The following is a 53,862-nucleotide window of genomic DNA, read 5'->3' as shown; positions in this document are numbered from 1 at the left end:
TTCAATATAACATGAAATTCACATGACGTTTTTTGTATCAAAGGTGGCTAAGTTCATTATAAAATCCACCGACTGATCTAAAAATGTTGTTTCTTTCGGGAGGAGATCATAACCGAATTCTGCCATAATAAGCTCTCCGTAGCCTGTTGCGATTGGGCATGCTGTCTTACCATCATAATAATGCGACGGGGCCTCATCCTGCATCCTTTGGAGCAGATTATCCACCAGTATCGGCACCTGTTCTTTGACGGCTGCCCCCATTTTGACCGTCGGCAGGCTGGAAGCATCTCCCAAAGAGAATACTGTTGTATATTTATTATGCATTAAAGTGTAGGGGTCAACATCGACCCATCCTTCCGGGTTCAACAGTTCTGTATCTTGAAGGATCGAAGGTCCGTGCATGGGTGGGGTGATGATCAGCATTTCAAATGGCACTTCATGATGCTCTCCAGTCAATCGATCTCTGAAAATTGCCTGTTTCCCTTCCCCATCCACTGAAATGAGTTCACTATTCAACTTATAATCTATATTTTTTTCATTGAATTGACCAATCAGATTATCATTGTATTTAGCTACAGGAAACAGTTCCTTTCTTCCGCTACGAAATACCAGTTCGACATTTCGATTACGCCGTCGGATATAGTCATTCATTGTAAATAATGAATTTTCCGCAGATACCCCTCCCTTGATCTCAGAAACTGGTTTTGAAATGACAATCTTCCCTTCTTCGACTTTCTGAAGGCATTCGAAAGTATATTCTACGTAATCATATAGATAATTGGTGCACACCCCATTTTTTCCAAGCGACTCAGGTGCGCCTTTGATGGCGTTATAATCCAATTCCAGGCCCAAGGCGATTATCAGAAAATCATATTGAACCGTCCTTTCATCTGTTCCCACCTCGCGCTTGATTGGATCTACTTGCTCTACATTCTCCTGAATCCAGTCCATGCCTTTTGGAATGACATCCTCCATTGCTTTCCACGTTTCTTTAAGTTCCATTTCCCCGCTTCCTACAAGCGGCCATTTAGGTTGAAAATAATGATGGGATTCCCGTTCTATTATAAGAATATCATTCTTCAAGCTTTTATCTTTTTTTAGAAGCCGGTTGGCTGAAGCTATGCCGCCTGTACCGCCTCCCAAAATCACCACTTTGTATTGACGCTTCATATAAATCTCCCTTTTTTCTTAACCATTCCCTGTCAGAACATATTCAAGCACTTTTCTTCCATTAATTTGTCTATAACGATGTAATATTATAAATTTCCTATATCGCATCACGTTACCGTGTAAAACCCCATATTATTAGGAAAACCAATAGATATTTATGCCTGTTATTATGCCTGCCATTATAACGGATGACGTTATTAAATGAAAAAATACGGGGCAGGAGCCCCGTATTTCTAGTATTGGTTTAAATAATGCTTCAATTCCCATGTTGTTACTTGTGAACGGTACATTTCCCATTCCAAACTTTTGTTTTTATCAAAATGCTTATGAATATGGTTTCCAAGTGCCTCTTTCATAGTCTCGTCTTCATTCAATGCCTTCAAAGCTGTATAAAGGGTGGAAGGCAAGTCTTGGACTCCTACAGCTTCCCTCTCAGCACGCGACATCTCATAGAGATTTAAATTGACCGGCTCTGGAAGTTCCACTTTATTTTTGATTCCTTCCAACCCAGCTTTTAGGATAACCGCCAATGCCAAATATGGGTTGGCTGCTGGATCTACAGATCTGATTTCTGCACGTGTTGAGAGCCCTCGGGAAGAGGGGATCCTCAATAATGGAGATCTGTTTTTACCGCTCCAAGCTACGTAGCTTGGTGCTTCATAACCTGGCACCAATCTTTTATAGGAGTTTACAATAGGATTGCAGATGGCTGTGAATCCGCGTGCATGCTCTAAAATCCCTGCCATGAAGTAGGACATATCCTGACTAAGGCCCGAAGCCTTACTCTCATCATAGAAAGCATTCTCCTTGCCTTTAAAGAGCGATACATTAAAATGCATCCCATTACCATTTACGCCAAATATCGGTTTCGGCATAAACGTTGCATGAAGGTTATGCTTCCTCGCAACAGTTTTGACTATGAGCTTGAAAGTCTGTATGTTGTCGCATGCAGTAATGGCATCCGCATACTTAAAGTCGATTTCATGTTGTCCTGGAGCACCCTCGTGGTGTGAAGCTTCTATTTCAAAGCCCATGTCTTCCAATTCAAGCACGATATCCCTTCTACAATTCTCTCCCAAGTCCGTCGGCGCTAAGTCAAAATAGCCTCCTTGGTCATTCAGTTCAGTGGTCGGTTGACCCTTATCATCTAGTTTGAACAAAAAGAATTCAGGCTCCGGTCCCAAGTTGAACGCACTATAGCCCATCTCTTCCATTTCTTTCAACACACGTTTTAAATTAGATCTCGGGTCTCCTTCAAAGGGTCGGCCTTCTATCGTATAAATATCACAAATGAGTCGTGCGACCTTACCTTTTCCAGCGGTCCATGGGAAAACACTCCAAGTATTCAAATCTGGAACAAGGTACATGTCAGACTCTTCAATTCGAACGAAGCCTTCTATTGAAGAGCCATCAAACATCATCTCTCCATCGAGCGCTTTACCCAGTTGGCTTGTCGGCACTTCAACGTTCTTGACGGTTCCGAGAATATCTGTAAACTGTAGACGGATATACCTGACGTTTTCTTCTTGCGCCATGTCGATGATGTCCTGCTTTTTTCTTTGACTCATTATTCACTCTCCCATAAATTTTAAGACTTTATCTGCATTGAAATTTGAGCATATACGTCATTACAGCAGTTGATGTTCTGCCAAAAATGTCCGATTCCCAAATCATATTAATATACTAGCACATGATTTTTCAGAAATCTAACATAAATTCAATCTAAAACTGATGTCATTAAAAGATAAAGACCGTTGGTTGTTCTCCTGAACTGTAACCCATAATTTAGACAGTTTAAAAAAAGCGTTATGCTGCGAGTAGATGACCTCGGTATTGTACCGGGGTCATTCTTTTTAACCCCCATTGGTATCTTTCATTATTATACTTATTGATATAATTTCCAACCGCATGCTTCAATGCTTCAAAGGACGGGCAGGCTTTATGGTCCACCATGTCTTTAAAGTGACCAAAGAAGGATTCCATGGGTGCATTATCCCAGCAGTTTCCCCGGCGGGACATGGATTGACGGAGACCCAGCTGTTTGACTCTGTTCTGGAACTCGAGGTGGGTATAATGGACGCCCTGATCGGAATGTATCATTGCTTCCGGATGAAACAACTCTACGGTTTCATTCAGCTGTTTGAGGGTTCTATAGACGATATCCATCTTTAGAGATCGTGAGACGACATGGGTAATGATTTCTTTCGTTGTACTGTCTTTGACGCAGGAGAGATATGCTTTTTGGCCGTTTCCATAGTAAATATAAGTGATGTCGGTCAGATACACTTTGCCCGGTTCATTTTGATTGAATGCCCGGCCCAACAAGTTCTTGCATGTGCTGTGTGCCTTTGTCGCTTTCAACATATGCCTGTACGGTTTGGCCTGTCTGATTGTTGCGGTTAAATGATATTTTTTCATCAATCGCCGGATCTTTTTGTGGTTCATGATGATGCCGTAATCATTCTCCAAAAACAGTTTGATTTGTAGTGCACCGACCTTTCCTTTTTCCGCATCAAAGATCTTTTCAATCAATGCCGCATCCTTATCGTCATTTTCCATTCTCATTTGCCTGCCTGCCTCTCCTTTTAACCACGCGTAATAGCCACTTCGGCTGACGCCCGAGAGCTTGCATAGGTGGGACACCATATTTTTAAGTGGATGCTTGCGATGGAGCTGTTCAATCAGTTCATATACTTCAGACGGTTTTAGTCTCGTCTCTGATGCTTCGCCTGCCTTTCGCGTGTTTCGAGCTTTTTTAGGAATTCATTTTCTGCCTCTAAATATTTAATCCGTGCTTCTGCCCGCTTTAATTTTTCTGCTGCTGAGCGCGCCGTGTCGGATGGCCGTCCTGTAGCCCCTCTGCCCCGGAAATCATTTTCCAGCCCGACTTCACCATACTTTTCATATGTTTTTCGCCACCGTCTGAGGGACCGGCCCGGTTGTTCTTTTCCAATAATAGCCAGGTCAAATCCATGGTCAATGAATATCCGGGTCGGTGTCCCCCCTGAAAGATAGGTTTGGACAGCCACCTTCTTGAATTCCGGATGATAGGTGATCGAACGCTCTGAGACTCTGAGAATGTTTGGATTCGTTTCCAACTGCTTTATTTCAAATGCTGAAAAATGCCGTGCCATAAGATGCCTCCGTTCCAATACTTTGTTTCATTATAAACAAGATCATTGAGTGGGCACAGAAAAACCCGAATAATGGACGTTTTTTATTAACTGTCCATTATTCGGGTTTTAGTTCATCCAATCAACGGTCTTTATATTATTTACCCTACTAGGCTGACTGCAAAGACTATCAATATTATGATAGGCAGTACAAATCTGAGCATAACCATCCACAATTTATAGAAACCATACATGCTACTAGTTTTATCGACATTGAGCTGGTGCATGATGACGCGGCGGTCAATTACAAATCCGACGAATAGAGTGGAGACAAGCGCTCCGATCGGCAACATGATATTTGAAACCAGGAAATCCACGCTGTCGAATATCGACTTGCCGAATATCAATACATCACTCAAAACTCCGTAGGAGAGGGCAGAAGGTATACCGGCTAGAAATACAAAGAAACCGAATATATAAGCCATACTGCGGCGCTTCCTCTCGTTGCCCTTTATCGCATTTGCCACATTTATCTCAATCATGGAAATTGAAGAAGTCAAAGTCGCAAACAGAAATGCCCCAAGGAAAAGAATATAGAATAGAAATCCAAGAGGAATCTCGCCAAATACTTGAGGCAGCACTATAAATACAAGCCCTGGCCCTTCTGCTGCTTCCATGCCAAGGGATGCAATGGCTGGAAATATTGCCAGTCCCGCCATTATTGAAATTGTGATATTCATAAGGACAATGGAAAGCGCAGACTGGGTCAAGTTATGTTCTTCCCCTAGGTAGGAGGAATAGGTAATCATAGTCGTTGCACCTATACTCAAAGCAAAGAATGATTGCCCCAATGCATATAATATTGCGGTCGAATCAATTCCACCCAAATCTGGCGTCAGAAAAAATGATATTCCTTCCATAGCTCCCGGTAACGTTACAGAACGGATGATTACAATCAAAAACAGAATGAACAATAAGGGCATCATCACTTTAGATGCGCGCTCGAGACCTTCTTGTACACCCTTTGCTACTATAAAGGCTGTCAGGAAGATAAAAACACCTTGCCCGATTACAGCATAGAGCGGGTTGGATATTATGCCTTCGAAAGCTGCTCCATAATTGTCAATCTGAATCAAATTGATGCTCTCTCCGAGTGCTATGACCAGATATATCAGAATCCAACCTCCAATGACACTATAGAAAGATAAAAGCAGGAAGACACCAATATTACCAAGCCAACCGAATATACGGTAAGATTTTTTGCCTCCGAGGTATTCGAATCCTTCAATGGGATTACGTTGACTGGCTCTGCCTATAATGAATTCTGATAGGAGAAGCGGCATGCCGATAAAAAGTGTCATTAGAAGAAAGACAAGAAGGAAAGCGCCGCCCCCGTGCTCAGCTGTCATGTACGGAAACCGCCAAAGCGCGCCCAAGCCAATTGCTGAACCTGCTGCAGCGAGCACAAAGCCTAATTTGGATCCCCATCTGGAACTATTCATACACTAACCTCACTTTATAGGTATATTTAATATGATTTTACACATACAGTTCCTAATATATTAGCACATATTCCATATGTTTGAATACTCTGCATCATAAATTGACTGTTAGAATCCAATGAATATTCTATTGCCCGCATCTTTTTTTGATCATCATATTGAACATTATCCACCCATTCCCTAGAATATGGTTTATAAATTTATCAGGAGTAGGGGACTCTCTCCACTAGCAAATGATTTTATGTATGCGTATGATTGAATTTCATTTATGATGATAATAAGTTATGGCTATTCTAAAAGAAGTGAAGCAATGGTGACAGATCGATCATGTTTTGCATGAAGATAAAAGCGCAGTTCAGTTACTAATAAATCCATTTGTGCTTTAAACTAGTTATAGGTATACTAGCTTTCACACCAAAAGAGCAGTGTTCGATAACAGGTAATAACGTGGAAAATATGAAATGGCAAAGTTGTTGATGCAGCAATGATTTCGTTTTTAACATGAAGATGAGGAGGGTGCTGCCTTGAAAATTACGACCAGGCGAGCCATTACCCGCTATGACAGTGCAGGGATGACAAGCATCGAGGATACACTCGTTGAAGAATTCCCTCTTACAATATATATAAATGATGTCGAATTTGCCACATTGGTGTGCTCTCCCGAGTATCTTGAAGAACTGGTGGTTGGATTCCTTGCCTCCGAAGGTGTGATCCGGCATTTCAATGAAATCGAATCAATAAACCTGGATGACAGAGGCGGCTTCTGCCATATTCACCTGTTTCGTGAAGTCGTGACCGATCACTTCACATATTCAAAGAGGGTGCTCGGCTCATGCTGCGGCAAAAGCCGTCAATTCTATTTCCAGAATGATGCTGAAACGACTAAAACCTCAATGTCCCGGACCACACTCACCCCTTCTGCCTGCATCAGTTTAATGCAGGAAATGCAATCTAGCAGTATGGTCTTCAAGAAGACCGGTGGCATCCATAACGCAAGCCTCGGCACCAAAGATGGCGCCTTTCTCCATCGGGGGGATATCGGTAGACATAATGCACTGGATAAACTATATGGTCATTGCCTCAGGAACCGAATTTCCGTAAAAGATAAAGTCCTCATATTCAGCGGCCGCATCTCATCGGAAGTGTTGACAAAAGCTGCTAAAATCGGTGTCGGTATCGTTTTAAGCAAGTCCGCTCCTACGAATCTAGCCATAAAGATGGCTGAAGATTTGAATATTACTGCAGTTGGATTTATCAGAGGAGATTCTTTCAATATTTACAGCCATCCTTGGCGAATAGAAAAAGAGTTCAGCTACTAGGCTGGACTCTTTTCTTATTCAGCATAATAATCTTGGATGAAGTTGTGCCCTTCCAGATCCAACCGTCTATAATGACCCTTCATGATATCCCCAATCTTACTCGCCCACTCAATATCGGAAGCATAGAGATGATCACCTGGGGACTCAGGGTTCCACCGCATTGCATAGAGGGTATTTTGACCCTTATCCAAATAGTTGTTTTTAATGAAATCAGCCCCACCTAGAATTGCTTTTTCCGGTTCATTCCATCCTGCGCGTACTGCATAGCTCGTTCCTGCTTCTACAGCTTCAAAATCAAATGCCCCAATACCGAAGAAATTATAATAGCGCTCCCCTTCCAGTTCCTGGCCTTGGGAAAGCTGTGAACGTCCATTTCCTGTCTCCAATTGTGCATGGCTGATGAGATATAATGCGTTCACGCCATACTTCGACTGGGCTTCCATGAAAGCTTCGCCTTGTCCTTCCAATATCCCTTTACCTTCTAAAATTTCATCCAGTTCCTCTGCTGATGTCTCCACAGGCTCTGTCAGCACCAAAAACTGGTAATGAGTGCCATCTCCAGGCAATCCCATCGCTGCTTCGATTTCTTCCGACGTTGCTTTTCGAGTGGTTCCCTCCTGCAATTTCAAATGTAGTGCATCGCTTGAAAGTTGTTTATCCAACGCGTCTTCGAATGAATTTGAATCTTTATTTTTTTTGATAAGGGTCATCTCCGAATCTACAAAAGACAAGAAAAATATCGCTATGATACCCATCAGTATCAAAATAGGTATATTCTCTCTTTGTTTTTTGCTCATTTATTTTTCTCCATACATCCAGTTTAGCCATCTAAAAAAGCATCTGAAGATCAGATGCTCACTCTCTCTGAATTAGATTGTTTAATCAATCCATCAACCATCACGCTCAAGCGCTCCCTGAGTGCTTCATTCTTAAGTGTATACCCTGTTTCAGTCTTTTCAAAATCTTCGTTGCATGTACAGACTTGAGTCGGAATCACCATCGCATGGACCCCTCTCATGACCATTCTGAGTTGCGTAAGGGGATCGGAATTGCGCATGCCACCGCTGTTGCAATATAGTGCCACCAATTTCATCTCGAACTCATCAATCGATAAATGGTCCAATGCGTTCTTCAATATCCCTGAAAATGAAGTGTGGTAGTTTGGCGTACCGATAATGACCGCATCCGCATCTTCTACAAGCCGCTTCAAATACTCTGTATCATCCGTCTTACCTTGCCCGAAGATCGGCATATTCAGCTCCCGCAAATCTATATGTGCCACTTCATGTTCTGGTTGTCCTACGAGACTTTCAATAGTTTCTGCAACTGAACGTGTATGAGAACCAGGGAAAGCACTCCCTGAAAGAATCAATAAATTCATCTCGAAAGACTCCTTTGCCCATTATTTTGCATTTATACATCATGATAGCATCATAGGCAGTTAAATTATACCCGCCGAAGGTTGTATTAAATAAACTGAGATTGGCAGCGACCGACCTCAGTTCATCAATTTATCGTTTAAATTTTTTAGTTTTGCTACTGTCTCTTCATCCAATTCATCAACTTTTACATCACCATCTATTATTGATTGAGCCTGATCAACAGAAATGTCGACCGCCCTACCGATTTGATATGCCGTCAATTTTTCGGTCATCAGGTCGAAGTTTAAACCAATGTCCATATATTCACCTTCCCCAATCAATTTCGTATGATTATAATTTATTATACCACAAGTCCATCTATATAGGGTAATTTAAAGGGGGTACATCTATTAGGAAACCACAAGATAAAGTCACATGCCTCCATATGGTGTACATGTTCCCGGAAAACAACACCTTAATGTGATAAATCATATAAGTGCAGTGGAGTTCGAACAGGGTGTACGTGTTCCATATATACAGAGTGGTTGTCTTAATGGAATATGACTGACTGAAGGTCCAAACGGGTAGGGTTTAAATATAAAGAAGGAGTGATCGAATGATTGAATCATTGTTCGCAAAGCAAAGACAATTTTTTCAAAGCGGAAAAACACTACCGATACCTTTCAGAATAGAAGCGCTCAAACAATTAAAACGCAGCATCAAATACCATGAGGAAATGCTCCTTGAAGCTATGAAAGCTGATTTCAACAAGGGCGAACCTGAAGCATATCTGACTGAAATCGGCTATGTCTACAACGATATCAACTTCACCATTAAAAATCTTAAAGAATGGGCAGAAACGGAGAGAGTTAAGACACCACCGACTCATATCGGCTCAACCTCCAGAATACACAAAGAACCTTTCGGCGTAACGCTGATTATTGCCCCGTGGAATTATCCATTCAATCTCACCGTATCACCACTTATTGGCGCTCTTGGAGCCGGTAATACAGCAATTCTGAAACCGTCAGAACATACACCTCATGTCAGCCGGGTCATCAGTCATATAATGGCATTGGCTTTTCCAGAAAAGCACGTTGCTTCAGTTGAAGGCGGAGTGGAGACCAATCAGGAACTCCTTGATCTTCCTTTCAATTATATCTTCTATACCGGTAGCTCACATGTCGGAAAAATTGTAATGGAGAAAGCGTCGCAGCATTTGACACCCGTCACTTTAGAATTGGGAGGGAAATCTCCTGCTATAGTAACTCGGCATGCAGACATCAAATTAGCCGCTAAGCGAATTGTCTGGGGCAAATTCCTAAATGCTGGCCAAACTTGTGTCGCACCAGATTTTGTCTATGTCGATTCGAAAGTAAAAGAACGACTAGTCACCCACATGAAGTATTACACAAGGAAGTTCTATGAAAAAGACTTCAATGAAGGACGTTACATGAGCATTGTAAACAGAAATCATTTCGATAGGATAAAAGAGCTTATGCAGGGTGATATCGTATACGGCGGACGCTCCTTAAGCAACACCCTTGCCATCGAGCCTACCATCATAGATAATGCCGATTTTGATCACCCGGCGATGCAGGAGGAGATATTCGGCCCAATACTCCCTGTCCTTGAATTCAACTCCTTGGATAAAGCGGTATTGGATGTAAGGGACCTCCCCGATCCGTTGGCATTCTATATATTCACTGATAAAAAAACTGAAGCCAAGCATGTAGTACGTGCTGTTCCTTTCGGCGCCGGTGCAATAAACGATACCGTCTTCCATCTGGCCAATCCACACCTCCCGTTTGGAGGACGCGGTAATAGCGGTATGGGAAATTATCATGGCAAATACTCATTCGACACTTTTACACATAAAAAGAGTGTGCTTGATCAGACTACCTGTTTCGACTTCCCATTCAGGTACCCAAGTTCAAAATTGTTCTCAAAATTCATTAAGTATATATGGAAATAAAGGAGGATGCCTAGGCATCCTCCTTTATTTTCTTATCCTCTATTTCAATTGAATACCTATAATCCCTCTTGTAGATGTTCTTGTAATTTCTTCTTCTCAATAAGCCTGAGACGTATATAAAATCCAATAGCTGCACAAGTCAGCCCTGCTATGATTCCAATCCAGAGCCCATAGAACCCAAACGCTGAATATGCGGCAAGAACATATCCTGTAGTCATTCCTATCAACCAATAGGATACGATTGCAATGATCGAGGGCCACACTACATCTTTATAACCCCTCAATATACCTTGAAAAGCTGCCTGCAGAGCATCAGAGAATTGATAGACGATGGCAAAGAGGAATAACGGCATCGTTATCATAACCACATCCGGATCTCTGGTGTACAGGTATGAAATGGGCTCCCTGAACAAGTACAGTACGATGGAAGCCACACCTACCAATCCAAGACTCGAAGCAACCCCCATCGTCCTATAAAGTTTTGCTTCTTCAAACCGTCCTCCACCTGCACTGAAACCAACAACAATAGTCATGCTCATCGAGATGCTGAGGGGCAGCATGAAGAGCATCGTTGTAAAATTCAAGACAATCTGGTTTGCAGCAATGATTTCCGTCGTGAACATGATGCCAATCAGTAACGTCATCATTGAAAAAATGCTCGTTTCTACAAATATAAGTATGCCAATCGGTATACCGACTGCAAGATGATGACCTATAACGCTAAAGTCAGGCAGAGTGAACCGCTTTAAAACTTGAAAATCCTTCAGCTTCTCGACTTTCAAGACCATGCCAGCTGCGATGAATAGTATCAACCAATAAGTAATCGCTGTGGCAACACCTGCCCCTACACCACCAAGTGCCGGTAGTCCAAATTTACCGAATATGAATGCATAGTTGAAGAATACGTTTAACGGCAATGATGTCGCTATAACGTATAGCGATATGCGCGTTAAACCCTGTGCATCAATGAAATTGCGCAGTACACTGAATAGAAATAACGGTAGTACACCAGTAGAAAGGGCCGCAAGGTATTTGTACGCAATATCATGGACTGAAGCATCCAATGACATCAGAACCAACAAGTCATCCAGGAAAAAGAAACCTAATACAGCCACGGAAACAGTCAAAGCACCGGCTATATACATCGCTTGGTTCACTGTGTGATTCACTTCATCTTTCAAACCAGCACCTAACAGTTGTGCAACAATTGCTGTAACGGCTAAAAGAACGCCATTGATCCCGGTGGAAACAGGGGCCCAGAAGCTGGAACCAATTGCCACCCCTGCCAAGTCAGCCACTCCTGCCCTTCCCGACATCATCGTGTCGACCAAGTTCATGGAATATAGTAGCACCTGCGTCATCAGTATCGGCCATAATATCGTGATGAATTGCCGCCACATCTCTCTTTTAGATTCTGTATGATACATAATGTCACTCCTCAACTCTCCATTAATCCACTATTAGAAAAGCAGACACTCTCCAACCTATAGCACCATTCCTGCAACAAATCCGGCAATGAGGACTGGGATATTAAGGAAAACGAAGGTAGGTACACAAGTATCCCATATATGATTGTGCTGGCCATCTGCACTTAAACCTGCTGTCGGACCAAGTGTCGAATCGGAAGCGGGTGAGCCTGCATCTCCGAGAGCACCAGCCGTGCCAATGATTGCAATAATGGCCGTGATCGATAGTCCAAGTTCCATCCCCATCGGAATAAAAATACTTGAGATGATCGGTATTGTAGCAAATGACGATCCTATCCCCATAGTGACGACCAGTCCCACGAGAAGCATTGAAATGACTATCAGAACCTTTTGGTCTTCCAGTGCACCTGCGATGCCATCAACCAACGAATTGACATGTCCGGTTTCTGATATGACAGACGCAAATCCGTTTGCTGCAAGCATTACAATGCCGATATATGCCATCATTTTGATGCCGGATACCAATTCATCATCAAGCTGTTGCCATTTGAACTGGAAAGATAAGAAGAAGACCATTATTCCAGCCAACGCCCCAAATATCATGGAATCGGTCATTATTTGAACGCTGAACGTTATAATGATTGCGATTATCGCAATGGCTATGGTCTTGCCGTTGATTTGTTTAGGCGTGTCGCCACCAATTTCAAGCGTTTTATAATAACGGCGTTTCCTATAGAAGAACAGTGCAACAGCCAGTCCTGCCACGAAGCCAGCCGCGGGTATGATAAGCGCAGGAGCGACTTCGCTAAAAGCAATTTCAACCCCTGCTGATTGGAACCCGGTCACGATGGTATTTTGGAATATCTGTCCAAATCCGATCGGCAGCACAACATAGGGGAAGGTCAATCCGAAAGTCAAAACGACTGCGATGAGACGACGGTCAAATCCAAGTTCATTCATCAGGCTCAGCAAAGGCGGGATTAATATGGGGATAAAGGCAATATGTACCGGAATCAAGTTCTGACTCATTATGGAGATTGCCAATAAGGCAAAAATAATCGATACTTTGGCGACAATCCGTGCTTTTTTGGATTGTTCTTTTTTCAGGATTCTGATGATGAAACCCACCAGCACTTCCGTGATGCCGCTATAGGCGATTAAAGCTGCAAATCCGCCAAGCAATGCATAGCTCAATGCTATTTCTGCACCACCAACGATTCCTTCCGTAAAGATGCTGATAACCTCTCCATACCCCATGCCGGCCACAAGACCACCAGCAAGTGCGCCTATGAAAAGGGCCAGTACCACATTCAATCTAAATAGGCTCAATAATATCATTACCAGTACTGCAATCAGAACTGCGTTCACAATCAGACACCTTCCGTTCTTTGGGAATTATAATATTGTAATACTAAAGAGTGAGCAAAGTTTTGTCAATGCTTGTATATAGCCACGCTTTTGCAAATGTAGCTTAAAATTATGGTAGGAGCCCTTATGTTTAGTTGAATTATCCACCGGGAACTTAATAGGGATTATGTAAATGGATTGGAGGAAATTTCATGAAACCATTCATTAGACTCTATAAAGATCAGGATGTCTTCCAAAAAGCCGTAGACACGCTTATCACTAACAATGTAAATCGCAGTGATATCTATATCCTTTCATATGATTATGATTACACCAAGGAAATTGTCAGCAAAATGGGTATCAACACAGCCGGGGTCATTGAAATGGGAGTCAAAGAAAGTATAAAAGCTGCTTTAGAAGAAAGGGATAAAACCATGAGAAAACAATTCCAGGATTTCGGTTTCAGCGAAGGTGAAGCCGAGCGCTATGCAACTAGTTCCAATGAAGGAGAGACAGTTTTAATCGTGACAAATAACACCGATCTGGAAAAATACCTGGACTGATATGTAGAAGCCGCTTCTATCTAAAAGCGGCCTCTACTACTTCTAACAATCTTCCACAACAGCCCTCTCTAAGCCGGAACTGCTCCTAGGAAATGAGTTTCAACCCTACAACCGCAGAAATAATCAATAGTATGAAAAAGATGCGTCGCCAATCTCTGGACTCCCCGAAGAAGAACATCCCAAGAAGTGCGCCTCCGGAAGCCCCTATTCCCGTCCACACAGCATACGCCACGCCCATCGGCAATGTTTCCAGTGCGATTGCCAGGAAGAAGAAGGATAACCCGAAACATAGGAGTAAGAGGGCCAAGGCAGTGAGCGATTTGTCGTTATGCAATTTATTGATGGAAAGCACACCGCATACTTCAAACATTCCAGCTACTATAAGTGATATCCAAGCCATACTACTCCCCCTGCCTTTCCTTGTCATCTGTTACTATCTTCAAGCCTATTACGCCCACCAATATCAATGAAATCAAAGTGATCTTCAATGGTAAAAAGGGCGCGCCAAACAAGATGATTTCAGAGAGTACAGTCCCAAATGCACCCAGTCCTACGAAAACTGCATAGACTGTACCTACAGGTAGATATTCTCCTGCATTAATCATCAAGTAGAAACTGACAAAAATCGCAATGCCTGTAAACAGCCAATGATACCATGAGGTTGAGTGGGTCAAACCAATCACCCACCCTACTTCAAAAGCACTCGCAATAAATACTTTTATCCATTGTATACTCATCATTTTCCTCCTAATCCGTAAAAAAGCCTGGGAGAGAATAGATTTCTCTCCCAGGCTTTTGTCCCTCCGTGTCATGATCCGCTCATGCGCCATCTCTCGGACCAGTCCCATTGGATGGCGGAACCCTAGATGGCTTTATATGAATTTACTATAAAGTTTAACTGGTTTTCTAGAGATTCTCAAGCACACAATCTTTGGAGTCATTCACACTGTAGCTACATCGTCTACATCTTTAGCGCTTCCACGAGAGACCGTCCACAAATCTGGTAATATCTTCAAAAAGTGTTTCCTCTTCCCGGCTACGTGTCATGAGATGGCTTGTATCTGAATATCCTTTGACATGTTTTTCTTCGATCTGCAATTCATCAAAAATCTGCAGCGCACTATCCCTATATGACTCAGCATCTCTCTCACCGTATTTTACCGCTACGGGCACATCGATTTCCGATAACCGCCCATGTACTTCATCAATCATTGTTTTGAAATCTTTTAGGCCCTCCATAGGCGCTTCTTTGATTTCCTTAACCTTTTCTTCTATCTCTTCATCTGAATGCCCAACGAACTTCATGAAATTGCGCGTGTAATTTATCATTCTTTTATTGATGCCATCATTATCCTTATCCATAGGTACCGACATCGCCACTATTCCTTTTATACCTTCAAGCTCCTCGCCCGCTTTCAAGGAAAGGAGCCCTCCAAGAGAGACCCCAGCAACCGCAATTTCGTCATGACCGTTTTTCTTGAGGTCATCGTAAGCTTCTTCTACATCCTGCCACCAATCTTGAGGGCCCACCTTTGCCATTGCATCAGGACCCGTACCATGTCCTGCCAGACTGGGTGCCGATATTGTGTAGCCTTCATCCTTCAAATGTTCTGCCAAGTTCTTCACATCCCTTACTGTACCCGTAAAAGAATGCAATAGGATGATCGCCCTATAACCACCTTCATGATATATCGGAGCAGGTTTGACAATCTTCATGCTCATTCCCCTTTTCGTTGTTTCATTTTCCTTATTAGATACTTTGCCAAACATCCTTAAAATTTTTTAAAATATTTGACAATTAAATGTTCCCTATAGTATTATAGCTCTTAATTCAATATTCACTTATCAAGAGCGGTGGAGGGATTGGCCCTATGAAGCCCGGCAACCTTTTAGGTAAGGTGCTAAATCCCACAGGCATGTCCTGAAAGATGAGCGACTCAAGAGTCTCCCTTTATCTTTGGGCAGACTCTTTTTTAATTTTAATATATTATCTGGAGGTATGGAAATGTCGAAACACTATCGATTTGAAACAAAACAGTTGCATGCAGGCCAGGAAGTAGATACGGACACCAAATCACGCGCGCTCCCAATCTATCAGACCACTTCTTATGTATTCGATGACACTAAGCACGCGGCCGAACTATTCGGTCTTCAGGATGCCGGCAACATATATACGCGCATCATGAACCCTACGACTGCAGCACTTGAAACACGGGTCTCGGATCTTGAAGGCGGGGTTGGGGGTTTGGCTGTCGCATCAGGCATGGCTGCAATCAACTATGCCATCCAAGGTGTCGCTGGTAACGGAGACCATATCATTTCAACGACCAGCCTGTATGGAGGCACACATACGCTATTCAACCATACCTTCAAGAAATTCGGCATCGAGACAAGTTTTGTTGACACAAAGGATATTGATAACGTTTCACGTAAAATTAAACATAATACAAAAGCGATATTCATTGAAACAATTGGCAATCCTGAGGGCAATATAGAGGATATTGAAGCATTGGCTGAGATTGCTTCAACTCATGGTATTCCTCTCATTGTCGATAACACATTTGCCACACCTTACCTTTGCCGTCCACTTGAGCACGGAGCTAATGTTGTTGTCCATTCTGCCACCAAATTCCTCGGCGGGCATGGCACTTCCATAGGCGGCGTGATTGTGGACGGTGGGAATTTCAATTGGAACAACGGCAAATTCCCAGGTCTTACTGAACCCGATGACTCTTACCATGGGCTTGTTTTTACCGAGGCATTCGGTCCGGCCGCTTACGTGTTCAAACTTCGAACTACATTATTACGCGATACAGGTGCTGCGATATCTCCTTTCAATGCATTTTTACTGGTGCAGGGCATCGAAACATTATCTTTAAGGATGGAAAGACATGTTGAAAATGCAAAAGCCGTAGCAGAATATCTCGAAGATCACGAAAAAGTACAATGGGTGGATTATGTGGGCCTTAAGTCCAGTAAATATAACGCTCTGCAGAAAAAATATCTTCCAAAAGGCGCCTCCGCCATATTTACTTTCGGGGTGGCGGGCGGGTATGAAGCCGGAAAATGTTTCATTGAATCTTTGGAGCTCTTTTCCTTACTCGCTAATGTCGGTGATGCAAAGTCCCTGGTGATCCATCCCGCCTCTACGACACACTCGCAGCTCGACGAATCTGAACAGTTGAAAGGCGGAGTGAGACCTGAGGCCATCCGCGTATCTATAGGCTTGGAACACATCGATGATATCATTGGTGACCTCGAAAAAGCTTTGGATGCGATTTAAATGCCGATAAAAATAATTGAAGGCCTACCTGTCAAGTAACACTTGCACAATGAAAATGTCTATACGATAGAAGAGCATCGTGCACATACTCAAGATATTCGCCCGCTACGCATTCTTATTCTGAATCTGATGCCTAAAAAAGAAGAGACGGAGTTACAGCTTCTCCGTCTCTTGGGCAATACACCACTGCAGGTCGATGTGGATTTCATGCATATGAACAGCCATATCAGTAAGAACACACCCACCAGCCACCTTCAGAAGTATTATCACACATTCGGGGAAATAACTGACAGACAGTATGACGGCATGATTGTGACTGGCGCGCCAGTCGAAAAACTGGATTTTCACGAAGTGGATTATATAGACGAATTGCGCGATATAATGAAGTGGTCTGAAACCCATGTATTCTCAAGATTCTTCATCTGTTGGGGAGCCCAATTCGCATTGAACCATTATTTTGGCATCCAGAAGTTTGTGCTTTCAGCCAAAATATTTGGTGTATTCGACTATGATAACATCAAACCGTACCATCCCTTACTGAGAGGGTTCGATGATGTCTACCGAGTCCCTCAATCTAGGCATGCCCAAATAGATTATAGGGCGGTTCAGCATACAGAGGGGCTTGAGGTATTGACTAGCCATGACCGCTTCGGCCCGGACATAATGTGTACTGATGACCAGCGTGATCTCTTCGTCCTCGGTCATCTGGAATATGGCCGCACCACTTTAGAAGAGGAATATGAAAGAGATTTGCGCACGGGTGGAAAAATTCTGCCACCCTCCAATTATTTCATCGAGGACGACTCTGATTCCAGACCTGTGTTCTCCTGGAAGAGCCATGCCCATCTCCTTTTCAATAATTGGATCAATGAAACATACCAAAATACCTATTACGACCTCACACGACTTGAGGAATAATAACGGAAAAGCCTCTGAAACTGGATCCAGTTTCAGAGGCTTTCTACGTAATGTGTTTTATATTTCATGGGAGATTTTACTTGTTTCAAAATTTTCCTGTTGTTTTTTTCTGGAGAGCGCCATGAGATGTTTGAAAAATGAGTCGGCGTATTCTTTCAAGGCATCATCCTGAAGTTTATTTACATTCCTGCATATCACTTCTTCTTCACGTGTGCCATCAAACACTGGTATGCCTTGTGCAATTTTACATTCTGCTATTTCCTCTGCAACTTCCATACGTGCTTCAAACAGAGCGATCATTTCTGTATCTATCTCATCAATTTTCCCTCTCAACTTTCCATGAGTGTTCATGGCGTTCCCCTCCTTTATCCTATTGTTGGATAACTTGTTGATTATCAGCTGTTTTCTTTTCGATGTCGAGCAGCATATTTATCGATTGCATCAAGTCACCGAATTCATCAGGCGTCAAACACTGCTGGCCGTCACTCCATGCATTCTCAGGTTCTTCATGGACTTCTATCTGCAGCCCATTGGCACCTGCCATGACAGCTGCTTTTGCCATTGAAGGGATGACATGTCTGACGCCCGCAGCGTGGCTAGGGTCAACAATGATTGGTAGATGGGATTCTTTCTGCATGACTGGCACTGCCTGAATATCCAAAGTGTTGCGCGTGGCCGTTTCAAAAGTCCGGATTCCCCGCTCGCAGAAAATGACATTGTCATTGCCGCCGGCCATGACATATTCTGCAGACATCAACCACTCCTTCATCGTTGCCGACATTCCTCTCTTCAACAATATAGGTTTATCGGTCTCACCTACTGCTTTGAGAAGGTCGAAATTCTGCATATTCCGCGCCCCTATCTGTATAACGTCCACCGTATCTACAAATTCATCGATGTATTCTGTAGACATGAGTTCAGAGACGATCGGCAAGCCGGTTTCCTTCTTTACAACGTCGAGGATCCTCAATCCTTCGAGACCAAGCCCTTGGAATGCGTATGGCGAGGTTCTTGGCTTGAACGCTCCGCCTCGGAATGTGTTTGCACCAGCTGCTTTAAGCTTTTGTGCGAGTGCCACCATGTCATCTTCATGTTCAACGGAACATGGGCCGGCACAGACCATGAAATTCTCTGCACCTACCTTCACACCATCTATATCAATGACACTGTCATCTTCGTGAAACAGCCTATTGGCTTTTTTGTATGGAGCCTGTATACGATGGACACCATCCACAATCCTATATTTCGCGAAATCATTTTCTGTAACATTGGATGTATCCCCGATCAGCCCGATAACAGTCCGGTTTCTCCCGTCAGAGCGATTCACACCGAAACCTGCATCCTCTATATTACGTATAAGCTCCTGTATCTCACTTTCTTCTGCACCTTGTCCAACATGAATGATCATATTGCCAACCTCCCATTAGATAAAATCTTGATAAAAAAACCGCCACCTATTTATATAAATAAGTGGCGGTTCAAGTTGAATAAAATTATATTGCCGAATTCTAGCCACTTATTTTATATAAATGGCTAGACATCACAAAATGCTTTAGCCATCATTGATACAAACAGAATATGTTTTACGTTTGTACGCAATGATGAGTACAAACGGCATCAAAAATAGCTAAAATAAAATCGATTATGTTGTTGGTGTTTTATGTGTCCCATTATAATCGCCTCTTTTGAGATGTGTTGAGAGCAATTATAACCACCTATGATTTATTTGTCAATACAGAATTGTCAGAATTATATGGATTGATTTGGAGCCCTTTTACGCTTATACTACTTTAATACATTTAAAATGGAGGTATTCAATGAACATAGTCATCGTCGGCCTTGGCAACATCGGAGGGTCTTTCGCGCTCAATCTGGCTAAACATGCACCGGAGCATGAGGTGTTCGGTATTGATGTCGATAAGGAGGCACTCCTTTATGCAGAACAACAGAATATAATTTCTAAAGGCTATCAGAACCCGGAAGAGATAATTCCAAAAGCAGATCTCATCATATTTTCAGTCTACCCTGGAATTCTAAAATCGCTGATCGAGAAATACATCCCTTACATGAAAGAGAATACCATCATTACCGATGTAACAGGCGTTAAACGGACATTGATCAACCAAATCGAGCCGCTTTTGCCGGCCACAGTCGACTTCATCTTCGGGCATCCCATGGCTGGGCGTGAGAATCGGGGCCTGCATTTTTCAAGTGCTGAAGTTTTTGAAGGTGCAAACTACCTTCTAACCCCTACAGAACGGAATCACAGCAGGAACATCAACACCATTAAAGAACTGGTTCAACAGATGGGGTTCAAGGAGGTTTCCTTGATTACGCCCGAATTCCATGACGAAGTCATCGGCTTCACGAGTCAACTTGCACATGTCATAGCACTCTCGCTCATCAACAGCGACGACCCAAAAAGAGAAACTAAAAGATATACAGGCGACAGCTACCGGGACTTGACACGCATCACCAACATTAATGAAGCGCTTTGGCCTGAACTTTTTGTGATGAATAAAGATTACCTGATGGAGCATATAGAACGCTTTAAAGATCAGCTAAACCATTTATCAGATGCCATTGAAAATGAGGATTTCAATGCAATGAAAGAAATGATGATTGAAGCACGAAGCAGGTATCATGATCTGCACAATTAAATCACATCCCTGAATAACAAGATTAAGTGCCATGCATTCAATGCATGGTTTTTTCATCAGTCACTTCAAGTAGAAACATGAAACAACACAGATATATTTATCGTCCCACAGCCTATAAATTAATTATTATGCAATATAATAAATATTTATTTGATTAATATACAATTTTATGTATAATTACCTTAATAACTTTAATTAGGGGATGATTACTTGGGACGGCAAAACAATTAGAAATCATACAGTTCCACAATAGAAACTTTTTAAAGGAGCGCGACTTCTCAAAGGAACAACTGGAATTACTCATTGATTTCGCTGAACATCTGAAGCTTAAAGAAAAACACGGTATTCCACACCGCTTCATGAGCGGCAAACATCTCGCAATGATTTTCGAAAAGCAGTCGACGCGTACACGCTCAGCCTTCACAGTAGCTGCCGGCAAACTAGGCGCGCAAGTGGAGTATTTAAATAAGGATGATATTCAGCTTGGGGCTAAAGAGTCTGTAGAAGACACTGCAAAAGTACTAGGTTCGATGTTTGACGGGATAGTGTATCGCGGGTTTGATCAGGCAACGGTCGAATCACTTGGAGAACATGCGGGGGTGCCTGTATGGAATGCACTCACCAATGAGTGGCACCCTACGCAGATGCTTGCCGATTTTCTGACTATCAAAGAACATTTAGGGGACTTTCATGGGAAGACCGTAACATTTGTTGGAGACGGTCGAAACAACATCTCACATTCCCTTCTTATAACGGGCGCGATACTCGGGGTGAATATCAATATAGTAGCGCCAAAAGCACTGCAGCCGAGCATCAGTATTCAGAAACTAGCCTGTGAAATCAAGGAAGACTCTGGAAGCAGCATATTGGTCACTGAAAATATTGAAGAGGGTGTATATGGCAGTGATATCATCTATACAGATGTCTGGTGCTCCATGGGGGAAGAAGATGCTCTTGAGGAACGATACACCCTGCTCCACCCTTATCAGGTAAATCAGTCATTGATTGATATGACAGGCAAAGCCCATACCATATTTCTTCATTGCCTCCCGGCCATACACGATACAAAAACGGACATGGGGCGCACTGTTTTCGACAAATTTGGGATGGATGGTTATGAAGTCACTGATGAAGTTTTCAGGAGTCCTTATTCAAAAGTGTTTCAGCAGGCAGAGAATCGCATGCACACGATTAAAGCACTGCTGGCAGCGACATGCGGCGACGTATACTGAAGAAGCGGTTATTTCACCGCTTCTTTATTTTATCCAGTTTTCCCACTTGACGCGCACACCTGACCTTGTGAAGTCACCCTCCTTTATACCTACAGGGGTATTTGACAGATCTGGTTATAGTACCTATAATATATATATAATTAATTAAGAAGGTGATGGTTTGACTTCAATCCAGGAAAAGAAAGTTTATGATAAAGCTGTCATGAATCGTATACATCGCTTGCAAGGACAGATTAATGGTGCTTTAAAAATGATGGAAGAAGGCAAAGACTGTAAGGATGTAGTCACGCAATTGAGTGCTGCAAAAAGTGCCTTAAACCGTACTATGAATGTTATTGTCAGTGATAATCTCGTTCAATGCGTAAAAGAAACGATGAATGATCCAGATGAAAATACAGATGATCTTGTTAAGGAAGCAGTAGAGCTCCTGAATAAGAGCAGATGATTTCATCTGTTTTTATTCCCCTAAAATATACCCTGTCGGGTATTTGACAACTCCCAACTTACTTGTTATTATACCCCTATAGGTATTTAAAAGCGAAAGGATGATCAGTAATTATGAGCAACACGGCTACAAAGTATCATATTAATGATGCAGATCAATTAGTTGAAAAAAATGAATATCTGCTCGATGTAAGGGAACCCTTCGAGTATGAGATGGGGCATATCGCCAACGCCGATAACATTTCAGTAAATGAATTGGAATCGCGCTTGGACGAGCTTCCTAAAAATCAGAGAATCCACGTATATTGCCAAAGAGGCAAGCGTGGTGCTGATGCAACAGATATCTTGAAGCGCAATGGTTTTGATTCAATCAACCTTGAAGAAGGTTACAGCCAGTATAATGGAAAGTATGACAGCGCTGATGAAACGACTGCTGTTGACCAGACTTCAGGGAAAAATCTCACCATCGATCCCGACAGGGTCAAAATAGAAGCAAGTGGCCTACAATGTCCGGGTCCACTTCTCAGGGTAAATGAAGTTATGGATGGATTAGAAGATGGTCAACAGATGGAAATGACCGTAACTGATTTCGGTTTCTGTACCGATGTTGAAGCTTGGGCGCGTAAAAAGGGACACTTTATCCTTAAAAACGAAAAGGTCGGCGAAAAAGTGGTAGTAGTACTTCAGAAGAATGATTCCGAAGATAAAACTGCTTCTGAAGGGCATCAGATGGTTGAAACTAAAGATGGGGCCACTATGGTCGTATTCAGTGGAGACCTCGATAAAGCATTGGCCTCCTTCATCATCGCCACAGGTGCCAAAAGCATGGGTAAAGATGTCACGATGTTCTTCACGTTCTGGGGACTAAACGTCATCAAGGACCCGAATGCCCCAAGAAAGAAAAAGACGGGACTCGATAAAGCTTTCAGCATGATGATGCCGAAATCAGCCTCTAAACTCCCGATATCCAACATGAATCTATTCGGACTCGGTTCCAAGATGATCCAGCACGTCATGAAAAAGAAACGCGTCGATGCACTCACCGAAATGATAGACAAAGCAGATAGACTCGGCGTCAAAATGGTAGCATGTACAATGAGTATGGATATAATGGCAATAGAGGAAGACGAACTGCTTCCCAATGTTAATTTCGGTGGAGTAGGCACCTATCTTGGCGATGCCGAGAATGGAAACTTGAACCTGTTCATCTGATTAGGAGTATACGATGCATTTAAAACAATCAATTCAAGGAGTGTACATTAATGTTCTTTAAACAATTCTTCGACAAGAAACTTGCACAGACATCCTATATGGTAGCTTGCCAAAGAACAAAAGAGGCTATGATCATCGATCCAAAACGCGTCGTTGATGAATATGAAGAAGTTGCAAACGCAGAGGGATTCAACATTACACATGTAGCTGAAACCCACATTCATGCTGACTTTGCTTCTGGTCTACGTGACGCTGCGAAAAGGTTCAATGCCACTGCATATGTATCCGACGCGGGCGGTGAAGATTGGAAGTACGAGGATATGCCTGCCGATACTGTATATGTAAAAGATGGGGATATCATCAATGTAGGCAATGTAGAACTGAAAGTAATGCATACCCCTGGGCATACACCAGAAAGTATTTCATTTATACTGACGGACCGTGGTGCCGGCAGTGAAGAACCAATGGGCATATTTACTGGCGACTTCCTATTCGTTGGTGACATCGGCCGTCCTGACCTATTGGAAGAAGCAGCAGACATGGAAGGCACTACTGAAGAGGGTGCCAACGCAATGTTCGATTCCCTTAAAAAATTGAATGACTTCCCAGATTTCATGCAAGTATGGCCTGGCCATGGCGCGGGCAGTGCATGCGGTAAATCATTGGGCGCAGTCCCCTTGTCCACTCTCGGATATGAGCGGAAGAATAACTGGGTATTCGATTATGAGGACAAAGAGGATTTCATCAAGGAATTGACGAGCGACCAGCCCGAACCACCTAGCTATTTTGGACAAATGAAGAAAGTCAACAAAGAAGGTCTTCCAGAGTTTAAAGTGAAAGATGTGGAAATAGGCACACCTGATGAACTGCCTGGTCAAGTGTTCGATCTCAGAAGTAAGGAAGCGTTTAAAAAAGGCTTTAAAAAAGGAGCCATAAATATTCCCTACAATGATAAATTCCTACAGTTCGCAGGATGGTATGTCGATTTTGATCAGCCAATGACCGTTATCGCAAACCCTGAAGACAGCAAGGCGTTACAGAAAGATCTAGCATCCATCGGTTTTGATGACTTGAAACTGATTGTGCCTGAAGATAAAGCTGATAAATATTCCGATGACTCCTACGATAATATATCTCCTGAGGCGTTTGCCGAAAACTATAAGGATAAAAATGTTCTTGATGTCCGTTCGACTTCAGAATATGAGGGCGGTCATTTGGAAAATGCACACCATGTTCACTTCGGCCACCTCGAAGAAAAAGAAGTGCCGTTCAATACCGACGAGCCAATCTATGTGCATTGTCAATCAGGTGTACGTTCAGCAATCGCTATGAGCGCATTGAAAGCGCGCGGTTTTGAAAACGTAGTGAATATAGAAAAAGGCTACGCCGGCATCAAAGAAGCGATGAAGTGATGGATATATCTTTCATCATAGTGATATTTCTGATTGGATTCATCGGTTCCTTCATATCAGGTATGGTTGGAATCGGGGGATCCATCATCAAATATCCTATGCTGCTGTATATCCCCCCTTTGTTGGGGGTGACGACTTTCACTTCCCATGAAGTTGCAGGTGTAAGTGCCGTTCAGGTGTTCTTTGCAACAATAGCAGGAGTGTGGGCTTATAAAAGCAGTGGCTACCTTAACATGAGATTAATCGCATATATGGGGGGCGCCATCCTGATTGGTAGTCTGATAGGTGGATATGGTTCTGAGTTCCTTACAGAAACCCAGATTGATATCGTCTACGCTATCTTAGCAACTATAGCCGTTGTCATGATGTTCCTTCCAAAGAAGGAGGCTCCCTTCAGCCCAGGAGATGACCTTCAGTTTAATGGTCCACTGGCCGCTGGCCTGGCTTTGATAACCGGTGCGGCGGCTGGCATTGTAGGTGCAGCTGGAGCATTTATACTGGTACCTATAATGTTGATTGTCCTTAAAATACCCACACGGGTCACCATAGCCACCAGTCTAGCAGTGACATTCATTTCTTCGATTGGTGCTACTATAGGTAAAGTCGTTACCGACCAGGTGCTCTACGGCCCTACGGTCATTATGATTGTTGCTAGTCTTCTTGCAGCACCGCTAGGAGCAAAAGCCGGACAGAATATGAATACTAAAGTCCTGCAATGGATTCTGGCCCTGATCATTCTAGGTACAGCAATCAAAATTTGGACAGAAGTGGTTATGTAAAAAGGTCTGCCTAATAAGGCAGACCTTTTATCTTTTCTGATTTATTGTATTATTGGTAGTGTTATATTGATGTTATATCAGCGCTAAAGCAGTTATACGCACGATGAATTCAGGAAGCGATATAGTCGGTCTGGTAAGCAAGCTGCTTGTTGAATAATACATTTGGCGTTATATTGTCCCAGATAAAAACTGTGGTAGCTGATTACTTAATTCGTTTAAATGTTTCTGAAATTGATGTTTCTGTCATAGGTCCCGTGTATTTAGATACTATAATTCCTTCCGAGTCTATGAAATACGACGTCGGAATCGACACAACCTGATAGGTGGTGCTCACCATCCCATCTTCATCAATTGGTACAGGAAAGTTTAATCCATATTCTTTATAAAACTTCATCATATCTTGCTCACTGCTTTCCTGATGCATCATGTTCACAGCTACGATTTCAACCTCATCCTTGTTCTTCTCATAGAAATTCTTCATATGCGGCATTTCCGCTTTACAAGGTGGGCACCAGGAAGCCCAAAAATTAAGCATTACAGGCTTATCTATGGCATTAAGCGAGATCGCTTCGCCATCATAACCCTGCAATGTAAAATCAGGGGCTTTAGATCCTATATCAAGCCCTGTTTCCGGATCCGACTCCAAAGATTTGCTGACACGTGCGTCTTCTGTAATAGCTTGATAGATGGTAAAAAAGAGCGCACTTAAAATTATCGCAACGATAATATAATGTCTATATTTCTTCATCTTCTCCTCCTCTATTCACAGTAAGAGAAAGATAAAGGATACTTAGGACGATGAGCCATTGCAGCAGGCTGAGGCTGAATATTTCAGCACCGTTATAGATAAAGAAACGCATGATCAACTGCAGTACGAGTAACGTTATGGCAGAAATTAATATGATTCTTATATGCTTCCATTTGAAATATATGAAAATAAGCACAGCAAGTGACATCACGGTCAGGAAAATGTAATGCCATTGGCCGAAAGCCCGAAGTTCAAGAAGACCATAGAAGGTATAGAAGGCAACGATGAATATAGCATATGCTTCTGCATGAAATAATGTCTTCATCGTATAGAACATGTATATGAAAGCAGCCACCATAGCTATAAGAAGACCAAAGGGCCCACCATCAAAATAGAAGATGCCCAATGGGTTATCGAGGAACTCACTCCAGCTGAACAATATATAGGTTCCTTTATGGACTAGAAAGACAATTATAAGTGCATTTACCCATTCATTGAACAGTTCCTTCTTATACTCAGCTTCCCACAACATCAGGTAGCTGACCAGCAGGCTCAATAGAAGTACAATATATATCCCCGGTATTGATATTGTGCCAACATTAAATGATTCGATCATACCATCAACCCAATTCTTTATGATTTATCAAGACGATTTCAATCATCCCATGAAATAACCGGTGAATAAAGTACATTGCCTCATTTCAATTTCCTGACCCCAAATCCCACTATATTGTCGTAAATATTTGCAGAGAGCAGTTTACCGGCTAAGTTAAGTGAGAGCGATCCACGCGTTGTCCTATATACAGATTTAACACGGCTGTTTAATAATGCATCATACATTATATCCCGCGTTTTCGTCATCTCCGGCGCACGGTTGAAAGCTCTCATCATAAATGCTTTCATGTTCTCCATCTGTTCACTATAGTCCGCCCCTCCATCTTCCATATGATTCCGGTTAAAGGCAGTTTCTCCAAACGATGTTTTCACGACTCCAGGTTCTACCATCACAACCTCAACACCCAAATTTTTCACTTCCTGCCTGAGCGCAGTGCCTATTGCTTTTATACTGTGCTTAGTTGCGGCATAGTAGCCCATGCCAGCACTCGAAATATGCGCTGCAGAAGAACTGGTTATAACGATTCTGCCTTTTCTACGCTGACGCATCGAAGGCAAGACTGCCCGGATGGTTTCTACCGCACCGAACACATTCACTTCAAACTGTCTCCTCATTTCACTCCCGGGCACAGCCTCTATAGGCCCATAGATACCGTATCCAGCATTTACTAGAACTGCATCCACGATACCAACCTTCTTTTCTATCATCTGATGGGTCTCTTTAATTTCCTCTGGATTGCCGACGTCCATAGGAAAGGCAAGCGCGCCTTCCTTAACAAGGATGTCCAATAGATGAACACGTCGTGCGCTTACACAGATTATATGCTCCGTCTTCTTTAATAGCTTCAAAGCAGTTGCCATTCCAAAACCACTCGAAGCGCCTGTAATCCAAATTATCTTCTTCACAGCTGGTCTCCTAACCCACTAAACGTTATTTACCTTTGAATATATTAAATAATTTATTTAAATACCCACCTTTTTCTTCTCTCTGTTCATTTTCAGAGCGGCTTTCCGCTGATTGTCCATGTACTTCATGGTTGCTGTACTGGTTCATATCTATGTTCGGAGAGGCATCCGAAGCTGGCGTTTGAGTATCATTATCAACTGCTACATACGTATCAGAAGATCCTTCTTCCTTTTTTTCAAGGTTCTCATCCACTTCAATATCCTCATAATCTTGGTGCTCCTCAATTGATGTAGCAGTACCCTGGTTTTCGTAGGAATTATTTTCGTCATTATAATTCAATGAGAGCGTTTGTGGTTGTGTACCGTACTCATCTAACCGCTCTACCAATCTATGTACATTGTTCTTAAGGTCCCTATTTTCCTGCTGCATGGTTTCCAACTTTTCCATGACAATTCCCAGCATATGATTGATGTCATTATTAGTGACGCTGGCAGGCATGTTGTTCTCTTTTTCAGTGACGATATCCGATACTTGCGAAATTATTTCATCAGCAGCTGTTTCAAGTGTATATCCTGGTTTTTTAGCTGTCTTGATGAACTCTTGCAGGACAGCAATATCATTCTGCGAAAATAATCTTCTATTATGCTCGTCTTTGGCAACTTCATAGTTCCGGTCTTCCAGTAATCTGACATACTTACGGACGTTCTGATCCGAGAGTTCCACTTTGTCCTTAACTTGTGCAGTCGTATAAAATATCGCCTGGTTTAATTCTTTCATGATATCTTCTCCCTAATATAATGTCAGTATGGCTGAAAATCAAAATGATTTTGACACCTTATGTCAATAACAATACCATATTTCGCCGTACCGTTTCAATAACGATAGTGCTACATACGTTGTTTATTATTTGAAAAACCCTAAATGCAGGTTTTTAAAGGCGTTATAATAGCATTATAATTAAGTTTAGTGATGATTTTTAATAACGTTGGTGATCCTTTTGAAAAATTGCTCTTAATTGTTTTTAAACTTCAGGCTTTCTATTTTCATACTGTGTTGATTGGCATTATACTGTATATATATTTTGATTCTAGTGTCACGAGAGCGTATCAGAATTTAAATTTTATCTGCAAAGGAGTACTATATGGGCTACAGAAAAGAAACTGAAATGATCGTAGATAATAAACGGGGATTGGATTATAGCACCGCAAACCAACCTTTGTATTATTCAACTGCCTTTCTCAGACCTGACCTCAACGCAGAGGATGGCTACCTTTATGTAAGGCATGGCAATCCGAATAGGGATAAACTTGAAGAAAAACTTGCCGAACTAGAAAATGGGAGATACGCCTATGCATTCAACTCTGGGATGTCAGCAATAAGTGCCGCTTTGATGACATTTTCACCGGGCGATCATATTATAATGCCTGCTGATATGTACGGTGGCACATACCAATTGGTGAAAACTATTTTAAAACGGTTTGGGTTGAGTTTTACTGAAGTGGATCAGACCAATATAAATAATGTAACTGATGCGGTCAACGCAAACACTAAAGCAATTTATATTGAAACCCCGTCAAATCCAACGCTTAAAGTGACAAATATAAAAGCAATTACCCAATTCGCTTCTGCTAATAATATTAAAACACTGGTCGATAACACTTTTATGACACCATTAGGACAAAACCCTCTGGATTTGAGTGCTGATATAGTCATCCATAGTGCAACCAAGTTTTTAAGTGGACACAGTGACTTGATTGCCGGAGCAGTCATTGTAAACGATGATGACATAAGTATGCTTCTTAAAGAACTTCAAGTCGTCATGGGACTTGCACTTGGCACATACGATTGTTGGACATTGAACCAACACTTGAAAACGTTGGGCATACGATGGGAACAATCCATTAGTAACACTGAAAAGATCCACCGGTTCCTCACTGCTCATCCAAAAATCGAAAAAGTATATTATCCATCAGACAATGCGGTGCATATGAGTCAGGCCAATCACGCAGGGGCAGTAATCAGCTTCAAATTGAAGAATGAAGACCAGGCACAAAAATTCGCCGATCATCTCAAAATTCCATTGATTTCGGTAAGTCTTGGGGGAGTAGAAACTATATTGTCTCATCCTAAAACTTCCAGCCATAAAGATTTATCGGAATCAGAGCAGAGAGAAAAAGAAATCACCGATGGCTTGTTCAGATTATCTGTAGGCATTGAAAATTCAGATGATCTGATAACTGACCTTCAAGCTGCCCTTGAAACAATCTAGAAATGACTATCACCAACAATAAAAAGACCTCTATGTCTGATTTTTGAAAATCAACAATAGAGGCGTTTTTGTGTGTGAGCATACTTCACCATTTTCTCATCCATTGTATTCTATTTATTGTTGGCTTTATTTATTTCTTCCATTGACTGAATGATGCTATCCCTGAAACCAAGGCTTTCCAATTTCATGACACCTTGTATCGTTGAACCACCAGACGTCGTAATCTGATCTTTCAGCACTCCCGGGTGCAATTCAGTATCTATCACCATCTTTCCAGCTCCGATAAGTCCAATTTTTTTGTTGATATATGTTCCTTTTGACCTTTAATAGGCTACGATTGATAGTTCTTTTTAGTTGTTGGCGTTACAATATATTGCTATGTGTTATAACAATGTATCGCTATGCAATACAAATAAGCAGACCGTAAATATACCGGTCTGCCTATCCGACTCCATCAACTTAAGAGGGCGCCATCCTCTTGGGATTTAAGATTTAATCTCTCTGAAACGTCATCATGTATTTCTTTGTACTTGTCCGGATGTTCAGCAAGTTTCATGCCATAGGAAGGTATCATACTTTTGATTTTGTCTTCCCAATTCGGATATTCTTCGGGGAAACACCTTTTCATGATATCCAACATCACATCTACGGATACTGACGCACCTGGAGATGCTCCAAGAAGGGCTGCGATGGAACCATCTTCAGCAGTTATGACTTCTGTACCAAATTGAAGTGTCCCCTTGCCACCTTTTTCTGTATCCTTTATAACCTGAACACGTTGCCCTGCCACTACGATATCCCAATCTTCGCTCTTGGCTGTAGGTATGAACTCCCTCAAATCCTTCATCCGTTCTTCACTTGACTGCAACACTTGTTCAACAAGGTATTTGGTCAAGCCCATCTCCTTAGCGCCTGCTGACAGCATGGTCAACACATTGTTTGGTTTAACAGAACCAATAAGATCAAAATAAGAACCAGTTTTCAGGAATTTAGGTGAAAAACCTGCGAAAGGCCCAAACAATAATGACCTTTTACCATGTATGTGCCTCGTATCAAGATGTGGTACTGACATTGGTGGAGCGCCGACTTTCGCTTTACCATATACTTTCGCTTCATGCTTCTCCACAATCTCAGGATTTTGACATACCATGAAAATACCACTCACCGGGAAGCCGCCAATGTTTTTAGACTCTGGAATGCCTGTCTTCTGAAGAAGTGGCAGACTGCCTCCGCCTGCTCCAATAAAGACAAATTTCGATGTATGATACTCTACTTTACCAGTATCAAGATTTTTCACCTTAACTTGCCATTCTCCACCTTTTGTCCTACGGAGATCTATGACTTCATGTCTTGTATGCATAGATACATTTTTCTCCTCAAGATTTTCAAACAACTTTCTAGTCAAATTGCCGAAATTGACATCAGTACCTGATTTGATTCTTGTAGCAGCAACAGGTTTATCAAAATTACGCCCTTCCATCATCAATGGTAGCCACTCTTTCAACGTTTCCCCATCGTCAGCAATTTCCATTCCTTCAAAAAGTGGATTTTCAGAAAGCGCTTCGACCCGTTTTTTGAGAAATTCAACATTTTTCTCGCCTTCGACAAAACTGAGATGGGGCACCGGCATTATAAAGTCTTGAGGCCTCTCCAGGTCTCCTTTTTCTACAAGATGAGCCCAGAACTGTTTGGAAATCTGAAACTGTTCGTTGATATGTACTGCCTTTGATATATCAAGCGATCCATCCGCCTGCTCAGGAGTGTAGTTGAGTTCACAAAGCGCTGAGTGTCCTGTGCCAGCATTATTCCAGGGATCGGAACTTTCTTGCGCAAGAGCATCTAATTTTTCGAAAACTTTCATGTTCCATTCAGGTTTCACTTCTTTAAGAAGTGTACCCAAAGTCGCACTCATGATGCCGCCGCCGATCATAATGACATCACTCTTGTTCATTACACTGTTCATAATATCTCTAAGCTCCTTATCAATATCAATAATATTGTTGTTAAAACGATAACATCATTTCAATCATCCATCTCCCGTGTCTAGGGGTACCCACTTGAGCAAAGATGATATACTAAAATGCAATTGTAAATTCACTATTCATCATATATTGATTATACTCCTTTTATAAGCCATATAAAAGGGGGGGGGTTATATATGACATACAATTTATATTTATGACATACTTTTGGAGCTGTTATCATGGCTTTTAAATTCATATATGTTTTTCTGCCTCTTCTTCTTTTTGCTTTCCTCATTCTGATTACAGATATACAAAATGCGGCTGGGGGTATTTTCATATATTTTCTTATCATGGCAGCACGTTTCGTGTATGACAAGATAAAAGAAAAGAATAAAAAATAAAGACGCCTAGGAGGTTATTTCCTAGGAAGCCCTTATCAGTCAAGACACTTTTTCATTAACATATTCCACAAATGTGTGGATGTCCCCTTCAACGACATCTACCATGGCTATTTTACCCATTCCTTCTGGAAACTCTATGAACAGAGTATCTTTCTCAGAAGTGGCTCTTACAATATCATTATAGCTGAAGACCCTTCTATAGCTTTCTCCATTCATATCCACATTCATGATCATCCGCTCGTTGGTCGTTATATAGGCACCCTTGAACTGGGTCTGCCCCCCCACTTTATAAATGAGCGTACCTTCGACATGCGGTCCGAATTTTTCCGTAGGATACAATTCATCCTCGTTTATTTCTGTCAGTCTCATTGACTTTCACTCCTTGAAAGAATTTATGATGATATAACCTCATCTGTTCGACATTCGAATAATTCAAGTTAATCTTGATGAACTTTCCAACCCTTGCGTGTCGCTACTGCAAGTAATCTCGGATCGGGCTTTACAGCTACTGGGTTCCCTACCAATTCAAGCATTTGCAAGTCTGCGTAACTGTCACTGTATGCTTCGCTGTTCTGCCAATCCACTTTTTTATCTGCGAAGTGTTTTTTGATGATATCAATTTTGCGTTCAGCATAGACACGTTCAAACTTGGACTTCGAATCCAGATGTTCGCCACTATAATTAACTTGAGAGCCTATTACACAATCTATATCAAAACCCTTGAACACAGATTCCAGCAAAGGTTTGAAGGCTCCTGATATAAGCATGATATAATAATTATCCTGTTTCAGCTGCCGCATCTTAGCCAAAAGTGGCATTCTCAAATCTCCGACCATATCATCCGCTACGTCTCTAAAGAAAGATTCAATCTCTTTTCTCGAATTCCTCTTAAAGGACCTCAGATAGTATTCCATGGCTTTATGCTGCATTGTATGTTTTTTGACGAGTTTCAGTTTATAGCCGATATATACAGGTGCGAATGCACTAATGAAACGCCTATGGTTTTTTTTGAATTGGGGATGAGTTTTCAAGCGTTCCATAAGTATATTAAAAGTTTCGTATGGATACAAAGTACCATCAAAATCAAAAAGGGCAACTTTCATCTGAAATTTCCTTTCTCCTGGAGTCATTACCTATAATGTATTTTAACATATGAGGCACTTTTCCTGTCCTCACATGTTTCGTGTGAAACACTCATAATTTTCCATACTTTTAAGCTTATGATATCTCATATGACACATATTATGTTGACGAATGATCAATCCTACTATTCACCTGGTTCAAATGCCGGTTCCAAATGCCCTTCCTCACTCAAATCATCCAAAAAGTCATATACTTCCTGTGAGGTGAATGCTTTCTTCGCTGCCTGAATTGCTTCTGTATCCTTATTATCTTCCCTTGCTACAAACTGAATTGCAAACGTATCATTCTCATCTTCCTCAAGCAATATTGCATCTTCTGTAGTCAAATCGATACTCGCTATATAAGTTGGATAATTGAAGACCAGTTCCACGCCATCTTCATATGCTCCTGTAAGATTGAGCAGATCTATATGGGTAAATTCTAGATTTTTTGGGTTCTCTTCAATATCATCGACGGTGGCGGTATGTTCTGCCCCATCTGCCAAGCCAATGATGTCATGCTGGTCGAGGATCATCAGGGCACGTGCTTCGTTCGTACCGTCAGAAGGAATTGCAACTTCTGCACCTTCTTCAAGTTCATCGATGGAGTCATAGGTCGGCGAATAGAAGCCCACAATGGCGTTATAAATGGGTTGTAACGCCACCAGATCGCCATCCCTCTCCTCATTGAAATTTTCCATGAATGGCGTATGCTGGGCAAAATTGGCATCAACTTCTTCATTCAGCAGGGCCTCATTATATTGGATGTTATCAGACACCTCAACCAACTCTATTTTATACGGTTCTTCAATCGCTTCTCCAGCAATCTCGACTACATCAGTCATTGGAGGCAGGTGTGAGGCGACCTTCACTACCTTCTCTTCTTCCGATTTCCCACCATCTGCCGAGTCTTCAGTACCGCTTCCCCCATCACTACATCCAGCTAGAATCAAAGCTAAGCTACCCAATAAAATACTTTTTTTAAACATGATATATCTCTCCTTTTATATGATTCATCTCTTATCCAATCTTTTTGCGGTATACATGCCAAGCCATTGCACCATGATGACGAAAATAACTATGATTACTATAGACGTATACATGATGTCGGTCTCATATCGCTGATAACCATATCTTATGGCAAAATCACCAATACCGCCACCCCCTACGACTCCCATAATCGTAGAGTAGGAGATAAAGCTGACAAATGCCGTAGTAAAGCCAATCAGCAATGAACTCCTTGCCTCTACGTAGATGAATTTCCATACGAGTTGTGGAGTGGATGCACCCATCGATTCTGCTGTTTCCATGACACCTTTTGGTACATCATGCAGAGACTGTTCGACGAAACGTGCATATAATGCTATAGCAATTAACATCATTGGAAATGATGCTGCAATTGGATCTCCAGTAGCCCTTCCGTATACTCCACGAATTAAAGGCTGCATGACAACTACGAGCAACAGGAAAGGGAACGAGCGTATGATATTTATAAACACATTGGACAGTTGCTGTATGTACCTGTTCTCTAGGGGATTCCCTTTGGCGGAGAGGAATAGTAGCGTCCCAAGCGGTAAGCCTAATAGTATGGCTGCGGCCATCGCAAAACCCATCATGATGCCAGTCTCATACAGGCTAACAGCCAGCTTTGGTGCATACTCAATAAGTCTCTCGATATACCGGTTGAATTCATTCATTCTTCAACACTTCCAATATCCGTTCATGGTATGATTTGATGTTTCTCTCACGCGTTTTGTTCACTACTTCTACCGTATCGATTAGTTTTCCTTTTTCCAAGACTGCTGCCCTATGGCATAACGCTTTTATAACATGCAATTCATGGGTCACCACGATGATTGTCATATCATACTCCCTCTGGGCTTTTCTCAACACATCAACTATTTCGTATGTAGTATTCTCATCCAGCGCAGAAGTCGGTTCATCACAGAGAAGCACTTTGGGACGAGTGATTAGGGCACGAGCGATACCAACGCGTTGTTTCTCCCCTCCTGAAAGTTCCGCTGGATAATTTTTACGTTTGTCAGCCAAACCGACAAAATCGAGCACCTCTTCGAGCGATAGAGACTGCTTATAATTATGGAGCGTCAAGGGCAACCGTACATTTTCCTCAACCGTCTTGTTGCCTAATAGATTGAAATGTTGAAAGATCATACCGATATCTTTTTGATGATCTCTCAGCGCCTTTCCTTTCAAGCGACCTACATCGACCCCTTCCATCTTGACTGACCCCTCGTCTGGTATTTCCAAAGCATTGATGAAGCGCATCAATGTCGACTTTCCAGCGCCACTCTCTCCGATTATGCCAAACACTTCGCGCGCCGCAATCTTCAAAGTCACGGCATCGACCGCCTTGAATGTACCCTCTCTCCCTGTAAAGGATTTTGAAACAGTTTCGATCTCGATCATTTCTCAAGCCTCCTGATTGATTCTCCTAAACATCGCCGATATAACGTTGTCTTCATGATCTAATCTTCGTCACAGAAAATATTTCAGACAAGCTCCAGTCTTTCCTTATAACATTTTCTGCAGACGGGCACATATTCTTCGTCCCCGATTAAAATGCTCTCCCCTACATTTACGGGACGGTCATCCAACAGGCGCATGTTCAAAGTTGCCTTTTTATTACAGTATTGGCAGATCGTCTTCAACTCATCCACTGCATCCGACAGTTCCAACAGCGTACGGCTTCCTTCAAAGAGCTGATTGCGGAAATCAGTCTTAAGTCCAAAACAGATTACCGGTATGTCCAGGTAATCCGCGATATCACTGAGGCGCATGACATCATTCTTGGACAGGAATTGAGCTTCATCCACTACAATCGCATGGACTTCTTCTTCCATATGGGTCTTATGCACTTCATCGTAGATATTATCAGTTATATACTCACACATCAGTTCCAATCCGATGCGCGACTTGATCATTTTATATCCGCTTCTCGTATCTACTCTTGATGAGTACGCCAAGCAACGTTTCCCCTGAGTTGTATATTGGTGATGAGTGGTGATGATCTGATTGCTCTTATTGCTTTGCATCGTGCCGTAACGATAATATAATTTTGCCACAGTGCACCCTCGACTTTCTTCCATTGATTTCCGTATACCCCGGCGCACATTATAATACCACATTTGTGTGTACTTCAATAACCTCTTTGTCATTGTAGGGATCATTATCTTGACTTATTTACTATGATATATTAAAGTGATTTAAATTCCTACTTAAATAATATGAAAAGAGGCGTATTTTATGAACACCATCGCTCATCCTGTAAATAAGATGAGAAGTTCTATAGCCACACAGTCATCCGCCATGAATCCAGTTCAAAAATCACTTGTTGGCGGAGGCATAGCAGCAAGTCTTCTGCTCTTCATATATCTCGCTGCTACACAATCGATGATGCAGCCGGTATTGCTGCTCATCGGATTAGCACTCGGTTTTACATTGTTCCACGCGCGTTTTGGGTTTACGTCTGCTTTCAGAAGAATGATGTCAGTCGGCAATGGCCAGGCCATGAGAGCCCATATGTTGATGCTAGCCGCTGCGGTTACACTGTTCGCCCCCATCCTGGCGTTCGGCATATCGTTCTTCGGCGCTGATATAGCAGGTTATGTTTCGCCGGTCGGAGTGAGCTTGATAGTCGGTTCCTTCCTGTTCGGCATCGGCATGCAGCTTGGGGGCGGGTGTGCCTCCGGGACACTCTATTCTATAGGTGGTGGCCGTACCGTAATGTTCATCACATTACTGTTCTTTATCGTTGGTGCTACAGTCGGTGCGTATCACCTGCCGTTTTGGACAGAGGAACTTCCAGCATTCGAACCCATTTCCCTCGCTACATCCACAGGCCTCGGATATGGCGGGGCATGGGCTCTTTCCATCGCCCTTTTTGGTTTGATCGCATGGATTACGTTGATTGTAGAAAAAAGGAAAAATGCACCTAAAATGGCGCCATTGCCGACAGAGCACGGATGGAAACGCATCTTTAGAGGCTCATGGCCCCTGTTTACAGCGGCCATCATTCTCGCTGTATTGAATGCCTTGACCTTGATGACCCGCGGCACGCCTTGGGGAATAACTTCTGCATTTGCATTATGGGGTTCAAAAGTTGCCGATTTCCTTGGCTTCGATGTAGCCCAGTGGGGATATTGGCAAGGTGCAAACGCGACTGCACTCGAATCTTCGATATTTGCAGACAGCACAACTGTACTGAATTTTGGTGTTATTTTAGGGGCGTTCATCGCTTCAGCATTAGGCGGATTATTCAAATTCACCAAAATAACTCTAGGGAACTTCTCCGCATCAGTCATCGGCGGATTACTGATGGGATACGGTGCGCGCCTTGCGTTCGGCTGTAATATCGGTGCATACTTCGGAGGAATTGCATCTTTCAGCATGCACGGATATATCTGGGGCATCATGGCACTCGGCGGAACGTTTCTTGCATTATATTTAAGACCTCTATTTGGTCTCTCCGTCCCTAAATCCAATGATTCAGTCTGTTAAACCAGCAGCAAGACATCGCTGAATGATGTTTTGCTTTTTTATTTCAGTTTTTACCACAATAATGGAAATTGAATACCGAAAATAAGGGTAAAGAACAATATCACTTTAAAGAAGGAGCATCTACCAATGAGAAATCAAATAAAGCAATTCATCAATGGAGAATGGGTTGAGAGTGCGAGCGGAGAAACTCTGGATGTCATCAACCCAGCTACTGGAGAAGTTTTCGGAAAGATAGCAAAAGGTAACGCAGAAGATGTCAACCGTGCTGTTGAGTCAGCCTATGCCGTTTATCTGGAATTCCGGCAGACTCCTGTTGAGGAACGGCGAGCCATGCTGGACCGCATCGTTGATGAATATACAAAACGTAAAGATGATTTGATAGAAACGATGACCGATGAGTTGGGGGCGCCACTCGGTTTATCAGAGAAGACCCACTACCAAGCCGGAATCAATCATTTCACTGCAGCACGCGATGCACTTGATACATTCGAATTTGAAGAACGTCGTGGAGATGACCTCATCATGAAGGAAGCTGTTGGAGTTTCCGGGCTCATCACCCCATGGAACTTTCCGACCAATCAGACTTCGCTGAAACTTGCTGCTGCTTTTGCTGCGGGAAGCCCAGTTGTATTGAAACCATCAGAAGAAACACCTTTTGCCGCAATTATCCTAGCTGAAATATTTGAAGCGGCCGGCGTCCCTAAAGGCGTCTTCAACCTTGTAAATGGAGACGGGGAGGGGGTAGGCGAGCCGCTCAGTTCACATCCTAAAGTACGCATGATGTCATTTACAGGTTCTGGTCCAACTGGGACCAAGATCATGAGGAATGCCAGTGAAGACTTCAAAAAAGTATCCCTTGAACTCGGCGGCAAATCCCCGCTCATCATCCTTGATGATGTCGACGTAGACGAAGCCGCTGAAGTGGCTGTCCAGAAAGTAGTTCGCAATTCCGGTCAAGTCTGTACAGCTGGTACCCGCACACTGATACCCGCCTCCATGAAAGCAGAGTTTCTAGAAGCAGCGAAGAAAAAAATGGAAGCAGTCAAGGTGGGAGAACCGCGTGCAGAAGGCGTTGAAGTTGGACCACTTGTAAGCAGCAAACAATTTGACACGGTCCAATCATATATTGAAAAAGGGCGCGAAGAGGGTGCAACCCTTTATCATGGCGGCGTTGGTCTTCCAGATGGTCTGGACAAAGGGTTCTATGTCAGACCGACCATATTCTCCGATGTTCAAAATGACATGGTCATCGCCCAAGAAGAAATATTCGGACCGGTGATGTCTGTAATCACCTATAATGACATCGACGAAGCACTTAAAATCGCAAACGATACAAAATATGGGTTGGCTGGCTATGTATACGGCAACGACCAGGACACACTCCAGTATGTAGCACGCCGCATCGAAGCCGGAACAATTGAGATCAATGCTGCTAAAGGTCGTACCGATCTGCCATTCGGCGGCTATAAACAGTCAGGTCTCGGCCGGGAGTGGGGAGACTACGGAATAGAAGAGTTCCTTGAAGTCAAATCAATCAAAGGTTACTTTAAATAAGGTTAAAGCGCATTGCGTAGAAAAGGGGATGTAATCATGAAAAAATTGATTAATGACAAGTCACATTTTCTGGCAGATATGATGGATGGCCTTAAATATCGCGCTGAAAATATAGAGGTCATCGAAGAAACCGTAATCGTCAGGCGCATGAAAAAAAACAGTGGTGTCGCACTCATCTCCGGCGGAGGGAGTGGGCACGAACCGGCACACGCCGGCTTTGTTGCTGAAGGCATGCTTGATGCCGCAGTATGTGGAGAAGTATTCACTTCGCCCACACCTGATAAAGTGCTGGCCGCAATAGAAGCTGTCGATAATGGAGACGGTGTGCTGCTCATCATCAAAAACTATGCAGGTGATGTCATGAATTTTGAAATGGCGCAAGAAATGGCTGAAGCGAATGGACATAAGGTGGAAGCCGTAGTAGTGCGTGATGATATCGCCATTGAAAACGAGGAACAAAGAAGAGGGGTAGCCGGCACAGTGCTCGTGCATAAATATGCAGGATTCTTGGCGAGTAGCGACCATAGCCTGAATATCATTAAAGAAAGGGTGGAGGAGATGATGACTTCACTCCACTCCATAGGCATGGCGATTCATCCTTGCATGGTTCCGACAACCGGAGAATATGGCTTCGATCTGCAGGATGATGAAATGGAGATTGGCATCGGCATTCATGGAGAGAAAGGTATATATCGTGAAAAGGCCGAATCCGTCGATAAAATCATTGAAAGATTGTTGGATGAACTTTCCAAATACAATGAACATGACGAGCTTGTTTTGATGGTCAATGGTATGGGCGGGACGCCTCAAAGCGAACTCTCCATTGTTGCAAAATATACTGTGGAAAGCTTCAAAAGAAGAAATATGAAAATGACGAAACTGTTTGTCGGAGATTATATGACTTCCCTTGATATGCAAGGATTCTCTCTAACTATAGTCAATGCAACCGATGAACTGTTGAAAGCATTGGATGCAGAAACAGATTCGGATTATTTCAATTAGGAGGCTAAAGATGATGGATGCTAAGAAATTAATTTCACAACTCCACGGTCTGAAAACAGTATTTGATGACAAAGAAAGGGAATTGACTGCGCTAGACCGCGAGATTGGTGATGGCGATCACGGCGTCAATATGAAACGCGGCTTTGCCGCCGTGGCAGAAAAAGTCACTGACGGATCCACACAAGAGATCTTGAAGCAAACTGGCATGACACTCATGAGTTCAATAGGAGGGGCAAGTGGTCCTTTATATGGTTTCAGCTTCGTTAAAATGAGTGAAGTGGCGAAAGATACTATAGACTCAAATAATTTGGCGGATTTGCTCGATGTATTTGCAAAAACAGTGGGTGAGAAGGGAAAGGTCTCAGGCGGTGAAAAAACAATGTACGATGTCATCTCAAAAACTGCAGATCTGCTTCGGGAGGAAGGATCGCTCGATTTGGAATCGCTACAGGCTTTAGCCGATGATACCGAGGATATGGTTGCAACTAAAGGGCGTGCTGCCTATTTCAAGGAAAATTCCAAGGGGACGATCGATCCTGGCGCCCAAAGTGCAGTCTACGTCATTCAGGCCTTGGGAGAAGGTGTAAAAAATGGCTGAAATACTTATCATCAGCCATAGTGCTGAAATAGCGGAAGGTACTAAAGCACTCATTTCACAGATGGCCGGGGACACCGTCATTCATGCTTCAGGCGGCGTGGATGGAGGAATCGGTACCAGCATCGATCAGATCACTGAAATGCTGGATAAAGTCAATGATGATGCTCTTTGCTTCTATGATATCGGTTCAAGCAGGATGAATCTTGAGATGGCTATTGAAATGTATACAGGCCCCCACTCGGTTTATCTGACTGAAGCTCCGATAGTCGAAGGCAGCTTTTTGGCTGCTGTTGAAAGTAGCATAGGTTCTGATGTAGACCAAATCCGTGAAAAACTCCAGGCAATGAAAAAATAATATTTATCTATATGTGAACAAGCCCGTTACAGAGACAGTACGGGCTTGTTCACTATTCTTTAATCTCCCTGTAGATTTTTTCAAAGTCTGCTCGCCCGAATATGGCCGGCACGGGATAAAGTGGGTTGGCTTCGCGGTGAGCATTGTCAATCATATGTGGAATGTCGGCGTCTTTTATACCGGCAATCTTTTTGGGAATGCCCATGGAAGCATTAAGTTCCCTTATGGCAAGAATAAACTTGCGCGCCTTTTCTTCATCATCATCGCCAGATTGCGTTATATTGACGATGTCCGCCAATTCAGCGAGTTGGTAAGTGGCCACATCAAGTTCACTGTAATATTCAAGTACATATGGCATTATAACGGCATTAGCCAATCCATGTGGCACGTTATAGAAGCCTCCCAGTGTATGCGCTACAGCATGGATATTACCTACAAATGCGCGTGTGAAGGCAAACCCTGCTTTATATGCGGCCTCCTGCATATTGCTCCTTGCCTCTATATCGCTCCCATCATTATAGGCCTGATATAGATTATTGAAAACAAGTTGGACCGCTTTTCTGGCATTCTTATCCGTCTCTGCAGTACCGCCGTACCCGATGTATGCTTCAACAGCATGAGTCAATGTATCCATCCCCGTCATTGCTGTAACTTTTTTGGGGAGCCCAATTGTAAGTACTGGATCGAGTATTGCTACATGGGGTATCAGCGATAGATCCATCAAGGCATACTTTTCGTGTGTATCGCTGTTGGTGATGACAGCGGCTAATGTGGTTTCAGTGCCGGTCCCAGCTGTGGTCGGGACGACAAAAAAAGGAGGCATGTTTTTTCTGATCTTGAATATTCCGCGCATGTTGCTTATCGGTTGATGCGGTTTTGTTACGCGTACTGCTGCAACTTTGGCGCAATCTATGGGGGACCCCCCTCCGAAAGCCATAATTCCCTGACAATTCATATCCTTATAGAGGCTTGCTGCGGACTCGGCATCTCTGATGGTAGGGTTTGAGTGGACATCATCATATATATGCATTCTTATCCCCATCATTTCCATTTGATGAAGAAAATCATCAAGGAGACCAGATTTCGAAAGCCCTTCATCGGTGACGACGAGTATGCTATCCAAATTGGCCGCTGCAATCATCCGAGGCAACTCTATAAGGCTGTCCTTCCCTTTTACGACTAACGGTTCACGCCACGGGAGACGAGCCATTATCCGCTTTGCAACAAATTGATATGTTCTATAATATAATTCCATCATCCAATCACTTCCTATATCTACGACATTATTATTGCTATTACTTCAACTTAAATATAGCATATACTTATCATCAAATTCCGAAAAGGGGATGTCCCATGAAACCAACCATCCAGTTTATATTTCATCTAGTTACTCCACTCATATTAGGGAAAACAGTCGGTAAGCTATCTACTAGATCCGCTCCAAGACAATATAAGAAACTGAGACAACCGCCATTTGCCCCACCGCGTAAAATTTTCGCGCCGATGTGGACTTTCCTTTATCTGACGATGGGTCTGTCTCATGCCCTCATCAATAGAAAAGGTAATCGTCAGGCAAGCAAGCTGTTCAAGGTTCATCTTATGATCAACTATACTTGGTCGTTCCTATTTTTCCGACTCAGAAAGCGTCAATTGGCATTAGTCAACAGCGTTATGATCTGGGTTACCATGTATGCCGTATTAACGAAATTCTTTAAAATAAATCGGCTCTCCGGTATCATATTGCTTCCATATACATTATGGACAACATTTGCAGCTTATCTGACACTGGGAAGTTGGTACCTAAACCGTGCAAAATGACAAGAATTGGCCTCGAAGCGATTGCTCCGAGGCCAATTCTTATATTTCAGATCATATTCATTCCAATGTTTCATCCATTCTGATATAAGCGGCGATACCCGATAGAAATGGCAATATTGCAACGATACCTATCGCCGCGCCCACGCCAAGTAAATCTGCAGCGATACCTGCTAATAATGCGCCAAATGCATAGCCGCTATCTCTCCAGAAACGATAGACTCCCATCGAGGAGGCCCGCCAAGTTGGCGCCGCAACATCACTAATCGCAGCCTGTAATGTCGGATATACCATCGCTGTACCCATCCCCAAAATTATGGCGCCAATGAACCATAATCCATATCCTTGTGCAAAAATAATGAACCATAGGGCTACAGCTTGCGCCCCAATCTATCGCTTAAAGTTCCAGTGAAGAGTTGGAACACACCCCAAGCTGCAGGGTAGATGGCCACAATCATACCCACTTGCGGCACAGTCAGTCCTTCAGCCGCAAAGTAAATCGGGAAGAGACCCCAGGCCATGCCATCCTTCAAATTGGTCGATAGTCCTGCAAGGCTTGCTGAGGAAAGGTTCCGGTCCTGCAGTGTCGTCCGTTTAAAAATCTGCTTTGCAGTCAGATGATTGCTTTCTGTACCTGACTTTCGTTCCTCGAGTTCTAGATGCTGTCCAGTGTCCTTGGTGATGATCGAGAGCAGCAACCCCACCAGAGCAATTCCTATACCAATATAAAACGGTTCCGGACGCATTCCGTAGTTTGAAGAGATGGAGGCTGATACCGCCGCGAGCACCGCCACTCCCGTGTAACCAGCAAATTCATTCAATCCCACTGCAGTGCCCCTCTGGTCGCTTCTTGCCAAATCAATCTTCATGTTAACCGTCATGGACCAAGTCAACCCCTGGTTTATGCCGAGCATCATGATCGCAAGGACTATAATCCACCAGGACCCTGCCGTGATGATAAGAACCGGGACAAAAAGACCTATGATCCACCCCACTATAAGAACGCGTCTCCGTCCGTAACGGTCTGCAATCCCACCTGCAAAGTAATTGATTATCGCCTTAGAGAAACCAAATGTAATGATGAAGCTGAGTGCTGCACTTGTAGAAATCAAGCCAAACTCCTCTTCACCGAGTAGAGGTAAAACAGTTCGTTCGATTCCTACCATGGAGCCGACAAAAAAGCTCATTACAACCAAGAAAGTGAACTGCATCAGATTTTCCTTTATACCTATTTTGATCTTATCCATAACCCTGGCCCTCCCGAACAAAATTATCATATTATATTTTGATATCATACCACCAGGGGTATATTTCTGAAAACCGATAGAACTCGGTATAATGGAATCATCCACATATATCTGGTTCGAGTGGTTGCCAAACGATAAATCCTTTGTTACTATTTATAAGTTGTTGAACTAATATTACACTTGCAAAAGAATTTCGGACAATTGAATAAGTATATATAAAGGAGCTTAATTAATGGCAAAGACCAAAAAAGGTGGAAAGAAAGCATCTAACGTTTTTATTTATGCATCAATCATAATTGGCATCATGGTTGCTATAGGTGCCGTGTTACCTGAGGAGTTCGGGGCATTCACTGCAAGTGCCGGAGCATGGGTTACGGATTATTTTGGCTGGTATTATCTCATCATTACGGCAGGGATAGTATTCTTCTGTATCTTCCTCATTTTTAGTCCTATCGGTAAGTTGAAACTCGGCAAACCGTATCATGAAAAAGAATTTAGAACCATCCCGTGGCTCGCCATGCTATTCAGTGCTGGAATGGGTATCGGTTTGGTATTCTACGGAGCGGCAGAACCGATCCAGCACTATCTTGCACCTCCCACTGCAGATCCGGAGACAGATGCTGCCATGATCGAAGCAATGCGCTCAACGTTTTTCCACTACAGCTTCCATACATGGTCAATGTACAGCATCATCGCATTAGCTCTTGCCTATTTCCAGTTCAGAAAAGACGAAGTTGGATTGCTCTCCAAAACACTCCGCCCCCTACTTGGTGATCGCGTAGATGGGCCGATTGGTACCGCTGTGGACGTTTTAGCAGTATTCGCAACAGTTATCGGAGTGGCAGTTTCCCTTGGACTTGGTACATTACAAATCAATGGTGGTTTGAACTATCTGTTTGGAATTCCGATTAACATCGGTGTTCAAGGTGCAATTATAGCTGTCGTAACATTCTTATTCCTAATGAGTGCCTGGAGTGGCCTGAATAAAGGCATCCAGTATTTAAGTAATCTCAACTTAGGCCTTGCGACCATTCTATTTATTGTCATACTCATCATCGGCCCAACAATGCTGATCTTGAATATGATGAGTACATCGACAGGCGCACTGCTTGATACTTTCCTTTTCAACAGTCTGGACGTTGCACCGCTGAATGAGCAGAAAAGCGTATGGCTCGATTCATGGACGATCTATTATTGGGCTTGGTGGATGAGCTGGAGTCCATTTGTAGGGACCTTCATTGCGCGGGTGTCCCGTGGACGCTCAGTCCGTGAATTCGTCATGGCCGTCCTGCTTGTCCCTACTGCCGTAGCCATCGTATGGTTTAGTGCATTTGGTACTACAGGCATCGAGATTGCTAAAGAGACGCCGCAAATTTTTGAAATGCCTGCAGAGACAATGCTGTTCGGGATATTCAATGAGTTGCCGATGAGCATGATCCTGTCGGTCATTGCGCTGATGCTTGTCGCATCATTCTTTGTAACATCCGCTGACTCAGCTACTTATGTCCTAGGCATTCAAACTTCAAACGGCTCTCTGCAGCCTTCGAATAAAATTAAAATAGTCTGGGGGGTTGCGCTTTCTGCAATCGCCTTCATCCTTCTTCTTTCAGGAGGGGAAACTGGGTTGTCAGCATTACAATCGGCCGCCATCGTTTCAGCATTCCCATTCAGTTTCGTGATACTCTCCGTACTGGTTTCCTTCTATAAGGACGCCAACGAAGAACGTAAACATCTGGGACTTTCCATTACTCCAAACAAACATCGCATGCAAGAGTATGTAGAACAATCTGAAAAAGAACGCGACGAGGAATTGGAAGCGGAACAAAAATTGAATTAGATTAAACTGAAAAAAAGACATCAGAATCTCCTGATGTCTTTTTTTCATTTATTTCCAGTATGTTTGCAAAATACCTCCCAATCATTGATAATCGTACTAATACACATCAAAGAAGAACCATCTTTACAAGTTTTGACCAATATTCCCATATAAGGAGCAAGTATGAAGAAACAGCTCCACTATTTCCAGTATGTTTGCAAAATACCTCCCAATCATTGATAATCGTACTAATACACATCAAAGAAGAACCATCTTTACAAGTTTTGGCCAATATTCCCATATAAGGAGCAAGTATGAAGAAACAGCTCCACTGCTTACTCTTTTTAGGGTGCTTTACAGCATATAAAAACTGTAAATTTCTCAACCCTATCTAAGAACAGCCCATACACCCGGAAGTAAAGCGACAGGATGGAAGGAATGAATCTCTTGAGCAAACCGACTGATAAACGTAGCCAAAGAAAAAACGAACATGTTCAGCACGCCCTAAACCAATCTCTGCAAACTGCACCATCCGACTTTGACGGTGTGCATTTCATCCACCAGTCTCTTCCTTCTTTCAACCTGGATGATGTCAACCTTTCTGCAGACCTCGGTCCTTTTCGTCTTGATTTGCCACTCTATATCAATGCAATGACCGGAGGCAGCGAGTGGACGCGCTCCATCAATGGAAAGCTTGCTGCTGTTGCTGAAGCTACGGGGATTCCCATGGCAGTCGGTTCTATGCATGCTGCAATAAAGCAACCAGAGCTGTCGGACTCTTTCACTATTGCGAGAGAAACTAACCCAAATGGCCTTCTCTTTGCCAACGTAGGTGCGGATGTTTCAATGGAAGGGGCAAAAACAGCTGTAGACCTTCTCAAAGCAGATGCACTTCAAATCCATATCAACGCGCCTCAAGAATTGATCATGCCTGAAGGGGACCGTAATTTTAAAGCTTGGCGCGACAATATCCAGCAGATTGCAGAAGAAATTGATATGCCTGTAATTGTTAAAGAAGTAGGCTTTGGCATGAGCAAAGAAACACTTCAGATTTTGAAGAATATCGGCATCAAGTATACAGACGTCAGTGGTAAGGGAGGGACCAACTTCGCGACCATTGAAAATTCAAGACGTAAAAATCAAGAGATGTCCTATATGGATAACTGGGGCATTTCCACAGTCACATCGCTTCTCGAAACAAAGCCCTTCCAACATGATATGCATATACTGGCTAGCGGAGGGGTACGGACCCCGCTTGATGCGATGAAGTGCCTAGCCCTTGGTGCCCGTGCTGTAGGAATGTCAAAAATGATGCTGGAACAAGTCGAACACTCTGGTGTTGAAGCTGCTATCGAGTTCGTGGATCAGTTCCACCATCAGATGAAGAAGATTGCTGTAATAACCAACGCTAAAAATATTGAAGAGCTGAGAAACCGGCCGATTGTCCTAAGCCCTGAATTGATTTCATGGCAGCAGCAGCGGTCCATGGAACAGCAAGGGAGATTTTGATATGAGAAAGACGATTACTGTTATAGGTGCTGGAGTCGCTGGGCTTGCAAGTGCCATCCGATTACAGAATGAGGGGTTCCAAGTCACTATATTGGAGAAGGAGTCGACGCCTGGGGGCAAAATGAACCGGATCGACCTTGAAGGATATGCGTTCGATCTTGGCCCGACCATCGTGATGATGCCTGAACTATATAGAGAAGTATTCGAGATTACAGGCCGTAATCCTGATGACTATATTCCGATGGTGCGCCTTGACCCCATGTACAGTGGATACTTTGACAATGGGACCAAAGAATATCAGGTAACAAACGACCTTGTTAAAAATATGGAGATGTTTGAAGAAATCAGCAATGAAGATGCAGAAGGTTTTCTACGCTATCTGACAGATCTGTACCAACGTTTCAATGTTGCCAAGAACCATTTTCTGCAGCGTCCCTTCAGAAACAAGAAAGATTTCTACAACCCATTCATGATCGGTCAGGGCATGAAGTTGAAAACTCTGAACAATGCTGAAAATCTAATGAAGAAGTATATCAAAAACAAACGCATGCGCCAGATGATCAGCTTCCAGACCCTATATATCGGTATATCGCCTTTTAAAGGCCCTTCACTATACACTATCATCCCCATGATCGAGTTTCTATACGGCATCTGGTTCATCAAAGGCGGGATGCGCACCATGGCGTCTGGCATGGAACGTCTATTTTTGGAAATAGGCGGGGAAATCACATATGACACCAACGTTGAACAAATTGTCATAGAGGATAAAAAAGCAACGGGTGTCATGGTCAACGGTTCATTCCTTGCTTCTGATTATGTGATGTGTAATGCAGACTTTCCTTATGCCATGAAAAATCTCGTCAAAGAGCCGGAGCATAAAGGAAAGTATCAGGACAAAAAAATTGATAAGATGGATTATTCATGCTCCTGTTTCGTTCTATATCTGGGCATGGATCGTAAATACCCTGAACTTGATAACGTCCATAACTTTGTTTTCTCTGAAGATCTTGATACTAACATCAATCAAATCTTTGAGGGTGATGTCATCGAGAACCCATCACTCTATATGTATATTGCTTCAAAGATCGACCCTTCTCTCGCCCCTGAAGATAAAGATGGTATATATATCTTGATGCCTGTGTCAGACACAAATACATTGAAATATGAGTGGACGGAGGAAACTTCTAATATGTACCGAGACAAAATCATGTCGAAAATCAGCCAGCTGCCTGGTATGGAAAATTTCGAAGAAGAAATCGTTGTAGAAACCACTATGACACCAGCAGAGTTTGAGGGGCGTTTCAACGCCTACAATGGCGCCACATTCGGACTTAGACCGACACTCACCCAGAGCAATCACATGCGCCCCCAGAGTAAAGCGACGCATTGCGACAATCTGTATTTTACCGGAAGCAGCACTCATCCAGGAGCTGGCGTACCGATTGTATTACTCTCATCAAAAATAGCAGTCGGAGAACTGCTGAAAGATGAAAATCACCAATAGGAGACGTGAAGCATGATGGCTCATTCCAAACCTTCATTAAAAAATGATTACAACCATTGCCAAAATATAATCAAGCATCACTCGAAGAGCTTCTATTATGCTTTTTCCACCCTTCCCGAAAAAGATGCTGATGCAGTGTATGCAATCTATGCATTTTGCCGCACAGCTGACGATGCAATTGACCATGCCAAGAACATGGAGACACGTATCGTAAATTTGGAAAGGCTGGAGAAGGAACTGGATAACTTCTTAAGCGGAAACGTCCCTAAAGCTCCCATGTGGCGTGCTTTGTCCGATGTGATGGCTCGGTATGATATCGATCCATCAATGCTCTACACCCAACTGGACGGCCAAAGAATGGATATCCGCTTTAAACAGCCTGAAGCCATCGATGACCTGATCAATTACAGTAATCATGTTGCGGGGTCTGTCGGGAGGCTTCTTCTGCCTATACTATCCAATGACCTTACAGGTCCGCGCAGGCAAAATGCAGAAAAGCTTGGTGTTGCTATGCAGATCACCAATATTTTGAGGGATATAGGTGAAGACAACAGGGAACATGGTCGTATCTATATTCCAAAGTCGGTGTTGAAAAAGCATGGTTACACTGAAGAACAGCTTGCCTCAGGCGAAATCAATAAAAATTTCAGGGCTATGTGGGAGGATCTTGCCGGAACCGCTGAACAGTTATATGACACTGCCCGTGAAGAAATTACATACTATAAACCGGAAGCCAGGCTGCCGCTTCTCCTCTCACTTTCCATATATCGTGAGATCTTGAATGAAGTTCGCCACAATGAATATGACTGCTTCTCCAAGCGAAATTCAGTCTCTTTAGCCAAAAAGATAAAGATAAGGGAAGCGGAAAAAATATATATCAAGACACTTGAAGACAAATGATTGGGGGAGCATCATGGAAGAATCTCGAACAGTGATTGTAATAGGTGGCGGCCTCGGAGGCCTCTCGGCAGCAATCTCCCTGAGACAAAGGGGATTTGATGTAACACTATACGAAAAGAATACGCACTTTGGAGGAAAGCTGAACCGTCATGAACAAGACGGATTCGGTTTTGACCTCGGGCCATCACTGCTGACGATGCCCCACGTGTTCGAACGGCTTTTCACTGGCAGTGGGAAAGTTATGGATGATTATGTCCAAATTGAGGAAATACCCCTCCAATGGCGTGCCTTTTTCCCTGACGACTCCCATATCGACCTATATGGAAACCTTCAGAAGATGGCGGAAGAAAACCCTCAGCTCGGGAAAGAAGACATACGCGATTATAGGAACTTCCTTGAGTATGCCAAAAAAATAGATAGAACCACGGTCCCTGGATATTTCGAAAAGGGACTTGATGATCTAAAAGATGTGCTGCGTTTTCATGGTCCAATCGAAGCATTTAAAGGGTTCGACTACTCATCCACGATGCAGCACGGCATAAACAAGAGGGTTAGAAATCCGCAAATGAGAGATATGTTGGGTTATTTCATAAAATATGTCGGCTCAAGCTCATACCGGGCACCGGCTGTGTTGAATATGATGGCACATATGCAACATGAGCAAGGAGTATGGTATGTGAAGGGCGGGCTTCATCGTCTAGCTGAAGGTATCACCCAGTTGGCCCGAGATATAGGCGTCAAGTTATATACAGGTGTATCTGTAGAAACAGCCCTGACTGATGGACAGAACAATATAGACACTCTGTTGATTGATGACGGAAGCCGTGTAGAAGCAGATTATTATGTTTCCAATATGGAAGTGCTGCCCTTTTATAGGCAAGTGCTTGATCGGATGCCGAAAAAAATCAAGAAGCTGGAAAAGCAATTTGAACCAGCAAGTTCAGGGTTGGTGTTGCACCTCGGAGTCAATCGGGAATACCCACAATTGAGACATCATAACTTCTTTTTCTCAAACGATTCAAAACGCAACTATAAAGAAGTATTCGAAAAGAAGATCTTGCCGGGTGATCCTACAATCTATGTGGTGAACACCAATAAAACCGACCCTTCACAAGCACCTGAAGGCTCAGAAAACCTAAAAATATTGCCCCATATCCCACCTCTTCAAAATGAACAATATACAAAAGAAGATTATATGAACTTCCGACGCACGGTTCTTGAGAAACTTGAATCGATGGGACTTGAGAATTTAAGGGATCACATTGTTACAGAATACATGTTGACACCTCATGATATCGAGAAAATGTACAATTCCGATCATGGTGCAATATACGGCACGGTATCGGATAAAAAGAAAAACAAAGGATTTAAACATCCAAAAAAAGATCGCAAGATCGGGAATTTATATTTTGTCGGTGGGACCGTAAACCCAGGAGGGGGTATGCCGATGGTCACATTGAGCGGCCAGCAGGTGGGCCGTATGATTTCCGAAAATGCAGACCGCGGATAATGTAACCATTTCCGCAAACAAATCATTCATCATCTTCTTCAAATGTTTCGGCTGAGAGATAATCTAAATTGACTTTAGATTTCCCGGGCAATAAAAAGAACGGAGGACTCATCCTCCGTTCTTTTTTTCTTCCTTGAAAGTATGAGCGCCCTTCAATACGCCTACTACACCTTCTTCACCATAGGTCAAATCTTCTGTGATGGTCTTGAATGTCACATTCTTTGCAGAATCGATGTAATATAGAATGATGTCGTCTTCTGTAATGCTCTCTACTTCTGAAGGGTCCAATTCTGTAATTTCATATTCATCGATGAATTGATTGAACCAATAATACGTAAAATATTCATCAAACAGAATGTGATGTCTAATGACTTGCTCAACCCGATTTCGCATCTCCTCATGATCTACTGGATAAGGGAACATCTTAACGCCCTTTAAGCCAAACTCTTGGGACAATTCATTAAATGCCAGGTGGTTGAATGTGTAGGAGCGTGTCATCAATAGACATTGTTCATAAGGAGTGAGGTCAGCCTGTATGCGTTCATCTTCAGACAGCAGGTTACCGTCGAAAGTTTCCAAGCCTAGTTCTTTAGCGCGTTTTGCATCGGAATTCAAAAGGTCGGATACCATTACCGGAATCTCATGTTCCTGTAATTTCGAAGCAAGTTTAAGGGAGAAACGGTTTTCACCGATAATTATGATACCGGGTGGTTCTACGCTCGACAGCTTCAATAATTTACTCAGCGGCTTAAAACTGAAGCCATAAAAGACGACCGTCACAAATACGAACCCAAATGTAACAGGCGCGATATATTCCGCCATCGGCACATTCTGATTGTTGAAAAGCCCCGAGAAGAACTCCGCAACCGCCAGGGCGACAATGCCTCTTGGTGCCACAAATGAAATGAACGCCCTCTCCTTAAAAGTAATCTCAGTATTTATTGTGGAGAGCAAGATATAAGCAGGCCTTACAATTATGATCATGATAAGGCAGAACAGCACCAACTCCCAACTCAACACCTCATTTAAAACTTCACGCGTAAGAGAAGAAGTGATAAGAATGAAGACTGTAGAGACAAGAATCAACGTCATCTCATCAATAAAATGATTGGATTGCTTATAAATGAGGCTGTGATTTTTGAGTCGGGCCATCACCAATCCGAATATCGTCACTGATAATAACCCAGATTCATGCAGTACAGCGTCGCTCAGACTGAATAAAAGCAGGATGAACACAAACTGGATGGGAGCCATGAGGTTCTGGGGTATGAAATCTCCTTGAATCATCCATTTAAATAGGTAAGATGCTCCAAAACCAAGTGCAAATGCTACGCTGAATCCAATGATATATTCGAGGAAATACTCAAGACCGAAGTCCTGCCCTAAAATCTGAAAGACATAGAATGCAAATAGCGCCAACATAGGTCCCACAGGGTCCAGGATAATACTCTCCCACTTAAGTATCGAGTTCACCGAGTCTTTAACCTTAGCCTGCTTAAGCAACGGCTGGATGACCGTAGGGCCGGTCACAATGAAGAGGCCTGCGAGTACAAATGATATCGATAGTGGGAAGTTCAATATAAAATACATGGCCATAGCACCGAGTAGCCATGCGAGCACAGCACCAACTGTGATGATCCTTGCTATCGCTTTGGATACTCCCCTCAATTCACGATAATCCAGATTGCTGCTGCCTTCAAAAAGAATTATTGCAACCGCTAGTGAAACAATTGTTCCAAAAAGCTCGCTGCCCATCATTTCCTGGGGATTCACTATCTGAAATATCGGACCT

At 42.9% G+C, this 53,862-nt stretch carries 51 protein-coding genes, 1 pseudogene and 2 riboswitches (1 of these 54 cut by a window edge); of the genes and pseudogenes, 23 read left to right on the top strand and 29 right to left on the bottom strand.

Annotated elements, in window-relative coordinates:
* Positions 1 to 18 precede the first annotated feature (18 nt).
* From ACFFLE_RS05380 to ACFFLE_RS05365, 4 genes are all read right to left on the bottom strand, one after another.
* The gene (locus ACFFLE_RS05380; protein ID WP_380570116.1) at positions 19 to 1,170 is read right to left on the bottom strand and encodes an NAD(P)/FAD-dependent oxidoreductase; all 1,152 of its coding nucleotides are present in this window, start codon (positions 1,168 to 1,170) and stop codon (positions 19 to 21) included.
* A gap of 233 nt (positions 1,171 to 1,403) precedes the next feature.
* Positions 1,404 to 2,738 carry a type I glutamate--ammonia ligase gene (glnA, locus tag ACFFLE_RS05375; RefSeq protein WP_380570115.1) on the bottom strand — a complete coding sequence of 445 codons (1,335 nt, stop codon included), beginning with the start codon at positions 2,736 to 2,738 and terminating at the stop codon, positions 1,404 to 1,406.
* A 238-nt stretch (positions 2,739 to 2,976) separates the two neighbouring features.
* Positions 2,977 to 4,304 (bottom strand): IS3 family transposase gene (locus ACFFLE_RS05370; protein WP_380570114.1). Its coding sequence is split into 2 segments (ribosomal slippage): positions 2,977 to 3,935 and positions 3,935 to 4,304, totalling 1,329 coding nucleotides; the frame shifts between segments, so codons are not numbered across the junction.
* Positions 4,305 to 4,444: 140 nt separating this feature from the next.
* Positions 4,445 to 5,785 (bottom strand): sodium-dependent transporter, encoded by a 1,341-nt coding sequence (locus ACFFLE_RS05365; protein WP_380570113.1) that lies wholly within the window; start codon positions 5,783 to 5,785, stop codon positions 4,445 to 4,447.
* A gap of 524 nt (positions 5,786 to 6,309) precedes the next feature.
* On the opposite strand from ACFFLE_RS05365, the gene fdhD reads away from it, so the two are divergent.
* On the top strand, positions 6,310 to 7,104 hold the full coding sequence (fdhD, locus tag ACFFLE_RS05360; protein WP_380570112.1) for a formate dehydrogenase accessory sulfurtransferase FdhD: 795 nt from the start codon (positions 6,310 to 6,312) through the stop codon (positions 7,102 to 7,104).
* A 14-nt stretch (positions 7,105 to 7,118) separates the two neighbouring features.
* On the opposite strand, the gene ACFFLE_RS05355 is transcribed toward fdhD, so the two are convergent.
* The 3 genes from ACFFLE_RS05355 to ACFFLE_RS05345 all read right to left on the bottom strand — a co-directional run bounded on the left by ACFFLE_RS05355 (position 7,119) and on the right by ACFFLE_RS05345 (position 8,785).
* Positions 7,119 to 7,901, bottom strand: a complete 783-nt coding sequence (locus ACFFLE_RS05355; RefSeq protein ID WP_380570111.1) for an N-acetylglucosaminidase — start codon at positions 7,899 to 7,901, stop codon at positions 7,119 to 7,121.
* A 50-nt stretch (positions 7,902 to 7,951) separates the two neighbouring features.
* Entirely contained in the window at positions 7,952 to 8,485 is a 534-nt protein-coding gene (locus tag ACFFLE_RS05350; RefSeq protein ID WP_380570110.1) for an NADPH-dependent FMN reductase, read from the bottom strand.
* Positions 8,486 to 8,602: 117 nt separating this feature from the next.
* Entirely contained in the window at positions 8,603 to 8,785 is a 183-nt protein-coding gene (locus tag ACFFLE_RS05345) for a hypothetical protein (RefSeq protein WP_380570109.1), read from the bottom strand.
* Between the two features lie 296 nt (positions 8,786 to 9,081).
* Between ACFFLE_RS05345 and ACFFLE_RS05340 the strand changes: the two genes are divergently transcribed.
* A complete protein-coding gene (locus tag ACFFLE_RS05340) occupies positions 9,082 to 10,440 on the top strand; it encodes an aldehyde dehydrogenase (RefSeq protein WP_380570108.1) in 1,359 nt (452 codons plus the stop codon).
* 56 nt (positions 10,441 to 10,496) lie between these two features.
* Here ACFFLE_RS05340 and ACFFLE_RS05335 read toward each other — a convergent pair whose 3' ends face one another.
* Together ACFFLE_RS05335 and ACFFLE_RS05330 are read right to left on the bottom strand one after the other, a co-directional pair.
* The gene (locus tag ACFFLE_RS05335) at positions 10,497 to 11,867 is read right to left on the bottom strand and encodes an MATE family efflux transporter (RefSeq protein WP_380570107.1); all 1,371 of its coding nucleotides are present in this window, start codon (positions 11,865 to 11,867) and stop codon (positions 10,497 to 10,499) included.
* A gap of 57 nt (positions 11,868 to 11,924) precedes the next feature.
* Positions 11,925 to 13,238, bottom strand: a complete 1,314-nt coding sequence (locus tag ACFFLE_RS05330; protein ID WP_380570126.1) for a Na+/H+ antiporter family protein — start codon at positions 13,236 to 13,238, stop codon at positions 11,925 to 11,927.
* A 188-nt stretch (positions 13,239 to 13,426) separates the two neighbouring features.
* On the opposite strand from ACFFLE_RS05330, the gene ACFFLE_RS05325 reads away from it, so the two are divergent.
* Positions 13,427 to 13,777, top strand: coding sequence for a YflT domain-containing protein (locus ACFFLE_RS05325; protein WP_380570106.1), 351 nt, complete (start codon positions 13,427 to 13,429; stop codon positions 13,775 to 13,777).
* An 85-nt stretch (positions 13,778 to 13,862) separates the two neighbouring features.
* Here ACFFLE_RS05325 and ACFFLE_RS05320 read toward each other — a convergent pair whose 3' ends face one another.
* The 3 genes from ACFFLE_RS05320 to ACFFLE_RS05310 form a co-directional block, all read right to left on the bottom strand.
* Positions 13,863 to 14,177 (bottom strand): DMT family transporter, encoded by a 315-nt coding sequence (locus tag ACFFLE_RS05320; protein ID WP_380570105.1) that lies wholly within the window; start codon positions 14,175 to 14,177, stop codon positions 13,863 to 13,865.
* Between the two features lies 1 nt (position 14,178).
* Positions 14,179 to 14,514, bottom strand: a complete 336-nt coding sequence (locus ACFFLE_RS05315; RefSeq protein ID WP_380570104.1) for a DMT family transporter — start codon at positions 14,512 to 14,514, stop codon at positions 14,179 to 14,181.
* 45 nt (positions 14,515 to 14,559) lie between these two features.
* A riboswitch (guanidine-I (ykkC/yxkD leader) is annotated at positions 14,560 to 14,654 on the bottom strand.
* A 92-nt stretch (positions 14,655 to 14,746) separates the two neighbouring features.
* Positions 14,747 to 15,493: an alpha/beta hydrolase gene (locus ACFFLE_RS05310; RefSeq protein WP_380570103.1), complete on the bottom strand. Its 747-nt coding sequence runs from the start codon at positions 15,491 to 15,493 to the stop codon at positions 14,747 to 14,749.
* Positions 15,494 to 15,616: 123 nt separating this feature from the next.
* Positions 15,617 to 15,712, top strand: a riboswitch (SAM riboswitch).
* A 70-nt stretch (positions 15,713 to 15,782) separates the two neighbouring features.
* On the opposite strand from ACFFLE_RS05310, the gene ACFFLE_RS05305 reads away from it, so the two are divergent.
* Together ACFFLE_RS05305 and ACFFLE_RS05300 are read left to right on the top strand one after the other, a co-directional pair.
* Entirely contained in the window at positions 15,783 to 17,060 is a 1,278-nt protein-coding gene (locus ACFFLE_RS05305) for an O-acetylhomoserine aminocarboxypropyltransferase/cysteine synthase family protein (protein WP_380570102.1), read from the top strand.
* Positions 17,061 to 17,102: 42 nt separating this feature from the next.
* Positions 17,103 to 17,978 carry a homoserine O-succinyltransferase gene (locus ACFFLE_RS05300; protein WP_380570101.1) on the top strand — a complete coding sequence of 292 codons (876 nt, stop codon included), beginning with the start codon at positions 17,103 to 17,105 and terminating at the stop codon, positions 17,976 to 17,978.
* 57 nt (positions 17,979 to 18,035) lie between these two features.
* Here ACFFLE_RS05300 and ACFFLE_RS05295 read toward each other — a convergent pair whose 3' ends face one another.
* Both ACFFLE_RS05295 and aroF read right to left on the bottom strand, forming a co-directional pair.
* Positions 18,036 to 18,329 carry a chorismate mutase gene (locus ACFFLE_RS05295; protein WP_380570100.1) on the bottom strand — a complete coding sequence of 98 codons (294 nt, stop codon included), beginning with the start codon at positions 18,327 to 18,329 and terminating at the stop codon, positions 18,036 to 18,038.
* Between the two features lie 19 nt (positions 18,330 to 18,348).
* A complete protein-coding gene (gene aroF / locus ACFFLE_RS05290) occupies positions 18,349 to 19,386 on the bottom strand; it encodes a 3-deoxy-7-phosphoheptulonate synthase (RefSeq protein WP_380570099.1) in 1,038 nt (345 codons plus the stop codon).
* Between the two features lie 409 nt (positions 19,387 to 19,795).
* Between aroF and ACFFLE_RS05285 the strand changes: the two genes are divergently transcribed.
* The 6 genes from ACFFLE_RS05285 (at position 19,796) to ACFFLE_RS05260 (ending at position 25,717) form a co-directional block, all read left to right on the top strand.
* On the top strand, positions 19,796 to 20,638 hold the full coding sequence (locus ACFFLE_RS05285) for a prephenate dehydrogenase (protein WP_380570098.1): 843 nt from the start codon (positions 19,796 to 19,798) through the stop codon (positions 20,636 to 20,638).
* Positions 20,639 to 20,871: 233 nt separating this feature from the next.
* Positions 20,872 to 21,870, top strand: coding sequence for an ornithine carbamoyltransferase (gene argF, locus ACFFLE_RS05280; RefSeq protein WP_380570125.1), 999 nt, complete (start codon positions 20,872 to 20,874; stop codon positions 21,868 to 21,870).
* Positions 21,871 to 22,072: 202 nt separating this feature from the next.
* A complete protein-coding gene (locus ACFFLE_RS05275) occupies positions 22,073 to 22,315 on the top strand; it encodes a metal-sensitive transcriptional regulator (protein WP_380570124.1) in 243 nt (80 codons plus the stop codon).
* Positions 22,316 to 22,428: 113 nt separating this feature from the next.
* Complete coding sequence (locus ACFFLE_RS05270; RefSeq protein WP_380570097.1) at positions 22,429 to 23,526, top strand: DsrE/DsrF/DrsH-like family protein; 1,098 nt, start codon at positions 22,429 to 22,431, stop codon at positions 23,524 to 23,526.
* A 50-nt stretch (positions 23,527 to 23,576) separates the two neighbouring features.
* On the top strand, positions 23,577 to 24,938 hold the full coding sequence (locus tag ACFFLE_RS05265; protein WP_380570096.1) for a rhodanese-like domain-containing protein: 1,362 nt from the start codon (positions 23,577 to 23,579) through the stop codon (positions 24,936 to 24,938).
* Positions 24,938 to 25,717: a sulfite exporter TauE/SafE family protein gene (locus ACFFLE_RS05260; protein ID WP_380570123.1), complete on the top strand. Its 780-nt coding sequence runs from the start codon at positions 24,938 to 24,940 to the stop codon at positions 25,715 to 25,717. Before ACFFLE_RS05265 ends, ACFFLE_RS05260 begins: the two co-directional genes overlap by 1 nt.
* Positions 25,718 to 25,919: 202 nt before the next feature.
* On the opposite strand, the gene ACFFLE_RS05255 is transcribed toward ACFFLE_RS05260, so the two are convergent.
* From ACFFLE_RS05255 to ACFFLE_RS05240, 4 genes are all read right to left on the bottom strand, one after another.
* Positions 25,920 to 26,465, bottom strand: coding sequence for a redoxin domain-containing protein (locus tag ACFFLE_RS05255; protein WP_380570095.1), 546 nt, complete (start codon positions 26,463 to 26,465; stop codon positions 25,920 to 25,922).
* Positions 26,452 to 27,081, bottom strand: coding sequence for a hypothetical protein (locus tag ACFFLE_RS05250; RefSeq protein ID WP_380570094.1), 630 nt, complete (start codon positions 27,079 to 27,081; stop codon positions 26,452 to 26,454). Before ACFFLE_RS05250 ends, ACFFLE_RS05255 begins: the two co-directional genes overlap by 14 nt.
* An 80-nt stretch (positions 27,082 to 27,161) precedes the next feature.
* Complete coding sequence (locus tag ACFFLE_RS05245) at positions 27,162 to 27,986, bottom strand: SDR family NAD(P)-dependent oxidoreductase (RefSeq protein ID WP_380570093.1); 825 nt, start codon at positions 27,984 to 27,986, stop codon at positions 27,162 to 27,164.
* Positions 27,987 to 28,011: 25 nt separating this feature from the next.
* A complete protein-coding gene (locus tag ACFFLE_RS05240) occupies positions 28,012 to 28,764 on the bottom strand; it encodes a hypothetical protein (RefSeq protein ID WP_380570092.1) in 753 nt (250 codons plus the stop codon).
* Positions 28,765 to 29,128: 364 nt separating this feature from the next.
* Between ACFFLE_RS05240 and ACFFLE_RS05235 the strand changes: the two genes are divergently transcribed.
* Positions 29,129 to 30,256: a trans-sulfuration enzyme family protein gene (locus ACFFLE_RS05235; protein WP_380570091.1), complete on the top strand. Its 1,128-nt coding sequence runs from the start codon at positions 29,129 to 29,131 to the stop codon at positions 30,254 to 30,256.
* Positions 30,257 to 30,366: 110 nt separating this feature from the next.
* Here ACFFLE_RS05235 and ACFFLE_RS05230 read toward each other — a convergent pair whose 3' ends face one another.
* The 8 genes from ACFFLE_RS05230 to ACFFLE_RS05195 form a co-directional block, all read right to left on the bottom strand.
* Entirely contained in the window at positions 30,367 to 30,540 is a 174-nt protein-coding gene (locus ACFFLE_RS05230) for a pyrroline-5-carboxylate reductase dimerization domain-containing protein (protein ID WP_380570122.1), read from the bottom strand.
* Positions 30,541 to 30,710: 170 nt separating this feature from the next.
* Positions 30,711 to 32,219, bottom strand: a complete 1,509-nt coding sequence (gene mqo / locus ACFFLE_RS05225; RefSeq protein ID WP_380570090.1) for a malate dehydrogenase (quinone) — start codon at positions 32,217 to 32,219, stop codon at positions 30,711 to 30,713.
* 441 nt (positions 32,220 to 32,660) lie between these two features.
* Positions 32,661 to 32,990, bottom strand: coding sequence for a hypothetical protein (locus tag ACFFLE_RS05220; protein ID WP_380570089.1), 330 nt, complete (start codon positions 32,988 to 32,990; stop codon positions 32,661 to 32,663).
* A 68-nt stretch (positions 32,991 to 33,058) separates the two neighbouring features.
* Positions 33,059 to 33,724 carry an HAD family hydrolase gene (locus ACFFLE_RS05215; protein WP_380570088.1) on the bottom strand — a complete coding sequence of 222 codons (666 nt, stop codon included), beginning with the start codon at positions 33,722 to 33,724 and terminating at the stop codon, positions 33,059 to 33,061.
* Between the two features lie 164 nt (positions 33,725 to 33,888).
* Positions 33,889 to 34,731: a MetQ/NlpA family ABC transporter substrate-binding protein gene (locus ACFFLE_RS05210; RefSeq protein ID WP_380570087.1), complete on the bottom strand. Its 843-nt coding sequence runs from the start codon at positions 34,729 to 34,731 to the stop codon at positions 33,889 to 33,891.
* Positions 34,732 to 34,755: 24 nt separating this feature from the next.
* A complete protein-coding gene (locus ACFFLE_RS05205; RefSeq protein WP_380570086.1) occupies positions 34,756 to 35,439 on the bottom strand; it encodes a methionine ABC transporter permease in 684 nt (227 codons plus the stop codon).
* Positions 35,432 to 36,169 (bottom strand): methionine ABC transporter ATP-binding protein, encoded by a 738-nt coding sequence (locus tag ACFFLE_RS05200; RefSeq protein ID WP_380570085.1) that lies wholly within the window; start codon positions 36,167 to 36,169, stop codon positions 35,432 to 35,434. The genes ACFFLE_RS05205 and ACFFLE_RS05200 overlap by 8 nt, the downstream gene beginning before the upstream one ends.
* 83 nt (positions 36,170 to 36,252) lie before the next feature.
* Positions 36,253 to 36,825: a thymidine kinase gene (locus ACFFLE_RS05195; protein ID WP_344703820.1), complete on the bottom strand. Its 573-nt coding sequence runs from the start codon at positions 36,823 to 36,825 to the stop codon at positions 36,253 to 36,255.
* Between the two features lie 244 nt (positions 36,826 to 37,069).
* On the opposite strand from ACFFLE_RS05195, the gene ACFFLE_RS05190 reads away from it, so the two are divergent.
* The 5 genes from ACFFLE_RS05190 (at position 37,070) to dhaM (ending at position 41,769) form a co-directional block, all read left to right on the top strand.
* Positions 37,070 to 38,260: a YeeE/YedE family protein gene (locus tag ACFFLE_RS05190; RefSeq protein ID WP_380570121.1), complete on the top strand. Its 1,191-nt coding sequence runs from the start codon at positions 37,070 to 37,072 to the stop codon at positions 38,258 to 38,260.
* Between the two features lie 126 nt (positions 38,261 to 38,386).
* On the top strand, positions 38,387 to 39,814 hold the full coding sequence (locus tag ACFFLE_RS05185; RefSeq protein ID WP_380570084.1) for an aldehyde dehydrogenase family protein: 1,428 nt from the start codon (positions 38,387 to 38,389) through the stop codon (positions 39,812 to 39,814).
* A 36-nt stretch (positions 39,815 to 39,850) separates the two neighbouring features.
* On the top strand, positions 39,851 to 40,816 hold the full coding sequence (dhaK, locus tag ACFFLE_RS05180; protein WP_380570083.1) for a dihydroxyacetone kinase subunit DhaK: 966 nt from the start codon (positions 39,851 to 39,853) through the stop codon (positions 40,814 to 40,816).
* Positions 40,817 to 40,829: 13 nt separating this feature from the next.
* The gene (gene dhaL, locus ACFFLE_RS05175; RefSeq protein ID WP_380570120.1) at positions 40,830 to 41,414 is read left to right on the top strand and encodes a dihydroxyacetone kinase subunit DhaL; all 585 of its coding nucleotides are present in this window, start codon (positions 40,830 to 40,832) and stop codon (positions 41,412 to 41,414) included.
* Positions 41,407 to 41,769: a dihydroxyacetone kinase phosphoryl donor subunit DhaM gene (dhaM, locus tag ACFFLE_RS05170; protein WP_380570082.1), complete on the top strand. Its 363-nt coding sequence runs from the start codon at positions 41,407 to 41,409 to the stop codon at positions 41,767 to 41,769. Before dhaL ends, dhaM begins: the two co-directional genes overlap by 8 nt.
* A gap of 52 nt (positions 41,770 to 41,821) precedes the next feature.
* Here the strand turns inward: dhaM and ACFFLE_RS05165 are convergent, their stop codons facing one another.
* Positions 41,822 to 43,027 carry an iron-containing alcohol dehydrogenase gene (locus ACFFLE_RS05165; protein WP_380570081.1) on the bottom strand — a complete coding sequence of 402 codons (1,206 nt, stop codon included), beginning with the start codon at positions 43,025 to 43,027 and terminating at the stop codon, positions 41,822 to 41,824.
* Here ACFFLE_RS05165 and ACFFLE_RS05160 point away from each other — a divergent pair.
* Positions 43,003 to 43,587, top strand: a complete 585-nt coding sequence (locus ACFFLE_RS05160; protein WP_380570119.1) for a TspO/MBR family protein — start codon at positions 43,003 to 43,005, stop codon at positions 43,585 to 43,587. The two genes, ACFFLE_RS05165 and ACFFLE_RS05160, sit on opposite strands and share 25 nt — an antisense overlap.
* A gap of 57 nt (positions 43,588 to 43,644) precedes the next feature.
* On the opposite strand, the pseudogene ACFFLE_RS05155 reads toward ACFFLE_RS05160, so the two are convergent.
* Positions 43,645 to 44,831 (bottom strand): annotated as a pseudogene (locus tag ACFFLE_RS05155) (MFS transporter).
* A gap of 232 nt (positions 44,832 to 45,063) precedes the next feature.
* On the opposite strand from ACFFLE_RS05155, the gene ACFFLE_RS05150 reads away from it, so the two are divergent.
* The 5 genes from ACFFLE_RS05150 (at position 45,064) to ACFFLE_RS05130 (ending at position 52,070) form a co-directional block, all read left to right on the top strand.
* Entirely contained in the window at positions 45,064 to 46,668 is a 1,605-nt protein-coding gene (locus ACFFLE_RS05150) for a BCCT family transporter (protein ID WP_380570080.1), read from the top strand.
* A gap of 417 nt (positions 46,669 to 47,085) precedes the next feature.
* A complete protein-coding gene (gene fni, locus ACFFLE_RS05145) occupies positions 47,086 to 48,156 on the top strand; it encodes a type 2 isopentenyl-diphosphate Delta-isomerase (RefSeq protein WP_380570079.1) in 1,071 nt (356 codons plus the stop codon).
* A 1-nt stretch (position 48,157) separates the two neighbouring features.
* Entirely contained in the window at positions 48,158 to 49,660 is a 1,503-nt protein-coding gene (locus ACFFLE_RS05140; protein WP_380570078.1) for a phytoene desaturase family protein, read from the top strand.
* Between the two features lie 12 nt (positions 49,661 to 49,672).
* Positions 49,673 to 50,560: a phytoene/squalene synthase family protein gene (locus tag ACFFLE_RS05135; RefSeq protein ID WP_380570077.1), complete on the top strand. Its 888-nt coding sequence runs from the start codon at positions 49,673 to 49,675 to the stop codon at positions 50,558 to 50,560.
* A 13-nt stretch (positions 50,561 to 50,573) separates the two neighbouring features.
* The gene (locus ACFFLE_RS05130) at positions 50,574 to 52,070 is read left to right on the top strand and encodes a phytoene desaturase family protein (RefSeq protein ID WP_380570076.1); all 1,497 of its coding nucleotides are present in this window, start codon (positions 50,574 to 50,576) and stop codon (positions 52,068 to 52,070) included.
* Between the two features lie 108 nt (positions 52,071 to 52,178).
* Here ACFFLE_RS05130 and ACFFLE_RS05125 read toward each other — a convergent pair whose 3' ends face one another.
* Positions 52,179 to 53,862 carry the 3' portion of a cation:proton antiporter gene (locus ACFFLE_RS05125; RefSeq protein WP_380570075.1) on the bottom strand. It continues 128 nt past the right edge of the window, so the window shows 1,684 of its 1,812 coding nt (coding positions 129-1,812); the start codon falls outside the window, past its right edge; it ends in the stop codon at positions 52,179 to 52,181.

The organism is Salinicoccus siamensis (genome assembly GCF_042429615.1).
Classification (GTDB): domain Bacteria; phylum Bacillota; class Bacilli; order Staphylococcales; family Salinicoccaceae; genus Salinicoccus; species Salinicoccus siamensis.
The sequence above is the reverse complement of the archived record's forward strand: the minus strand, read 5'-3'. Positions and strand labels throughout refer to the sequence as shown.

What these genes read in the sequence shown, in the direction of transcription:
- ACFFLE_RS05340 (WP_380570108.1), top strand. Translation starts at nt 9,082, where the DNA reads ATGATTGAATCATTGTTCGCAAAGCAAAGACAATTTTTTCAAAGCGGA.
- ACFFLE_RS05240 (WP_380570092.1), bottom strand. Translation starts at nt 28,764, where the DNA reads ATGAAAGAATTAAACCAGGCGATATTTTATACGACTGCACAAGTTAAG.
- ACFFLE_RS05210 (WP_380570087.1), bottom strand. Translation starts at nt 34,731, where the DNA reads ATGTTTAAAAAAAGTATTTTATTGGGTAGCTTAGCTTTGATTCTAGCT.
- ACFFLE_RS05265 (WP_380570096.1), top strand. Translation starts at nt 23,577, where the DNA reads ATGTTCTTTAAACAATTCTTCGACAAGAAACTTGCACAGACATCCTAT.
- ACFFLE_RS05270 (WP_380570097.1), top strand. Translation starts at nt 22,429, where the DNA reads ATGAGCAACACGGCTACAAAGTATCATATTAATGATGCAGATCAATTA.
- ACFFLE_RS05365 (WP_380570113.1), bottom strand. Translation starts at nt 5,785, where the DNA reads ATGAATAGTTCCAGATGGGGATCCAAATTAGGCTTTGTGCTCGCTGCA.
- ACFFLE_RS05220 (WP_380570089.1), bottom strand. Translation starts at nt 32,990, where the DNA reads ATGAGACTGACAGAAATAAACGAGGATGAATTGTATCCTACGGAAAAA.
- ACFFLE_RS05185 (WP_380570084.1), top strand. Translation starts at nt 38,387, where the DNA reads ATGAGAAATCAAATAAAGCAATTCATCAATGGAGAATGGGTTGAGAGT.
- ACFFLE_RS05320 (WP_380570105.1), bottom strand. Translation starts at nt 14,177, where the DNA reads ATGGCTTGGATATCACTTATAGTAGCTGGAATGTTTGAAGTATGCGGT.
- fni (WP_380570079.1), top strand. Translation starts at nt 47,086, where the DNA reads ATGAATCTCTTGAGCAAACCGACTGATAAACGTAGCCAAAGAAAAAAC.
- ACFFLE_RS05305 (WP_380570102.1), top strand. Translation starts at nt 15,783, where the DNA reads ATGTCGAAACACTATCGATTTGAAACAAAACAGTTGCATGCAGGCCAG.
- ACFFLE_RS05380 (WP_380570116.1), bottom strand. Translation starts at nt 1,170, where the DNA reads ATGAAGCGTCAATACAAAGTGGTGATTTTGGGAGGCGGTACAGGCGGC.
- glnA (WP_380570115.1), bottom strand. Translation starts at nt 2,738, where the DNA reads ATGAGTCAAAGAAAAAAGCAGGACATCATCGACATGGCGCAAGAAGAA.
- ACFFLE_RS05250 (WP_380570094.1), bottom strand. Translation starts at nt 27,081, where the DNA reads ATGATCGAATCATTTAATGTTGGCACAATATCAATACCGGGGATATAT.
- ACFFLE_RS05235 (WP_380570091.1), top strand. Translation starts at nt 29,129, where the DNA reads ATGGGCTACAGAAAAGAAACTGAAATGATCGTAGATAATAAACGGGGA.
- ACFFLE_RS05160 (WP_380570119.1), top strand. Translation starts at nt 43,003, where the DNA reads ATGTTCTATAATATAATTCCATCATCCAATCACTTCCTATATCTACGA.
- dhaL (WP_380570120.1), top strand. Translation starts at nt 40,830, where the DNA reads ATGGATGCTAAGAAATTAATTTCACAACTCCACGGTCTGAAAACAGTA.
- ACFFLE_RS05350 (WP_380570110.1), bottom strand. Translation starts at nt 8,485, where the DNA reads ATGAATTTATTGATTCTTTCAGGGAGTGCTTTCCCTGGTTCTCATACA.
- ACFFLE_RS05295 (WP_380570100.1), bottom strand. Translation starts at nt 18,329, where the DNA reads ATGAACACTCATGGAAAGTTGAGAGGGAAAATTGATGAGATAGATACA.
- ACFFLE_RS05275 (WP_380570124.1), top strand. Translation starts at nt 22,073, where the DNA reads ATGAATCGTATACATCGCTTGCAAGGACAGATTAATGGTGCTTTAAAA.
- ACFFLE_RS05205 (WP_380570086.1), bottom strand. Translation starts at nt 35,439, where the DNA reads ATGAATGAATTCAACCGGTATATCGAGAGACTTATTGAGTATGCACCA.
- dhaM (WP_380570082.1), top strand. Translation starts at nt 41,407, where the DNA reads ATGGCTGAAATACTTATCATCAGCCATAGTGCTGAAATAGCGGAAGGT.
- ACFFLE_RS05200 (WP_380570085.1), bottom strand. Translation starts at nt 36,169, where the DNA reads ATGATCGAGATCGAAACTGTTTCAAAATCCTTTACAGGGAGAGAGGGT.
- ACFFLE_RS05260 (WP_380570123.1), top strand. Translation starts at nt 24,938, where the DNA reads ATGGATATATCTTTCATCATAGTGATATTTCTGATTGGATTCATCGGT.
- ACFFLE_RS05190 (WP_380570121.1), top strand. Translation starts at nt 37,070, where the DNA reads ATGAATCCAGTTCAAAAATCACTTGTTGGCGGAGGCATAGCAGCAAGT.
- ACFFLE_RS05165 (WP_380570081.1), bottom strand. Translation starts at nt 43,027, where the DNA reads ATGATGGAATTATATTATAGAACATATCAATTTGTTGCAAAGCGGATA.
- mqo (WP_380570090.1), bottom strand. Translation starts at nt 32,219, where the DNA reads ATGAACAGTGTAATGAACAAGAGTGATGTCATTATGATCGGCGGCGGC.
- dhaK (WP_380570083.1), top strand. Translation starts at nt 39,851, where the DNA reads ATGAAAAAATTGATTAATGACAAGTCACATTTTCTGGCAGATATGATG.
- ACFFLE_RS05345 (WP_380570109.1), bottom strand. Translation starts at nt 8,785, where the DNA reads ATGGACATTGGTTTAAACTTCGACCTGATGACCGAAAAATTGACGGCA.
- ACFFLE_RS05285 (WP_380570098.1), top strand. Translation starts at nt 19,796, where the DNA reads ATGAACATAGTCATCGTCGGCCTTGGCAACATCGGAGGGTCTTTCGCG.
- ACFFLE_RS05335 (WP_380570107.1), bottom strand. Translation starts at nt 11,867, where the DNA reads ATGTATCATACAGAATCTAAAAGAGAGATGTGGCGGCAATTCATCACG.
- ACFFLE_RS05150 (WP_380570080.1), top strand. Translation starts at nt 45,064, where the DNA reads ATGGCAAAGACCAAAAAAGGTGGAAAGAAAGCATCTAACGTTTTTATT.
- ACFFLE_RS05315 (WP_380570104.1), bottom strand. Translation starts at nt 14,514, where the DNA reads ATGAGTATACAATGGATAAAAGTATTTATTGCGAGTGCTTTTGAAGTA.
- ACFFLE_RS05215 (WP_380570088.1), bottom strand. Translation starts at nt 33,724, where the DNA reads ATGAAAGTTGCCCTTTTTGATTTTGATGGTACTTTGTATCCATACGAA.
- ACFFLE_RS05135 (WP_380570077.1), top strand. Translation starts at nt 49,673, where the DNA reads ATGATGGCTCATTCCAAACCTTCATTAAAAAATGATTACAACCATTGC.
- ACFFLE_RS05310 (WP_380570103.1), bottom strand. Translation starts at nt 15,493, where the DNA reads ATGAAGATTGTCAAACCTGCTCCGATATATCATGAAGGTGGTTATAGG.
- ACFFLE_RS05140 (WP_380570078.1), top strand. Translation starts at nt 48,158, where the DNA reads ATGAGAAAGACGATTACTGTTATAGGTGCTGGAGTCGCTGGGCTTGCA.
- aroF (WP_380570099.1), bottom strand. Translation starts at nt 19,386, where the DNA reads ATGATCATTCATGTTGGACAAGGTGCAGAAGAAAGTGAGATACAGGAG.
- ACFFLE_RS05130 (WP_380570076.1), top strand. Translation starts at nt 50,574, where the DNA reads ATGGAAGAATCTCGAACAGTGATTGTAATAGGTGGCGGCCTCGGAGGC.
- ACFFLE_RS05355 (WP_380570111.1), bottom strand. Translation starts at nt 7,901, where the DNA reads ATGAGCAAAAAACAAAGAGAGAATATACCTATTTTGATACTGATGGGT.
- ACFFLE_RS05255 (WP_380570095.1), bottom strand. Translation starts at nt 26,465, where the DNA reads ATGAAGAAATATAGACATTATATTATCGTTGCGATAATTTTAAGTGCG.
- ACFFLE_RS05325 (WP_380570106.1), top strand. Translation starts at nt 13,427, where the DNA reads ATGAAACCATTCATTAGACTCTATAAAGATCAGGATGTCTTCCAAAAA.